The sequence below is a fragment of the Streptomyces sp. NPDC090499 genome, assembly GCF_044769305.1.
Taxonomy (GTDB): domain Bacteria; phylum Actinomycetota; class Actinomycetes; order Streptomycetales; family Streptomycetaceae; genus Streptomyces.
In genome coordinates, this window is record NZ_JBIVXP010000014.1 from 173,015 (window position 1) to 228,139 (window position 55,125).

Below are 55,125 nucleotides of genomic sequence, written 5' to 3' on the forward strand. Positions count from 1 at the left end.
GCCGTACGACGGCTGAGCGGACGCGGGGCACTCAGCCCGTGAGGGTCCGCACCGGCGTTCCGGCCCGCCACGCCGCGATGTCCTCGACCGCGTCCCGGTAGAACACCTCGTACAGATCCCGGCTGACGTAGCCGATGTGCGGGGTCACCACGGCGTTCGGCAGGGTACGCAGCGGGTGGTCCGGCGGCAGCGGTTCGCGGTCGAAGACGTCCAGCGCCGCGGAGGCGATGCCTCCCTCGGTGAGCGCCCTGATCAGCGCCGCCTCCTCCACCACGGGCCCGCGTGAGGTGTTCACCAGGATCGCCGTCGGCTTCATGAGGCCCAGCTCGCGGGCCCCGACCAGACCCCGGGTGCGCTCGCTGAGCACGACGTGGACGCTCAGCACGTCGGAGCGCTCGAACAACTCGTCCCGTGCCACGTAGGTCACCCCCTTCGCCTGGGCGTCCGCCGGTGTCAGGTGCTGGCTCCAGGCGATGCACCGCATCCCGAAGGCGCGCCCGACCTCCGTCACCGCGGTACCCAGCCGGCCGAGGCCCAGCACCCCCAGCGTGGCGCCCCGCAGGCTCGTCCCCAGCCCCTGCTGCCAGCCGCCCCGACGCACCGAGTCCACCTGCTGCGGGATCAGCCGCGCCGCGGACAGGATGAGGCCCCAGGTGAGCTCGGCCGTCGGGTGCGAGAAGTACCCGGTGCCGCAGACCGTGATCCCCAGCCGGCGTGCCGCGTCCACGTCGATCGCCGCGTTGACCGGCCCGGTCGTGACCAGCAGTTTCAGGCGCGGCAGCCGGTCCAGGGCCGACGCGGGGAAAGGCGTCCGCTCGCGCATGGCCACGACCACCTCGAAGTCGGCGAGCGCGGCCACCACCTCGTCCTCGCCGTCGAAGGGCTCCGGGAAGACCCGCACGTCGGCGCGGAGCGACGCCCAGTCCGCCAGACCCAGCGCCACGCCCTGATAGTCGTCCAGGATCGCGATCCTCATCCGTGTTCCTCTCGCTCTCGGCCCCGGTCCTCAGGGTGTCATCCCGGCCGTGCACGTGGCGTTCAGACGTAACGGAGATCGCTCAGGTCGATACTGACCATGAGGTGGTCGTGGTCGGGCCGTCCGTCCGGCCGGCGCAGATACGCGCGGCGCCTGGTGGGGAACCTGATCCCGTCCGCCTCCCGGATGTCGTGCACGTACTGTGCGGCCGCGAAGCCTCCGGCGATGTCGACGTGGTAGTCGTGGCGCCTGAGCAGGCGGTCCTCCCCGAAGTAGAAGTGCTGGACCGTGCTGTGGCTGGCGATGTCCTCGGGAAAGGTGACCCGCAGACAGCGCCAGCGCTCGGTCGGCGACTCGTCCCAGGGGTCGGCCTCCGCCACGCGCATGCCGGGCATCAGGGTGAAGAACGGCGTGGTCAGGTACGTCCACAGGGCGTACCCGTTGAAGTAGGCGCGGTCCAGCGGATCCCAGGGAGTCTCCAGGGCGTGCCCGGCGAACGCCGTGCGGGGAGCGAGGCGTTCGGCCACGACCGTGCCGTCCGCGCGTTCGATCGCGATGCGGCCGGGGGTGAAGTCGGTCCGCTGGTCGGCGGCTCCGAAGGGAAGCACCGAAGCGTGTTCGTCGTGCAGGGCGACGGTCATCCGCCGCGGCTGGAGATCCTGGGGCAGGCCCTTGGCCGCGAACAGCTCCCCGTCGCTGACGATCGTGGCGGTCACGGTCCTCAGCCGCTGCCAGCGAGCGGCCCCGCCGTGCGCCTCCAGAACCTCCGCGAGCAGGTCGGTCATGTCTCCTCCAGTGATGTCCGGGGCGCGTACCTGCGCCCGAACCGCACAAGCGAGTACGGCTTCCGCATGGCACCTCCGGGAGACGCCGTCATGTCCACGGTCCTGCACCCGGCGGCCCGCGGCATCCCGTGCGGTCCGTGGTCCGCGGCCGTCCTGATCCCGCGTGCCGTCCCGCTCGGGCGTCCACACCCGCCGCTCGCACCTGGCCTGCACCATCGACTTGGTCTGCACCATTGACATGTACGCGCGCCGGGGCCTTCAATGCGGCTCACCCGCATATGTATCCGACGGTCACGTATGAGGAAGGTCCCCGCATGCACACCCCCCACCCGCACCTCGCCTGGCCCCGCACCCTGTTAAGACTGCTCGCCCTGGTCGCCGTCGTGCTCGGCGTCCAGGCCGGCCCCGCCCACGACGCCCGCGCCGCCACCACCGTCAACGTGATCGCCTTCTACGACGGCACCTACGACGCGGCACACATCAGCTTCGACCACGAGGCCAACAGCTGGTTCCCGCAGGCCGGCGCGCAGAACGGCTTCACCTACACCGCGACCACGGACTGGAGCCGGCTCAACGCCTCCACCCTGGCCGGCTACCAGGTCGTCATGTTCCTCGACAACTACCCCCACACCGCCTCCCAGCAGGCCGCCTTCCAGACCTACATGGCGAACGGCGGCGGGTTCATCGGCTTCCACGTCTCGGCGTACAACGACGACACCAGCGACTGGCCCTGGTACCACAACACCTTCCTGGGCACCGGCACCTTCAGGAGCAACTCCTGGGGACCCACCCAGGAGACCCTGCAGATCGACGACCCCTCGCACCCGGCGACCGCGAACCTCCCGTCCACCATCACGTCCTCGGTGAGCGAGTGGTACAGCTGGCAGAACGACCTGCGGCAGAACCCGGCCATCGACATCCTCGCCTCGATGGCCCCGTCCACCTTCCCGGTCGGCACCGACCCCAACCAGACCTGGTACAGCGGCTACTACCCGATCGTCTGGTCCAACCGCAACTACAAGATGGTCTACAACAACTTCGGCCACAACGCGATGGACTACTCGACCAACACCACGCTGTCCTCGACGTTCGCGAGCGCACAGCAGAACCAGCTCCTGCTCCAGGAGATCAAGTGGGCGGCCGGCCAGTCCGGTCCGGTCACCCCGCCCACCGGCGCCACCGGCCCGATCCACGGGTACGGCGGCAAGTGCGTGGACATCGCGGGCGCCGCCACCGCCAACGGCACCGCCGTACAGCTCTACGACTGCAACGGCACCAGCGCCCAGAACTGGACGGTCGGCAGCTCCGGCACCCTCAGCGCCCTCGGCAAGTGCATGGACGTGACCGGGGCCGGCACCGCCAACGGCACCAAGGTGCAGCTGTACGACTGCAACGGCACGGCATCGCAGGTCTGGCAGTCCGGCGCGAACGGCTCCCTGGTCAACCCGCAGTCGGGCAAGTGCCTCGACGCCACCGGCCCGAGCTCGGCCAACGGCACCCGGCTGCAGATCTGGTCCTGCTCGGGAGCCGCCAACCAGAACTGGACCCTCCCGTCCTGACCCACCCGCCACCCGAGGGCGACGCGGGCATGCCGGCACCCGGCATGCCCGCGTCGCACGTGTCCGCCGGGATCGGCACCTCCGCGGCGGCGGCAGGACGGACAGCGGGCGGCAGGCGTCAGCGCCGTTCACCTTAGGTTGCAGGTCCAAGGGCATCTCCGCAGGCGGCACGTCGGTATACGGTCCGAAGCGCTTGCCCCGACAGAAGTGGCTCACGTCAACGGAGATTCCGGCCGAACCCGCCGCGCAGGCGCCGCGCGGACGGCAGCCGGGACCGACCTGACGCGGCTCCCGCTGTCGGCCCGGCGGCAGAGCCGCGGTGCACCCGTCGATCGGGAGTCGACAGGTCACCCAGCGCCGCCCCCGGACGTCGCCCTGTCACTCCACTGCCCCGAGGTGCCCCGTGGCCATGCCTTCTCCTGCCTCGTCCCCGTCGTCCGCGCCGCCCGACACCGGCACCCGGCACATCACGGCCACCGTCGTGCTGGCCTGCCTCGGCGTGTTCGTCTCCTACCTGCCGGTCGTCGGTGTCTCCGTCGCACTGCCGGTCATGCAGCAGGCCCTCGACGCCTCCACCGAGGGCCTGCAGTGGATCACCGACGCCTTCATCCTGCCGACCGCGGCCCTGCTCCTGACCTGCGGCATGGTGGGCGACCTGTACGGCCGCAAGAAGACGTACCTCGCCGGGCTCGCCCTGTTCTGCCTCGGCTGCCTGGTCTGCCTGACCGCCGGCAGCGTCGTCCAGGTCTGCGTGGGCCAGGCCCTCACCGGCGTCGGCACCGCCGCGCTGCTGCCCTCCACCCTCGCCCTGATCGGCCACGTCATCCCGGACCCACGCAAACGGCGTCACGCGATAGCCCTGTGGACGGCCGCCCTCGGCCTCGGACTGACCCTCGGCCCGGTCGTCAACGGCGTGATCGTGGCGCACACGAGCTGGCGGTGGATCTTCCTGCCCTCGCTCGTCCTCGCCGTGGTCACGGCCGTGATCGGCGCCGTCGTCCTCACCGACTCCCGGTCGGACCGCGAACGCCACCTGGACATCCCGGGCCAGCTGCTGGCCGTCGTCGCCATCACCGGCCTGGTCTACGGCGTCATCGAGGGCGGCAGCGCCGGCTGGTCCTCGGCCCAGGTCGTGACCGCCTTCGTGGCCGCCGCCCTCGGCGCGGCCGGCTTCGTCCTGGTGGAACTCCGCTCCTCCTGCCCGATGCTGGACATGCGGCTCTTCAAGTCGTCGGCGTTCTCCGGCGCGGCCCTCGTCATGGCCGTCACCCTGTTCGCCCAGGTCGGTCTCGTCTTCGCACTGAGCGAGTACTTCGGGCTCGTCCACCACGCCTCGACGCTGGACATCGGCATCCGGCTCATGGCCATCAACGGCTTCACGGTGGTGCTCGGCCCGCTGGTCGGGCGGCTGATGAACCGGGCCACGCCCGGACTGCTCCTGGTCACCGGCCTGGTCGTCGGCGGCATCGGCGCGCTGCTCATGAACGCCTTCCAGGCCGACACCGGCACCGGCGAGGCCGCCCTGGTCATCGGCGTCCTCGGCATCGGCATCGCGCTCGCCATGGCACCGATCACCACCATCGCCATGGACGCCCTGCCGCACCGCCTCGGGGGCACCGCAGCCGCCGCCAACAGCGCGCTCCGCCAGATCGGCAGCGCCCTCGGCCCCGCCGTCTTCGGCGTCATCCTCACCCACCGCACCCTGGCCACCCTGCCCGGCCACCTCGCCTCGTCCGGGCTGAGCCCCGCCGACCAGGGCCAGGTGAGCGGCCTGGTCTCCGGCGTCGGTATCCAGGCAGGCGCCTTCCTGCACCTGAAGACCCCGGCAAGCACCGGCCAGGCGCAGGCCGCCTACGGCGCGAGCTTCACCGACGCCCTGCACACCTGCGCCCTCGTCGGCGGCATCGGGATGCTGGTGGCCGCGGTCATCGCCGTCGCCCTCATCGGAATCCGTCCGGCGCGCGCCCCGCAGGCGGCGCCGGAGGCGGCGGCACACCCCGCCGGGGCCGCGAGCTGACGCACGACGCGGAGCGATCGGCCACCGTACGGCGGCCGATCGCTCCGGACCTGTCGACGCCCGTCAGCGCGCCAGCAGTTCGAGCGTGTCGATCACCCGGTTCGAGAAACCCCACTCGTTGTCGTACCAGGCGACCACCTTGACGTGGCGGCCGTCGACGCGGGTCAGGGCCGAGTCGAAGATCGACGAGGCGGGGTTGCCCGTGATGTCCGAGGACACCAGCGCGTCCTCCGAGTACTCCAGGACGCCCGCGAGCGGCCCCTCGGCCGCCGCCCGGTACGCGGCCAGCACCTCGTCGCGCGTCACGTCACGGGACACGGTCGTGTTGAGCTCGACGATCGAACCCACCGGCACCGGCACCCGGATCGAGTCGCCCGACAGCTTGCCGTCGAGGTTCGGCAGCACCAGACCGATCGCCTTGGCGGCGCCCGTCGTGGTCGGCACGATGTTGACACCGGCGGCACGCGCCCGCCGGGGGTCGCGGTGCGGGCCGTCCTGGAGGTTCTGCTCCTGCGTGTAGGCGTGCACCGTGGTCATGAACCCGTGCTCGATCCCCGCGAGTTGGTCGAGGACGGCGGCCAGCGGCGCGAGCGCGTTGGTCGTGCACGAGGCGTTCGAGACGATCGTGTGCACCTCCGCGTCGTACGCGTCGGTGTTCACGCCGTACGCGAGCGTCACGTCCGCACCGTCCGACGGCGCGCTGACCAGCACCTTCCGGGCGCCCGCGTCGAGGTGGGCGCGGGCCGCCTTCGCCGAGGTGAAGCGGCCGGTCGACTCCAGCACGAGGTCCACGCCGAGGTCGGCCCACGGCAGCTGCGCCGGCTCGCGCTCCGCGAGGACCTTGATGCGGCGCCCGTCGACGACGAGGACGTCCCCGTCGACGCTCACCGGACGCCCGAGGCGGCCGGCCGTGGAGTCGAAGGCGAGCAGCCGCGCGAGGGCGGCCGGCTCCGTGAGGTCATTGACGGCGACGATCTCCAGGCCGCTGTCCCGCTCCAGCAGGGCGCGCAGCACATTGCGTCCGATGCGGCCGAATCCGTTGACGGCGATACGAGTCATAAGTGGTGTCCCTTCGCTACGCCACCAGGTTCGCGGCCCGCCCGCGGCCGGGACAGCGGCGAGAACGCCATGGTTCGAAAGGATCCCGCCAGGGCGTCACCCGGGCGGCCCTACTCGCCCTTGGTGAAGGTGCGCCGGTAGTCGCTCGGCGTCGTGCCGAGGATCCGCTGGAAGTGCAGCCGCAGGTTCGCCCCGGTGCCGAGGCCGACGTCGGCCGCGATCTGCTCGACGCTCCGCTCCGACCGTTCGAGGAGCTCCCGGGCCAGGTCGATCCGGGCGCGCATCACCCACTGCATCGGCGTGTACCCGGTGTCCGCCACGAACCGCCGCGAGAACGTCCGCGCCGACACCCCCGCGTGCCGGGCCAGCACGTCGAGCCCCAGCGGCTCGCCGAGCCGGTGCAGCGCCCACTCGCGGGTCGCGGCGAACCGCTCACCCAGCGGCTCGGGCACGCTGCGCGGCACGTACTGCGCCTGACCGCCGCTGCGGTAGGGGGCCGCCACCAGCCGCCGGGCCGCGTGGTTGGAGGCGGCCACCCCGAGGTCGCCGCGCAGGATGTGCAGGCACAGGTCGATCCCCGAGGCCGCGCCGGCCGACGTCAGCACGCTGCCCTCGTCGACGAAGAGCACGTTCTCGTCCACCCTGACCAGCGGATGCCTCTCGGCGAGGGCCCGCGTGTAGTGCCAGTGCGTGGTGGCGCGCCTGCCGTCGAGCAGTCCGGTCGCGGCGAGCGCGAAGGCCCCCGTCGAGATCGCGGCCAGCCGCGCGCCCCGCCGGTGCGCGCCGAGCAGCGCGTCGACGACGGCCGGCGACGGGTCCTCCCGGTCCGGGAACCGGTACCCGGGCACGAACACGATCTCCGCCCACTCCAGCGCGTCGAGTCCGTCGGCGACGTGGTACGACAGCCCGTCGCCGCCGGTGACCAGACCGGGCGCCGCACCGCACACCCGTACCTCGTACGGCATGCTCGCCCGGGTCGTGAACACCTGCGCCGGGATACCGACGTCCAGGGGTTTCGCCCCCTCCAGCACGAGGACGGCGACACGATGCAGACGGACGGCAGACACATCGGACAGGGTACGAGGCCCTGCCCCCGCCACTCGGCGTGGGCGGGCACTCGTTCGGGTGCATGCCCGCGGTCGGTGTCGGCGGCCGGCCGCCGGGGCCCGATGATGGAGCCATGCCTGGAGCGGACGCAGCGGTGCCGGTGCTGATCGTCGGCGGAGGGCCGGTCGGGCTCACCGCGCGGGCGCTGCTGGGGCGCTGGGGGGTGCCCTCCCTGCTGGTCGAGAAGCACCGGGAACTGTCCCCGTTTCCGCGGTCCCGCCTGGTCAACGTGCGGTCCATGGAGATCTTCCGCCGGCTCGGGGTCGCCGGCAGGATCACGGCGGACGCGTTCGCACCCGAGTACGGCCGGGTGCGCTTCCGTGACACCCTGTGCGCGCCCGACTTCGCCGGCGCCGCGATGGTCGGGGTGCGCGCGGCGGTCGCCGAGAGTCCGGTCGTCGGGGTGGTCACCTCGCAGGACCGGCTGGAGCCCACCCTGCTCGCCGCCGCCGGGGGAGAGGTGCGGTTCGGCACCGAACTGGTCGCCCTGGAGGAGGACCCGGAAGGTGTCGTCGCCGTGCTCGCCGACGGCGTAGGCGGGGCGCGGACCCGCGTCCGGGCCCGGTACATGGTCGCCGCGGACGGCGCGAACTCCACCGTCCGCCGGCGGCTGGGCATCGCGGCCACCGGTCCCGGAGCACTCGGCGACTACACCACCGTCGTGTTCGACGCCGACCTGGCCCCCTGGTGCGCCCGCCAGCCCGCCGGGGTGTACTTCACCGCGTTCGGCACCTTCACGCCGCTCTACCCGGAGGGCGGCTGGGCCTGGTTCGGCCCCACGCCCGACGGCAACGGGCAGTCCGACTGGTCCGGCCGCGTCTCGCACGCCCTGGGCGGCGGCGCCGACGTCCGTGCCGACGTGGTGCGGGTCCAGCACTGGTCGATGACCGCGTACGTCGCCGAGAGCCTGCGGCGCGGCCGGGTCCTGCTGGCCGGCGACGCCGCGCACGCGGTCCCGCCGATCGGCGGCCTCGGCATGAACGCCGGCGTCGCGGACGCGCACAACCTGGCCTGGAAACTGGCCGGCGTGCTGCAGGGCTGGGCCGAACCCGCCCTGCTGGACACCTACGAGACCGAGCGCCTGCCGGTGGCCCGCGAGACCCTCCGCCAGGCGGTCGCCAACACCCACCTCCTGCTCCAGGTGCAGAACCTGCGCAAGGAGCAGTTGCGCAGCGGCTCCTCGGCACCGGTCGAACTCCCCTGGTCGGACAGGTACTTCGCACAGCTGGGCCTGGTGCTCGGCACCGCGTACGACTCCGCCGCCGTCCTCGGCGACGGCGATGGCGATGGTGATGGCGATGCCCGTCGTGAGGTCCCCGGCACCGAGTACGTGCCCTCCGCGCGGCCGGGCCACCGCCTGCCCCACCACTGGCTCACCCCGGACCGCTCCACACTCGACGCGCTCGGCGAGTGGTTCACCGTGCTCACCCCGGACCCCGGCCGCTGGCGGCAACACGCCACCGGACCCTGGCCGTTGCGCGTCGAGGCGCTGCCCGGTGACCACGCCGACCGGTACGGCCTGAGCCCGTACGGCGGTGCGCTGCTCGTCCGCCCCGACGGCCACATCGCCGCCCGCTGGGACGCACCCCCGCCGGCCGGCCCGGCCCTGCGCGACGCCCTCACCGCCGTCACGTCGTGCGCGGCGGGGCGGTGCTCTCCCTGACCACCAGACGGGCCGGGACCAGGTCGGTGCCGGGTCGGGAGTCGTCGCCGGTGCGGATCTGACGCAGGACACCCGCCACGCAGCGGCGGCCCACCTCGGCGAAGTCCTGGTGGACGGTGGTGAGGGGCGGGATGAAGAAGGCCGCGTCCGGGGTGTCGTCGAAACCGACCACGCTGATCTCCGCGGGCACGGACCGGCCCCGTTCGTGGAAGGCGCGCAGCAGGCCCAGGGCCATCTGGTCGTTGGCCGCGAACACCGCCGTACAGGCCGGCTCCTCGGCGAGCGCGAGCCCCGCCGCGTAACCGGACTCGGCCGACCAGTCACCGCGCAGGGGCGTGGGGACCGGGCACCCCGCCTCCGCCAGCACCGTCCGCCAGGCCTGCGCACGGCGCTGGGCCGCGTACGAGGACGCGGGACCTGCCACGTGCCACACCGTGCGGTGGCCCAGGTCCAGCAGGTGCCGTACGGCCCCGCGCGCGCCGTCGGCCTGGTCCGTGTCGACCACGCCGTAGCGGTCCCCGGCGTCGGAGTCCACGACCACCACATGGACGCCGGGCGGCAGTTGCACGGTGGCGGTATCCAGCAGGTGGATCTCCATGATGACGATGACGGCGTCCACTGCCAGCTCACCCATCCGCGTGAAGGCGCCCAGCACGTTGTCCTGCGTGGCCACGTCGATGGGGATGAGCGTGATCGCGTAGCCCTCGGCCGCCGCATGCGTGGCGATCGCCTCGACGGTGCGGCTGCTGCCCGTGGAGGAGAGGCTGAACAGGATCACGCCGATGGTGTTGAAGCGGCCGTAACGCAGGGCGCGGGCCGCGCTGTTGGGCCGGTAGCCGAGCTCCCGCATCGCGGCGAGCACCTGCTCCCGGGTGGAACTGACCACTCCGGGATGCCCGTTGGAGACCCGTGAGACCGTCTGCGAGGAGACACCGGCGAGTTCGGCGACGTCCGCCATGGAGACACGCTGCTTGCGGCGCCCGCCCGGCACCTCGGAACCACCTCGCCGCGCACCGCCCGCGGCGGGTACGACCGGCTGCCCCGGTTCGTTCAGGCCCATCGCCCCACCCCTCAAATCTCCTTCATGCACGGGAAGTCGGGACCGGGAATCTTGACGGCCGCAGGAGCGGGTGCCACGATTCCGACGCTTTCGAGTTTACGTAAACATCGCCCCGTGACCAGCCCCGGCGGAGATCCCGCGGGCAGCGTCACCGAGGAGATGTTCACGTGAACGTGCCGCGTCGATGTTTACGTAAACACGCGGTCGGGCCCGTGGGCCCCCGCGTCGAGCCGCCGTCTTCCGAAAGGGCACGTTGATGCGCAAGACCCCCGCCAGCACCCGGATCGCCCCCCGCACCCGTGCCGCCCTCGCGGCGGTCGCGATCGCCGCGGTCGGCGCCACCACCCTCGTCGGCAGCCCGGCCACCGCCTCCGCCGCCGCACCGGGCCACGGCACCAGCCAGTTCAAGGGCGTCAACTGGGCCGACCCGCGCGACAACTACGCCGACGACCCCGTGGTCCTCTCCGGCCTGTCGCTCTCCGACAGCTACGCCCAGACCTACGCCAAGGCGACCCGGGTGATCGCGGCCTTCCGCGCCAACCTCGGGGCCAACACCGTACGGCTGCCCATCAACCCGTACACGGTGAACGGCTCCTACTGGAAGTCGTACCGCGGGGTCATCGACGCGGCCTCGGCCCAGGGCTTCAAGGTGATCGTCTCCTACTGGGAGGGCACCGGCGCCAACAAGGACGGCTTCATCGACGACGAGGCCACCTACTGGCCCATGTGGAACACGGTCGTCAAGGCCTACCGGCACGACCCGCACGTCTACTTCGAGCCGATGAACGAGCCGCACGGCTACACCGACACCGAGTGGGCCGACCTCGCGGCGAAGTGGCTGGCGACCTACCCGTCCGTCCCGCACGACCGCGTCTTCGTCAGCGGCGCCGGCTACAACGACCACGTCACCACCGTCTGCGCCGACCCGCGCCTGAAGGGCACCTACCTGTCCCTGCACCACTACGGCTTCTGGAAGAGCTACGCGACCTACGACCAGTGGGTGGCCGACCTGAAGGACCGGCTCGGCGACTGCGCGAGCCGCACGGTCGCCGACGAGTTCGGCGCCCCCATGACCACAGGCCTCGACTACGACAAGCCCGCGCCCGACGACAACTCCGTCAACTTCATCCAGGCCGACACCGACACCTTCCGCAAGCTCGGCATGGGCTCGGTGTACTGGCCGGGCCTGCGCACCGACGACACGTACTCGATCCAGAAGCTCGTCGGCGACGCGTCCCGCCCCTGGCTGGCCACCACCAACCAGTCCGGCGCCGACCGCCTCGCCTGGGCCTGGGGCCGCGGCAGGCCGGTCAACGGCTGACCGCGCCACCGGAGCGGCCGCGGCGCCCACGAGCGCTGTGGCCGCGCCCCTTCAAAGGCGCTGGGGGTGCCCCCGGCCGAAGGCTGGGGGAGGAACTGCGCGACCAGCCACGACGGTGCCGCGGACGAATGACTGCGCGTGACGGTATTCCAGCGGAGCGGCTAGGGCTGCAGACGCAGCACATACGTCAGCCCCGGACCACGGGAGAGCCGCGTCTGACCGTTCACGGTGAACCCCGTCCGGGCGAGGACGGCCCGGGACGCCGCGTTGCGGAGGTCGGCGGCGGCCCGCAGGGTCGTCAGCCCGTAGGTGTCGACGGCGCGTCGGCACACCTCGCGCACGCCCCAGGTGGCGAGCCCCCGCCCGGTGGCCCGCTCCGCGATCCGGTACCCCAGGTCGGCGCCGCCGTCCGCGACGTCCACCAGGTTGACCCGCCCCAGCACCTCGCCCGCCGGATCGACCAGCACATGGAAGTAGCAGGTCCCGGTCTCCTGCTCGGCCAGCCGCGCCCGGTGCACCTCGTCGAACCGGGCGAAGTAGTCGTCGCCGCGGTCGGGGATCGCCGCCGCGAAATAGGCGCGGTTCTCCGACTCGAAGGCGAGCAGGGCCGCGGCGTGGTCCGCGCGGAGCAGCTGGAGTTCGGGCATGGGCAGGAAGGTAGGCACTCCGGCCGCCCGCCCGCCAACGCATTAGTCCCTGCGCAGGTCCTTCACCCGGCGCAGCTTGCCGAGCGAGCGCTCCAGCGTCTCCGGTTCGACGACGGCGACCTCCACGGTGACGCCGACGCCGTCCTTGATGCCCTGGGCGATCGTCCTCGTGGCGGCCGCACGGTCGTCGAGGCCGGCGTCGGGCCGCGCCTCGACCTGGACGGTCATGTGGTCCATCCGGCCCCGCCGGCTGATCTGGATCTGGAAGTGCGGGGCCACCCCCGGCGTCCGCAGCACGATCTCCTCCACCTGGCTGGGGAAGACGTTGACCCCCCGAAGGATGATCATGTCGTCGGACCGGCCGGTGATCTTCTCGATCCGGCGGAACCCGGGACGCGCCGTGCCGGGCAGCAGCCGGGTCAGGTCCCTGGTGCGGTAGCGGATGATGGGCAGCGCCTCCTTCGTGAGCGAGGTGAAGACCAGTTCGCCGCTCTCGCCCTCCGCCAGCACCTCGTCGGTCAGCGGATCCACGACCTCCGGGTAGAAGTGGTCCTCCCAGACGTGCAGCCCGTCCTTGGTCTCCACGCACTCCTGCGCCACCCCGGGGCCGATGACCTCGGACAGCCCGTAGATGTCGACCGCGTGGATGTCCAGGCGCTCCTCGATCTCGCGGCGCATCTCCTCCGTCCACGGCTCCGCGCCGAAGATGCCGACCTTCAGGGAGGTGGAGCGCGGGTCGATGCCCTGGCGCTCGAACTCGTCCAGCAGGGTCAGCATGTAGGACGGCGTGACCATGATGATCTCGGGCCGGAAGTCCTGGATGATCTGCACCTGACGTGCCGTCATGCCGCCGGAGGCGGGGATCACCGTGCAGCCGGCCCGCTCGGCGCCGTAGTGGGCGCCCAGGCCGCCGGTGAACAGGCCGTAGCCGTAGGAGACATGGACCTTGTGCCCCGGGCGGCCGCCGGCGGCCCGGATGGAGCGGGCGACGACGTCCGCCCACATGGACAGGTCGTTGTCGGTGTAGCCGACCACGGTGGGCCGGCCGGTGGTGCCGCTGGAGGCGTGCACGCGCCGCACCTCGGACATCGGCACCGCGAACATGCCGAAGGGGTAGGTGTCCCGCAGGTCCGCCTTGGTCGTGAAGGGGAAGCGGGCGAGGTCCGCGAGCGTGTGGCAGTCGTCCGGGCCCACGCCGGCCGCGTCGAACTTCTTGCGGTACAGCTCCACGTTGTCGTACGCGTGCCGCAGCGTCGTGCGCAGCCTGGTGAGCTGGAGTGCCTCGACCTCCGCGCGGGACATCCGCTCGGCCTCGTCGAGGAGGGCCTCGGGGAGCGGCTCTCCCCGGCGGGTGCCCCTGGGTTCGGGCGCGATCACTTCGCTGCTCATTGCGGCTCCTCATTCTGCGTGCGGAGGGTGCGACTGCGGCCGCGGAACTCCGCGATCACCTCGTCGCCGCGCACGACACTCACGTCGTAGACACCGCTGCGGCCGAACCGGACCCGCTCCCGCGCGGTGGCGACCAGTACGTCGCCCTCGTACGCGGGCGCGACGAAGTCGATGTCGGCGCCGGCGGCGACCGTCACCGGTCCGTGGCTGTTGCAGGCACAGGCGAACGCCGTGTCGGCCAGCAGGAACACGTGTCCGCCGTGGGCGATCCGGTGTCCGTTGACCTGCGAGGCGGTCACGGTCATCCGCAGCACGGCCGTCCCCTCGCCGTGCTCCAGCAACTCGATCCCGAGCCGCCTGGACGCCTCGTCCGCGGCGAACATCGTCTCGACGGGGCCAGGTGTCGTCCCGGGTACCTGGGTCGTCATTTCCACCACCTTGTGAACCGACCGAACATTCGGTTAGCGTGCGGTTCGGTCAAGGTAATCCAGCAACACACCTGCATGTCAAGAGGCGGACCGCAGGCCGCCGAAGCGCCCCGCGCCGCCCTGTCCGACGCCCTCTTCGCCACCGGCCGCTGTGCCGTCCCGAAGCCGCGGCGACCCGTCCACCCCGAAGCCGAGGAGACCGCCCGATGCCCGACGTCTACCTGATCGACGGGGCCCGCACCCCGCAGGGCCGCTACGGCGGCGCCCTCGCCGCCGTACGGCCCGACGACCTCGCCGGCCTCGTCGTCGGCGAGGCCGTCCGGCGCTCCGGCGTCCCCGGCGAAGCCGTGGACGAGGTCGTCCTGGGAGCCGCCAACCAGGCGGGCGAGGACAACCGGGACGTGGCCCGGATGGCGGTCCTGCTCGCCGGACTGCCGCACACCGTGCCCGGCTACACCGTCAACCGCCTGTGCGCCTCGGGTCTCACGGCCGTCGCCTCGGCCGCCCAGACGATCCGCGCCGGCGAGGCGGACCTCGTGGTCGCCGGGGGAGTGGAGTCCATGACCCGGGCGCCCTGGGTGATGGAGAAGCCCGGCACCCCGTGGGCCAAGCCCGGGCAGGTGCACGACACCGCCCTCGGCTGGCGCTTCACCAACCCGCGCTTCACCGCCGCCGACCGGGACGTGCCCGCGGACGCCGGGCCCGAGGCGGTCAAGGTCACCCTGTCCATGGGCGAGACCGCGGAGGAGGTCGCCGCCCTGGACGGCATCACCCGCGCCGACTCCGACGCCTTCGCCCTGCGCAGCCACCAGCGGGCCGTGGCCGCCCAGGAGGCGGGCCGCTTCGACCGCGAGATCGTGCCCGTACCGGTGCGCGACGGCGAGGTCAGCCGGGACGAGGGCCCCCGCCCCTCCACCACCCTGGAGAAGCTGGGCTCCCTGCGTACCGTCTTCCGCGCGGACGGCATCGTCACGGCGGGCTCCTCCTCACCGCTGTCCGACGGCGCGGCCGCCCTGGTGGTCGCGAGCGCCGAGGCGGTCGAGCGGTACGGCCTGACCCCGCGCGCCCGGATCGTCGCCTCGGCCTCCGCGGGCGTCCAGCCGAACCTCATGGGTCTCGGCCCGGTCCCCGCCACCGGCAAGGCCCTCGCCCGCGCCGGCTGGCAGCCCGGCGACCTGGACGCCGTGGAGCTCAACGAGGCGTTCGCCGCCCAGGCCCTGGCCGTGATCCGCCGCCTCAAGCTCGACGAGGACAAGGTCAACGCCGACGGCGGCGCCATCGCCCTCGGCCATCCGCTCGGCTGCTCCGGCGCCCGCATCCTGCTCACCCTGCTCGGCCGTCTCGAACGCGAGAACGGCCGCCGCGGCCTGGCCACGCTCTGCGTGGGAGTCGGTCAGGGCGTCGCACTCCTTGTGGAGCGGGTGTGACCACTTCACCGTCTTCACCGTCGTACGACACCCTCCTCGTCGAGGAGCGCGCCGACCGGGTCGTCGTCACCCTCCACCGGCCCGCGGCCCGCAACGCCATCAGCGGCCGGATGATCAGCGAACTCCACCAGGTCTGCGAGCGGCTGGAGCGGGACCCCAGACTGCTGCTCCTGACCGGCCACGGCGGGGTCTTCGCGGGCGGCGCCGACATCGCCGAACTCCTGGAGCGGGGCCGTGACGAGGCGCTGCAGGGCATCAACAGCCGCCTCTTCGAGAGAGTCCGCCGGCTGCCCATGCCCACGCTGGCCGCCGTCGAGGGCTGGGCCCTGGGTGGTGGGGCCGAGCTGGCCTACGCCTGCGACCTGCGGATCGCCGGCCCCGGTGCCGTCTTCGGCAATCCCGAGCCCGGCCTCGGCATCCTCGCGGCGGCCGGCGCCTGCTGGCGGCTGCCCGAACTGGTCGGGGAGTCGGTCGCCAAGCAGATCCTGCTCGCCGGCCGCACCCTCGACGCACCGGCCGCGCTCGCCGCGGGCCTGGTCATCGACGTCGTCCCCGCCGAGGAACTGCTGACGGCGGCACACGCCCTGCTCGACCGGATGGCCCGCTCCTCGGCCACCGCCCTGCGCCTGACGAAGCTCGTCGTCGACTCGCCCGGCGCCCACCCGGTCGCCGACGACCTGGCACAGGCCGTGCTCTTCGAGGGGCAGGACAAGAAGGACCGCATGACACGTTTCCTGGAGAAGAGGAGCCGCGCATGACCTCGGCATCGGCACCCGAGACCGTCGCGGTGATCGGCGGTGGCCGGATGGGCGCCGGGATCGCCCAGTCCTTCGCCACCGCCGGCTCGGCCGTCACCGTGGTGGAGAGCGGGGCGCAGGCCGCCGCGGCGGCGCTGGAACGGATCGGTGGCAGCCTGCGGCGGGCCGCGGAGCGCGGTCACCTGACCGAGGACGCGGAGCGGGTCGCCGGCCGGGTGACCGTCGTACCCACGGTGGCGGCGCTGCCGGCGGAGGCCGAGCTGGTCGTGGAGGCCGTGCCCGAGGACGCGGCGCTCAAGGCCCGCGTCCTGAAGGCCGCCGAGGAGGCCGTGGGCGACACCACCGTCCTGGCCACCAACACCAGCTCCCTGTCGGTGGCCGACCTCGCCGCGGTCCTGCGGCGCCCGGACCGCTTCCTCGGCATGCACTTCTTCAACCCGGTGCCCGCCTCCGCGCTCGTCGAGATCGTCGTCGCACCCGAGACCGCCCCGGGCACCGTGGCGGCCGCCCTGGAGTGGACCAGGGCACTGGGCAAGCAGGACGTGGTCGTCACCGACTCGCCCGGCTTCGCCAGCAGCCGGCTCGGGCTGGCCCTCGGGCTGGAGGCGATCCGGATGGCCGAGGAGGGCGTCGCCGCGCCCGAGGCCATCGACGACGCCATGCGGCTCGGCTACAAGCACCCCATGGGCCCGCTGCGCCTGACCGACCTCGTCGGGCTCGACGTACGGCTCGCCATCGCCGAGTACCTGCACGCGACCCTCGGCGACCGGTTCGCCCCGCCGCAGCTGCTGCGCGACAAGGTGGCCCGCGGCGAACTCGGACAGAAGACGGGACAGGGCTTCTACACATGGTGACGCCGGGCCGCGGCACCTCCTGCGGGCCCGTGACAGCCGTACCGCTCGCCGCACTGATCGGCGTAGCCCCTTGCCAGACCGGGGAGGGCGCACCTTATGATGAACCGAACGAATGGTCGGTTGGGAGTTGGTGGAGATGACTGAAGCGGCCGGGAGGGACGCCGAGCACGATCTGGAGTCCCGTTTCGAGGCGACGATCTCGCGGGACCAGCGGATCGAGCCGCGCGACTGGATGCCGGAGGGCTACCGCAGGACGCTGATCCGGCAGATCGCCCAGCACGCGCACTCGGAGATCATCGGCATGCAGCCGGAGGGCGAGTGGATCACCAGGGCGCCCTCGCTGCGCCGCAAGGCGATCCTGTTCGCGAAGGTCCAGGACGAGGCCGGCCACGGCCTGTACCTGTACTCGGCCGCCGAGACCCTTGGCATCGACCGCGCGGAGCTCACCGAGCGCCTCCTCGAAGGCCGCCAGAAGTACTCGTCGATCTTCAACTACCCGACGCTCAGCTACGCGGACGTCGGCGTCATCGGCTGGTTCGTGGACGGCGCGGCCATCTGCAACCAGGTGCCGCTGTGCCGCAGCTCGTACGGCCCCTACGCCCGCGCGATGGTGCGGATCTGCAAGGAGGAGTCCTTCCACCAGCGGCAGGGCTACGAACTGCTGATGACCATGATGCGCGGCACCGACGCCCAGCGGGAGATGGTGCAGGACGCCGTGGACCGCTGGTGGTGGCCGTCCCTGATGATGTTCGGCCCGCCCGACGACGACTCGCCCAACTCCGCCCAGTCCATGGCCTGGAAGATCAAGCGGCACAGCAACGACGAACTGCGCCGGCGCTTCGTCGACATGACCGTGCCGCAGGCGGCCAAGCTCGGCGTGACCCTGCCCGACCCCGAACTGCGCTGGAACGAGGAGCGCGGCCACCACGACTTCGGTACCCCCGACTTCTCCGAGCTGAAGGACGTCATCAGCGGCAACGGCCCGTGCAACGCGGAGCGCATGGAGCGCCGCCGGGCCGCCCACGAGGAGGGTGCCTGGGTGCGTGCGGCCGCCGGTGCCCACGCCGCCAAGCAGGCCGCCCGCGCCCGCGAGGAGGCAGTGGCATGAGCGACACCGGGAACTGGCCCCTGTACGAGATCTTCATCCGCGGCAAGCGCGGCCTCAACCACGTCCACGTCGGCTCACTGCACGCCGCGGACGACCAGATGGCCCTCACCCACGCCCGCGACCTGTACACCCGCCGCAACGAAGGCGTCAGCATCTGGGCCGTGCGCTCCGAGCACATCGCCGCCTCCACCCGGGACGAGAAGGACCCTTTCTTCGACCCCAGCGCCGACAAGGTCTACCGGCACCCGACCTTCTACGACATCCCCGACGATGTCCCGCACATCTAGGAGCCGGCGATGAGCGACGACGACCACGTCTACCTGAGCCTGGCCGAGGGCCACGACGACGGCGACGCGCGCTGGGCGTTCGGCACCGGCTTCGAGGACCCGCTGCACGGCGTCGACACCGCCGTACCCGAGGGCGTCGACGCCGCCGCACTGGCCGCCGCCTGCCTGGCGCTCGGCGACGACGCCCTGGTCCTGGCCCAGCGGCTCGCCGAATGGGTCACCCGCGCCCCCGAGCTGGAGGAGGAGGTGGCGCTGGCCAACATCGGGCTCGACCTGCTGGGCCAGGCCCGGCTGCTCTACTCCCGGGCCGGCCAGACCGACGGCACCGGCCGCACGGAGGACGCCTACGCCTACTTCCGGGACGCCGCCGAGTTCCGCAACGTACGCCTCGCCGAACTCCCCAACGGCGACTTCGCCTTCTCCGTCCTGCGCCTCCTGGTCTTCGCCAGCTGGCGGCTCGCCCACTTCACCGAACTGTCCGCCGCACCCGACCCGGTGCTCGCGGCGATCGCGGCCAAGGGCGTCAAGGAGCTCACCTACCACCGGCAGTACGCCGCCGAGTGGGTGGTACGCCTCGGCGACGGCACGGAGGAGTCCCATGCCCGGATGCTGACCGCCCTGGAGGCGCAGGCCCCGTACTGGGCGGAGCTGTTCGCCGCCCACGACGTGCGCGACGCGGTGCTGGCCGACCTCCACCAGGCCCTCGACGCGGCCGGACTCCCCATGCCGAGCGTCCCGCCACTGCCCGGCCAGGGCCGCGAAGGCGAGCACACCGACCACCTCGCCCCGCTCCTCGCCGAGCTGCAGAGCGTGGCCCGCGCCCACCCGGAGGCGACGTGGTGACCGTCCTGACCGACGCCCGGCGGGCCCGGCACATCGCCGAACAGGTCCCCGACCCGGAACTCCCCATGCTCACCCTCGCCGACCTCGGCGTGCTGCGGGACGTCACCGTCGAGCCGGACGGCACGGTGGTCGCCGACCTCACCCCGACCTACTCGGGCTGCCCCGCCATGGCCGAGATGCGCGCCGGGGTCGCCGCCCGCCTGCGGGACGCCGGCTTCGGCCGCGTGGAGATCCGCACGGTCCTCGACCCGCCGTGGACCAGTGACTGGATCACCCCCGAAGGGCGCCGCAAACTCGCCGACCACGGCATCGCACCGCCGGGCACCGCGCCCCGGCGGCCCGCGGGTCCCGTCCCGCTGGACCTGGCGCCGACCCGGCGCACGGTTCCGTGTCCCCGCTGCGGATCGGCCGCCACCGAGGAGACCTCCCGGTTCGCGGCCACCTCCTGCAAGGCGCTGTGGCGCTGCCTCAGCTGCCGGGAGCCGTTCGAGTACGTCAAGGAGATCTGATGGCAGAGCTGACGGCACCGACCGCCGGTGCCCCCGCGACGACAGCACGCCGGCGCCGCCCTGCCTTCCACCCCCTGCGCGTCGCCGCCGTCCAGCCCCTGTGCGAGGACGCCGTGGCGGTCACCTTCGACATCCCCGCCGCCCTCGCGGCGGAGTTCGCCTTCGGCCCCGGCCAGTCCCTCACCCTCCGCCGCGACGTCGACGGACGCGACGAGCGGCGCTCCTACTCGATCTGCTCGCCGGCCGGCACCGCGCCCCGCATCGGCGTCCGCGAGGTGCCCGGCGGACTCTTCTCCTCGTGGCTGGTGCACGAGGTGCGCCCGGGCGACACCGTCGAGGTGATGGCCCCCACCGGAGCCTTCACCCCCGACCTGACCGTCCCCGGCCACCACGTGCTCATCGCGGCCGGCTCCGGCATCACCCCGATGATGTCCATCGCCGCATCGGTCCTCGCCGCCGACGACCGCTCGACGGTGACGCTGTTCTACGGCAACCGCCGCACCGACACCGTGATGTTCGCCGACGAACTCGCCGACCTGAAGGACGAGTACCGCACCCGCTTCCACCTCGCCCACGTCCTCTCCCGCGAACCCCGGGAGGCCGAACTCCTCTCCGGCCGCCTCGACGGCGACCGCCTCGGCGCGCTCGTCGACGGCCTGGTCGACATCGAGACCACCGGCCACTGGTGGCTGTGCGGCCCGCACGGCATGGTCGTCGACGCCCAGAAGGTGCTCGCCGGACTGGGCGTCCCCGCCGGCCGGATCCACCAGGAGCTCTTCTTCGCCGACGAGCCGATCGAGCCCGTCCGCCACGAGGACGCGGTGGCGACCGGCCCGGCCAGCGAGGTCACCGTCACCCTGGACGGCCGCTCCACCACCGCGCGCCTCCCGCGCGAGCGCACCATCCTCGACTCCGCCGCCCGCCTCCGCCCGGACCTCCCCTTCGCCTGCAAGGGGGGCGTCTGCGGAACCTGCCGCGCCCGCATCACGGACGGCGAGGCCGACATGCGCCGCAACTACGCCCTGGAACCCGCCGAGGTGGCCGCCGGCTACGTCCTGACCTGCCAGTCCTACCCGGTCTCCGAGTCGCTGACGGTCGACTACGACAGCTGACCGGCCCCGGCCCGGAAACCCCTGGCGCCCCGCTCGGGCGGGCCGACCGCCCCCGCCCGAGCGCAGCCGGAGCCGGCCGCACCAGGCCCGTCGCCGGGCCCTGCCGTCCGGGTCAGGACCCACCGCGCTCGCGGGGGATCTTCTGCCCGGCCTCCACCGCCACCGGCAGCCGGTTCCCGGCGGGCGGCAGCGGGCAGGTGGCGAGGTCCGTGTAGGCGCACGGCAGGTTCGCGGCGCGGTTGAAGTCCAGGAGCACCGTGCCGTCGGCGGCGGGCGGTCCGACGGCCAGCGACCGGTTCGCGGCGTAGGTGGTGACCCCCGAGGTCGCGTCGGTGAACAGCACCATCAGTCCACCCGGGCCGTGTCCGGGGAACGCGGTCAGGGACAGCTGCCGCCCCGCCAGCTCGAACTCGATCCGGCCCGGGGCGTCGTAGACGTGCTCGAGGCCCTCCACCGCGGCGCCCACCGTGGTCGGCCGCGGCTCGTCGAAGGGGACGTACCGGCCCCGCACGGCCCAGCGCGGGTCGGGGGCGTAGGCGGGGGTTCCGGTGAAGGCGGTGCGCAGCGGGGCGTCCGGATGCCGGGGGCGCACGATGTCGTTCCCGCCGCGCCTGGCCACCTCGATGACGGCGTCGCCCCAGACCGCTTCGGCGCCGCCGCGCTCGGGAAGCACACCGAAGCGGTGCTCGCCGCGCACCGGCGTCCCGTCGACGACCAGTTCCTCCCGGTCGTCGAGGGTGACGACCACCCCGTCGGGGCCGGTGTGCCAGGCGCCGGGAGCGTCCGGGAAGCGCTGCGGGCGGTCGTCGAGCCAGTGCAGCCCGGTGATGGCCAGGAACCCGTGCGGCGCGGAGATCCGGGCCTCCTGGGCACGGTGCCAGTCCTGCCAGCTCTCGGTGAAGACCTGGAGATCCGCGGTGGTGGCCTCAGTCGTCATGCGTCCGTCCTCTTTCGTCGGGCGAGGCTCTGCAACAGCCGTACCCGTCAGAACGGGGGCGGACGAACCCGCATTCCGGTCCGCGTGTGACAGCTTCTTGTCAGCTGTGTGTCGTGGGAGCCCGGGTCCCGGAGCCGGGCCCCGCGCTCACGCGGGAGGGAAGCGGCCGGTGTCGAGCAGGCTCAGCCGGCCGGCAGTGTGCCGTAGAAGTCCAGGTGACGGCGCGCGGCCTCGGCCCAGGTGTGCCGGGCGGCGAGGGCGTGTCCCGCGGCTCGCCGGAACGGATCGTCGGTGGTGAGCGCGGAGCCGAGCTCGGCGGCGAGGTCCTGCGGAGTGGCCGCGAAACGGGCCGCGGACCCGAACACCTCACGCAGGACCGGCAGTTCCCGTACCACCAGCGGGACGCTCGCGGCCAGGGCCTCCATCGCGGCGAGTCCGAAGCCCTCCTTCACGGACGGGAAGGCGAAGGCACCGGCGGCGGCGACCAGCGAGGGCAGCTCCTCCTCGGCGACCTGCCCCAGTACCACGGGGCGGATGCCGAGTTCGGCCGCCCGTTGCTCCCAACGGGCCCGGTAGTCCCGGTAGTCGAAGAGCGTCTCGCCACCGGCGATCACCAGCCGGAGGCCGGGGTGTGCGGAGCGCAGCAGCGCGTACGCCTCCAGCAGGTCCAGGGAGCCCTTGCGGGGTTCGATGCCTCCGACGGTCAGCACATAGCGGCCCAGTCGCGCGCGCCAGCTCTCCCGAGCGGCCGGGTCGGTGGTCGCGAAGCGGTCGTAGGCCACGCCGTTGGGGATGACGGCCGGCTTCAGGCTCCAGCCCACGGCGAGTTCGTCGGCGACCGACCGGGAGACGCAGATGTGCGCGTGCGGCTCGACGACGGCCCGCTCGTGGCACGCGGCCAGTTCGGGGGTGGTGAAGTGGTCGACGTGGTGGACCGTGCGGACGCAGCGGCCGTCCACCGCGTTGGCACTGATGCAGTCCTGGGCGTGGACGACGTCGTACGGCGCGGGGTCGAAGGCCGCGCGCAGGACCCCGATGGAGCGCAGGATCCGCTCGCCCACCGGCTCCCCGCCGGGGCCGTCCGGGAACGGCACGATCCGCAGCTGCACGCGGGCGTCCACCGGCCGGAAGAAGCCCCCGTCGCCGCCGCGGCCCAGCGTCCACACGGTGACGTCCTCGCCCAGCGCGGCCAGCGCCTCGGCGAGGGCGAGGGTGTGGACGACGCCGCCGCGGGGCTTGGTGGAGTAGCTGAGCAGGGCGATCTTCACGTGCGGTCCTCCCGGTAGGCCTCGGGCCGGCGCTCGTCGAGGTGGCGCAGGACCCGGCGCGCCCGGTCCAGTTCGGTGGCGATGTCGACCTCGGCGACGGCCAGGCCGGCCTTGGACCAGGTGCGGGCCAGGATGTCGCCGCCGGGACCGACGACCTTGGCCTGGCCGAGGAAGCGCATGCCGCCCATGGCACCGGTCTGGTTGGAGGAGGCGAGGACGACCTGGTTCTCCGCGGCGCGGGCCTGGTCGTACAGGTCGAAGAGCCTGGCCTGGCGGTCCTGGGCCATGCGCGGGGCGCGGTTGGTGATGGACGTGGGCCAGGCGGACAGGCAGGCCAGGATCTCCGCGCCGTCCAGGGCCAGCGAGCGCGCCGACTCGGGGAACGTCTTGTCGTAGTCGATGAGCATCCCGATCCGGCCGACCGGGGTGTCGAAGGCGTCGAAGCGGTCGCCGGGGGAGTAGGCGGCCGTCTCGCCGGCGGGGAGGTGGACCTTGCGGTGACGGCCCAGGACACCGTCGCCGCTGACACAGACGGCGGCGTTGTAGCGCTCGTCGCCCGCGTCCTCGCAGTAGCCGAGGCAGACCACCATCTCGGCGGCCAGGCGGGCGACCTGGAGGATCAGCGGGTCGTCGGGCTTGAGGGCGGGCGGCAGGGCCTCGGGGTCGGGGTGGCGGAGATCGGCGAGGTAGCCGCCGAGGGCGGCGTCGGGCAGGACCAGCAGGCGGGCGCCCGAGGTGCGGGCGTCGTCGACGAGTTTGGCGATGCGGGCCAGATCGAAGTCCAGGTCGCGGCCGAAGTGGGCGGCCGCGGCCGCGATCCGGATCGTGCTCATGCGGTGACTGCTCCTGCGGGTGTGTAGGTGTCCGGCCGCCGGTCGCGCAGATGACCCATGGAGCGCCGGGCGGTCTCCAGGGCCCGCACGACGTCCAGTTCGGCGACGGCCGTACCGGCCGCCACCCCCGTGTCGGCGAGGATCTCGCCGCCCGGGTCGACGACCTTGGCGCTGCCGACGAAGCGTAGCGACCCGAAGGTGCCCGCCTGGTTGGCCGACAGCCACACGATCTGGTTCTCCAGCGCACGCGCCCGGTCGAACAGGTCGAAGCGCCGCTTCCAGCGGTCCCGTTCGAGGTCGGCGGAGGCGTTGGTGCGGGCGCCGGGCCAGGCCGACACGCACACCCCGATCTGCGCCCCGTCGAGGGCCAGCGCCCGCGCGGACTCCGGGAACGCCTTGTCGTAGCAGATCATCATGCCGATCCGGCCGACCGGGGTGTCGAAGGCGTGGAAGCGGTCCCCGGAGGCGTAGGAGGCGTCCTCGCTCAGCGGCTGGTGGACCTTGCGGTGGTTGCCGAGGACGCCGTCGCCGGTGACGCAGACGACACTGTTGTAGCGGTGGCCGTCCGGCCCCGCCTCGCAGTAGCCGGCGACGACCGTCGTCTCCCCGGCCAGCGCCGCCAGCCGGCGGATCTCCGGGCCGTCCAGGGCCAGCGCGGGCGGGCCCGCGTCGAGCTCCGAGGAGTCGTCGAGACTGAGCAGATAGCCGCCCAGGCAGGCCTCGGGCAGGGCCAGGAGCCGCACGCCCTGTTCCCGGGCCGCCCTGACCAGCCGCTCTGCCGTCAGGAAGTCCTCCTCCAGGTCGCGGCCGAACTCGGCGGCGACGGCGGCCATGCGCAGGGTGTTCATGCGGGTCCCATCCCGGTCACCGCGGAGGCGACCGCTTCGGTGATCTCGCCGTCGGGCCAGCGCAGCCCGACGCCTTCTCCAGTGGTCAGTTCGCCGCAGACGGCGCCCGTGGCGGGCCCGGCGGCGGGCGGCGGGGCGTCGGGCGCGTCGGCGGTGAGCATCGCGAAGCCCGGGAAGCAGGTCAGCCAGTCGCCCGTCGTCGCGCCTGCCGGGCGGGGGACGGCGGCCACGTCGAGGACGGCCCGGCAGCCGCTCGCCTCCGCGAGCATGCCGAGCGTCCCCGCGATCCCGGCCATCGACACATCCTTCGCGGCGGCGGGCCGGGCCGCGGCCACCGCGCCGGTCATGGCCCGCAGTTCGTCCGCACGACGGTGCGTGGACGAGTCCCACTGCCGGCCCCGGTATCCCGCCCGCCAGCCGCCGCCGAGGTCGGCGGTGAGCCGCACGGCATGCCCCGGACGCCCCCCACCCCCGGGCACCGGATGCGGGGTCCGGCCCAGCGCGGTGACCGACAGAGCGGCGGGGACGCCGAGCTGGGTGTGCCCGCCGAGCACCGGGACGCCGTACGCGTGCGCGGCCCGCCGCAGTCCGTCGAGGATCCGCCGGGCGTGGCCCGCGTCCCGCGCGCCGACGGCGTCCAGCAGACCGAGCGGTGAGGCGCCCATCGCGGCCAGGTCGTTGACGTTCACCAGGACCGCGCACCAGCCCGCCCACTCCGGGTCCCGTTCGACCATCGACGGCACGATCGCGTCGCAGGCGGCGATCACGTCGGTGCCGGGGACGGGCGCCCCGTCGTCACCGACGAACCCCGCGCCGCCGAGGACGGCCGGTGCTCCCGCCGGGCGGACGTGGACCGGCGGTTCGCGCAGGCCCGCCAGGAGGGGGCCGAGGGCCGACTTGACGGCGTCCGCCTGGGCCGCGATCCGGCCGATCGGCCACCGCATCAGCACATGCGGGGCGCCCGCCACGGTGACCCGGCGTACGGACCGCCAGCCCAGGCGCCGGAAGAGGGGCTCGTTGCGAACCTGGACCGCGGCGTCGAACCGCAGAGCGCCCGCGGTCTCCGCATGGGCGCAGGCCGCGCGGACGAGGGCCGCGCCGACGCCGAGCGGACCCCGGGCCCGGCGGTCGACGACCAGCCGGCCGCCCGCCCACCAGCCCAGGTCCGGTCCGTCGTCCACCGGTCCGAGCCGCACGCCGCCGACCACCGTGCCGTCACCGGTCCTGGCGACGAGGACGACCGTGCGCTCGTCGAGGTCCCGGCCGTCCAGGTCGTCACCGGTGAACAGCCCCTGCTCGGCGACGAAGATTTCGCGGCGCAGCCTGCGGTAGGCGGCCAGCTCGGCCTCCGAGGACGCTTCCCCGATACGGAAGGCGGCCTGGCGCTGGAGGGTGCTGCGGTCGCCGAGCAGGGCCAGGATGTCGAAGACGTCGTCCGTCGCCGCCGCCGTCGCGGATCCGTCGAGCAGCATGCCCGTCACCCGCCCGCCGCGGGCAGCACGCTGCACGCCCCGCAGGCCGCGCAGCCGGCTCTCTGGTCGCCGCCCCGCATCCCGGCGGCGCGCAGCTTCCCGGCGACGCCCTCGGTGACGTACCGCAGCAGCTCGGCACTCGGTGCCCCGATCCCGTCGCGGGCGGCGAGGGTGCCGGTCATCGGGCGGAAGGGGACGACGAAGGGGTACACGCCCCGCTCGATCAACTTCCCCGCCCCCGCGACGAGTTCATCAGGATCCTCGCCCAGCCCGACGAGCAGGTAGGTGGAGACCCGGTTGGGTCCGAACACCCGCACCGCCTCGTCCCAGGCGGCCTCGTACTCGGCCATCGGCACGGTCGACTTGCCGGGCATCCAGCGCCGGCGCACCTCGTCGTCGAGGGACTCGGCATGGATGCCGATCGAGGTCGCCCCGGCGTCGTGCAGGGCGCGGATCCAGGAGAGGTCACCGGGTGGCTCGCACTGCACCTGAACGGGCAGTGCGGGGACCGCCTTCAGTACGGCCCGCACCGAGCGGACCAGGTTGCGGGCGCCCCGGTCGGGGCCGGTGGTGGTGCCGGTCGTCATGACCATCTGCCGGACGCCGTCGAGCCGTACGGCGGCCTCGGCGACCTCCGCGAGCTGCGCCGGGGTCTTGGCGGCGACCGTCGCGCCGGCCCGCAGCGACTCCTCGATGGTGCAGAAGCGGCAGCGGTCGGACTCGGCGTAGCGGATGCAGGTCTGCACGACGGTGGTGGCGAGGACGTCCGCGCCGTGGAGGCGGGCGATGTGCTCGTAGGGGGTGCCGTCGGCGGTGGTCAGGTCGTAGAACTTCGGGCGGTGTACGGCGGTGAGCGTGAGGCCGGTGTCGGTGAGACGTCCGGACTCGTCGCCGAGCCATACCCTGCCGTCGCGGACGGTGTAGGGGCTGTCGGGATTGCGGGGGAGCGCGGCGTTGGCACCGTCGACGAGGACGTGTCCGTCGTCGCTGGGTCCCGCGCCGTCGGGCCTGCGCACGGGGGTGTCCAACGCAACCCCGCGGAGCGCGAGTTCGGCGCGGGTCATGATCCGCACATTCACCGCCGTACCGCTGCTGCCGGTGCCAACGCTCACGTCGTGCTCCCTACAGCTGGTAGGTGGAGTTGATGATGGCGCCCTTGCGCGCGTAGTGGATCAGCGCGTCCTGGACGTCGAGGGGGTGGGTGGGGATGACGCCCTCGATGAGGTCCTCCTCGCGGGCGCCGTGCAGCGACAGGCCGAAGCGGCAGCAGTAGACCTTGCCGCCCTCGGCGATGAACGTCTTGAGCTGGTTGTTGATGTTGTGCTCGCCGGGGAAGGCGGAGTTCCCGGTGGTCGGGAAGCCGCGGGTGGCCAGGCAGTTGAGGGAGCCGGGGCCGTAGAAGTAGATGGCGGTCTCGAAGCCCTTGCGCAGGGCGCGGGTGGCCTGCAGGACGGCGACGAAGGACACCGACGACTCGTGGGCGATGCCGTGGACGAGGGTGAAGTAGGTCTCGCCGTCCTCGGCCCGGTAGTCGGGGAAGACCTTGGTGGAGCCGTAGATGCTGGAGCCTTCGGGGAGCGAGGGGTGCGGGATCTCGTCGAGGGACTTCTGCTCGACGTCGCTGAGCTGGACGGCTTCGGACATGGCTGTCTCCTTGGACGCACTTGTGGATACCGGAAGGGTGGTGCGGTCAGTCGTAGAGCGCGGCGAAGGTGTCCCGGAAGACCAGGTCGCCCAGGGTGCCGCCGCCGGTCGCCGCGGCGAGCCGGGCGTACTCGCCCGCGAAGTCGCCCCACGGCTGGTCGCTGGCGAAGAGCACCCGGTCGTGGCCGAGGCCGCGGCGCTCGATCTCCCGGGCCAGCCAGCGGGGAGTGAAACCGATGGCCCAGGAGAGGTCGGTGTAGACGCGTTTGCCGGCGCCGATCCAGTCGAAGAACCGGGAGCCGGCGAGCTTGATGTGGCCGCTCATCCCGCCGCCGAAGTGCACGAGGTGGACAGGGACGTGATCGGCGTACCAGTCCACGAGGTGGCCGACCTCGTCGATGTCGGAGGCGGCGCCCGGGGAGGTGTGCACGTGGACGACGAGGTGGTGCCGGGCCGCCGTGGCGAAGATCCGGTCCAGCTGGGGGCGGCAGTCGGGGTCGGTGGGACGCCCGCCCAGCAGGAAGCTCAGCTTCAGGGCCCTCACCCCGGACTCGCCCGCCAGCGCCAGGGCCCGATCCGTGAGGTGGGCGTCCTCGGAGCGCGGTGAGACCCACAGCCCCGCGCGGATGCGGTCGTCGCTCTGCGCGGCCTCGATCGCCAACTCGTTGAAGGAGAAGGCGATCGCGGGGTCGGGGACGCCGTAGTTGGGGATCACCAGGGCGCGTTCCGTGCTCTCCGCGTCCAGGTCGGCGATGAGCTGCCTGACCGTGGCGCGGGCCGTGGTGTCGGGGCTGACGGGCGGGCCGCCGTAGAAGGGGTACGCGGGCAGGACACCGATGTGCCGGTGCGCGTCGTGGACCATGGGCGTCAGCCGATCGGGAGGGCGGAGGCGAGTTCGGCGGGCGCGCCGGTGAGGGTGCCGCACACGTCGGCCAGGCGCCGGGAGGCGTCGATGTGGCCGGCCAGGAACTCGGCGTCCCGGCCCACCGCTTCGAAGCGTCCCGAACCCCACGAGTACTGCCAGGGCAGGCCCAGGAAGTACAGGCCGGGCACGTTGCTGGCGCCCCGCCAGTGCATCGGGTAGCCGCGGCCGTCGAAGGCGGGGATCTCGATCCAGCGGTGGTCGCGGGTGAAGCCCGTCGACCAGACGACGGAGGTGATGCCGGCCTCGGTCACATCGAGGGCCCGCGGCTGCTCGGCGGGCTCCCATACCGGCACATAACGCGGCTCCCGGGGCGCCTCGACTCCGACCGCTTCGATGTGCGCGTCGATGGCGTCCTTGATGCCCTCCGCGACGGCGTCGGCGTGGTCGAGGTTCACCTTCAGGTCGTCGGCGAACTGCAGTGCCGGACCGCTGATCCCGGTCAGCCGCCCGTACAACCGCATTCCGTCGCGGGCGAAGGCGCGCAGGTCGATGTCCCGGCCGCCGTCACGCCCGGTGACGTAGTGGTTGACCCGCAGCCGAACCGCGTCGGCGTCGTCGAACTCGTCGATCGGCTTGTCGTAGTGGCCCATCTCGTCCAGCCAGGCCACACAGTCACGGCCCCGGTAGAAGCGGGCGACACGCGGTGCGCCGCCCACGGCCAGATGCACCTGCCGGCCGGCGAGGTGGAGGTCCTCGGCTATCTGGCAGCCGGACTGGCCCGTGCCCACCACGAGTACGCCGCCGTCCGGAAGCTGGTCCGGGTTGCGGTAGCCGGAGGAGTGGAACTGCTCGACGGCGGCGGGCAGCCGCTCGGCCGTCCGCGGGATCCTCGGGGTGTGGTAGGGCCCCGTCGCGACGACCACCTGGTCGGCGGTGAACTCCCCGGCCGCGGTCGTGACGTCGAAGACTCCGTTCGGCGCCCGGCGCAGCCTGGTCACCGACACGCCCTCCACCAGCGGGGGCCGGAAGGCCGCGACGTAGTCCTCCAGATACCGCACGATGTCGTCGCGGACCATGAAGCCGTCCGGGTCGCCGCCGGAATAGGGGTGGCCGGGCAGATTGCACTGCCAGTTGGGGGTCACCAGGCAGAAGGAGTCCCAGCGGCGTTCCCGCCACTCGTGGCCCACCCGGTTGGCCTCGACGACCACGTGGCCGATGCCGCGTGCGCGCAGGCAGTGACTGACCGACAGTCCCGCCTGGCCGCCGCCGATCACGGCCACGGTGTAGTGGGCCCCGGCGAGCCGGGGTACCGGGCTCACCGGGCCCTCCCGCCGGCGTACAGCAGCGCCTCCACCGTGACCTTGCTGCCGGCGGGAAACGCACGGACGCGTACCCTCTCCTCGATCTGCTCCAACTGGCCCGAAGCGCCGGTGCAGGAGAAGCCGAATTTCTCGCGCACCCGCTCTCCGGCGATTCCGAGCGCCGTCCGGCTGCGTTCAAGAAAGTCGGCCAGTTCGTATGTCTCACCGGCCGTGAGGAAATCTTCGATGACCGTGGAGGGGGAATAGCAGCGCTGGGTCGTATGATCGGGCCAGCGCACGTCGAAATACATCTCGGGCATGACATCCTCCATGCCGGGCGCCGGGGTTTTCGCCCTTCGCCGCTGCGTGTGACCACCACTTCAGCCAGCGGCGATTGCCGAACGAAGTCATCGGGAATAAGGGGGAGTTACGTAGCCCTCACGGCGTGCTGCAGGTGGTGGACACGGGATTGTCTCCGAGGCAGGAAATCCTTGTTCCGGAGTGTCCGGGACCCGCGGGACCTACGATTTCCTTCTTTGCCCGGGTGCTCTGCGGAGTCTGCCGATTCCCGCGGGTCGGGGGATCCGGCCCCGCCCCCCGGTCACGGCGGCGGGGGTTCGCAGACCTCCGAGCCCTCAGCCACTCGGTCAGGCGGCCTTCTCGCGGGCCGCCGCGAGGTCCAGGGCCACGTCGGTGATCATGTCCTCCTGGCCGCCGACCAGCTTGCGCCGGCCGACCTCGACCAGAATGCTGCGCGTGTCGAGGCCGTAGAGCGCGGCGGCGGTCTCCGCGTGGCGCAGGAAGCTGGAGTAGACGCCGGCGTAGCCGAGGCTGAGGGTCTCGCGGTCCACCCGCACCTCGCGGTCCTGCAGCGGTCGTACGAGATCGTCGGCGGCGTCCATCAGGGGGAAGAGGTCGCAGCCGTGCTGCCAGCCCATCAGGTCGGCCACCGCGATGAACGCCTCCAGGGGGCAGTTGCCCGCGCCCGCACCCTGGCCCGCGAGGGAGGCGTCGACGCGGGTGACGCCCTCTTCCACGGCCGCCACGGTGTTCGCGACTCCCAGGGCCAGGTTGTGGTGGGCGTGTATGCCCAGTTCCGTCGCCGGGTCCAGGACGTCGCGGTAGGCGCGGAAGCGGTCGCGGACGCCGTCCATGGTGAGGCGGCCGCCGGAGTCGGTGACATAGACGCAGTGAGCGCCGTAGGACTCCATGAGCCTGGCCTGGCGGGCGAGTTCCGCGGGCTCGGCCATGTGGGACATCATCAGGAACCCGGCGACGTCCATGCCCAGCTCGCGTGCGGCGGCGATGTGCTGGGCGGAGATGTCGGCCTCGGTGCAGTGGGTGGCGATGCGCACCGAACGGATGCCCAGGGAGCGGGCCTGCTTGAGCTCGTGGATCGTGCCGATGCCGGGCAGCAGCAGTGTGGTGGGCACCGCGTGGTGCGCGGCGTCCGTGACGGCCTCGATCCACTCCCAGTCGGTGTGCGCCCCGATGCCGTAGTTGACGCTGGAGCCGGCCAGCCCGTCGCCGTGGGCGATCTCGATGGCGGCCACACCGGCGGCGTCGAGGGCGGCGGCGACGGTGCGGGCCTGCTCGACGGTGTAGCGGTGCCGGACGGCGTGCATGCCGTCCCGCAGGGTGACGTCCTGGACGTAGAGCGGCTGGACGGTGGTGGTCATCGCCGGGCTCCCTGGGCGCTGGTGAGGGCGGCCATCCGCTCGCCCGTGCGCAGGGCGGCGGAGGTCATGATGTCGAGGTTCCCCGCGTACCTGGGCAGGTAGTGGGCAGCCCCCTCCACCTCCAGGAAGACCGAGACGCGCAGGGCGGGCCGGGTGTGCTCGCCCGCGGGCAGCAGGGAGCGCAGCGGGTCGTCGTCGGCGACCGGTCGGTACTGGACGTCCTGCTTGAGCCGGTAGCCGGGGACGTAGGCGCGGACCTTGTCGGCCATCTCCTCGACCGAACGGGTGAGCGCACCGGTGTCGCAGTCGGAGACCAGACAGTGCACGGTGTCCCGCATGATCAGCGGTGGTTCGGCCGGGTTGAGGATGATGATCGCCTTGCCGCGGGCGGCACCGCCGACCTTCTCGACGGCCGAGGACGTGGTCTCGGTGAACTCGTCCATGTTCGCGCGGGTGCCCGGTCCGGCCGAGCGGGAGGCGATGGAGGCGACGATCTCGCCGTAGTGCACGGGCGTGACGGCCCCCACGGCGGCGACGATCGGGATGGTGGCCTGCCCGCCGCACGTGACCATGTTGACGTTGGCCGCGTCGAGGTGCTCCTCCAGGTTCACGGGCGGTACGACGAAGGGCCCGAGCGCGGCGGGGGTCAGATCGATCACCGTGCGCCCGTGCTCGCGCAGGACCTCGTCGTGACGGCGGTGCGCGCCCGCCGAGGTCGCGTCGAAGACGATGTCCACCTCGGCGAACTCGTCCAGCTGCACCAGCCCGTCGATGCCGTCGTGAGTGGTGGCCACCTTCAGCCGGCGGGCGCGGGCCAGACCGTCCGAGTCGGGGTCGATGCCGGCCATCGCCGCCATCTCCAGGGTGTCCGACAGCCTCAGCACCTTGATCATGAGGTCGGTGCCGATGTTGCCGGAGCCTATGACGGCGACCTTGGTGCGGTTCCCGGTCGTCATGCGGAGGTCCTTTCCGGTGCGGTGGCGGGGGCGAAGCGGACCGAGACCGAGCCCAGGCCGGTGACGTCGGCGAGGAAGGCGTCGCCCGGTGCGGCGGGGGCCATCGGGCCGAGCGCGCCCGTCAGAACGATGTCCCCGGCGCGCAGCGGGTCGCCCATGGCCGCGAGGGTGGACGCCAGCCAGACCGCGGCGTTCAGCGGACTGCCCAGGCAGTCGGTGCCGGAGCCCGTGGAGACCTCGGTCCCGCCCCGGCTCATGGTCATCGTCACGCCGCGCAGGTCCAGGTCGGCCAGGAGGCGCAGGGGACCGCCGAGGACGAACAGGCCGCTGGAGGCGTTGTCGGCGATGGTGTCGGTGATGCTGATGTCCCAGTTCTCGACCCGGCTGTCGACGATCTCCAGGGCGGGCAGCACGAAGTCGGTCGCACGCAGTACGTCCGCGAGCGTGCAGTCGCGGTGCGGCAGATCGCTGCCGAGGACGAGGGCGACCTCGGCCTCGACCTTCGGCTGCAGCAGCCGCCCGGCCGGCACCTCCCCGCCGTCGGGTACGGCCATGTCGGCGAAGAGGACACCGAAGTCCGGCTGGCCCACGCCCAGTTGCGCCTGCACGGCCGGGGACGTCAGGCCGATCTTGCGACCGACGACGCGGCGCCCCGCGGCGAGCGCGTGTTCCGTGTTGACCCGCTGGGCGGCGTAGGCGGTGTCGAGATCGTCGGAGGCGAACAGCTTTCGCACCGGGGGACACGGGATCCCGGTGCGCTCGGCCTCGGCGAGCGTCTCCGCGGCGCGAACGGCCGCGGGCGTCGGAGGGGTGGAGACGGACATGTGGCTCCTCGGAACGGGGGGGACGGGCAGCTGCCCCGGCGGGCGCCCGCGTGCTCCGGTATAGGCCGCCGCGATCCCGGGTGGCAAAGTCTGTTCCATGCCACGGAACACTTCCTCGGGAAACATGCTGGAGAAAGCGGTAGCCCTTCTGGACTGCTTCGCGCCGGGTGACGGCCCCCTTCGGCTGTCCGAGCTGGCCCGGAAGGCCGGCCTGACCAAGACCACCGCGTTCCGTCTCACGGGCGATCTGGTCCGGCTCCGGCTCCTGGAGCGTGACGGCGACAGCTATCGGCTGGGCGGCAGGCTCTTCGAACTGGGCTCGCTCGTCCCCCGGCGCAGCAGTCTGCGGGAGACGGCGCTGCCCTACCTCCAGGACCTCTTCGAAGCAACCCACGAAACCGTGCACCTGGGGGTCCGCGAAGGCCACGAGGTGGTCTACGTCGAACGGATCCACGGGCACGGTGCGGTGGAACTGCCGTCCCGCATCGGTGGCCGGCTTCCCCTCACCTGCACCGGCGTCGGCAAGGCGCTCCTCGCCTTCTCGGAGGCGGAGCTGGTCGAGGAGGTCCTGGCCGCTCCGCTGCAGCGGCTCACCCCCCACTCGATCAGCGACCCGCTGCGCCTGCGCACGGTCATCGAGCAGGTCCAGGCATCCGGGCTCGCCTATGAGGAGCAGGAAGCGACCGGGGACGTGACCTGCATCGCCGCCCCGGTCTTCGACGGCGGCGGGATCGCGGTGGCGGCCATCTCGCTGGCGGTTCCCCTGGCTCGGTTCCGCCCCGCCCAACTGGCTCCGGCCGTGCGAACGGCTGCGCTGGGGCTGTCACGAGCCCTGCGTGAGGGGAAAGGACGGCATCTGACCGGCCTGGTACGGCCGCCCGCCGGTCCGGGCGGGAGTGAGCCGGGCAGCGGCAAGGACCTGCCGGCCTGACGACGTGGTGGACGCCCGCTCCCGAGCACGGCAGGGACCGGCTTCCCGGATCACGTCGGTCAGGCTTCTTCGCCGTCGCCCAGGGCGTCGCGCAGTGCCGCGCGGGAGGCCACGCCCAGCTTGGGGAAGAGCTGGTGGAGGTGGGTGGAGACGGTACGCGGAGACAGGAAGAGCCGTTCGCCGATCTGCTTGTTGGTGAGGCCCGCCGCCGCGAGCAGGGCGATCTCACGCTGCTGCGGGGTGAGCGAGGCCGGCCCCGTGCCGCCGGCCGGCCCGACGGCCAGCCCCGTGGCGCGCAGCTCGTTGCCGGCCCGGGCCGCCCAGGGGCGCGCGCCGAGGTTCTCGAAGGCGTCGAGCGCGGCACCGAGGTGGCTGCGGGCCGCGGTGGTGGACTTCGCCCGCCGGAGCCGTTCGCCGTGCGCGAGCCGCACCCGGGCCAGGTCGAACGGCCAGCGGTCGGTGCCCGGTATTGAGAGCGCCTCCTCGAACAGCCCGACCGCCTCGGTGTCGTCGGCGACGAGCGCCGCCGACGCCTTGGCGATCATGGCGAGCCGGGGCGAGATCCCGGCGACACCGGCGTCGTGCACCGCGGCGACGTGGGCCGCCGCCTCCCCGAGACGGCCCGTGCGGACCGCGGACTCGACCAGGTCGAGGACCACCTGCAGCGCGGCCGGAACGTGCGAGGCCAGCTCGCCCGCGGGGCTGATGGCGTACGCGTGCCGGTAGGCGTCCTCGAACCTGCCCCGGCCGAGCGCGGCGAGCGCCCGCGCGTGCGCGGCGCCGGACAGCAGGAAGTCCATCCCGCGCGGTCGCGCCCACAGGACGATCTCGTCTGTCAGCGCCCGGACGGCCGCCTCGTCGCCGCGCGCGGCCGCGACCAGCGCCTGCTGGTACCGGAACTCCGCCGACATCAGCTGGTAACTGTGCGCCTCGCCCAGCCGGCGGCCCTGGTCGGCCTGCCGCTCCAGCTCGTCCCATCCGCCGGACGCGAAACAGTCCCGGCCCAGGAACACCAGCGCCTGGATCTCCACGGTGACCGAGCCGCTGTCCCGCCCCTCCCTGAGCACCCGTCGCAGCGCGGTCCTGCACTGCGGCAGCCGGTCGACGTAGAGGGAGGTCACGGCGGCCCGGATGACCCGGACCGGGTCCCGCTCCCGGTCGAGCGAGGCCAGCAGCGCGTCGAGCCTGTCGAGCGCGGTCCGGCCCGCCCTGGCCGGGTCGGCCAGGGTGCCCACACTCACCGCCAGCAGGTCCGGGACCGCCGGCTTCAGCAGGCCGACCGCCCGGTGCACCGGCTCCCACACCTCGGCACGCTCACAGGCGTGACACACCCAGGTCAGGTTGTGCAGCGCCTCCAGCATCGCGGTGTCGGCCGCGTCGTACGGCTGGTGCTGCATCTCGATCGCGCCGACCAGCAGCCGGTGGGCGGTGCCGAGGTCGCCCTCGCCGCTGAGCAGGATGTGATGGGCCGCCGCGACGGCGGCGACCAGCGGCCCGGCCCGTCCGCCGTCGGCCCTGCGGGCCTCCTCCAGCAGCCTCGGCACGTCCCGCAAATCACCGGTCAGATCCGCACCGAGATACGCGGCCTCGGCGATCCGTCGGCTGCGGTCGTAGCCGCGCGGACTCAGCTCCGCGGCGCGCAGCAGCGCGGCGACGGCACCGCCCGCGTCACCGCGCCGCACGACGTCGCGCGCCACCTGTTCGAGGAGCGCGGCGACGTCCTCGCTGGGCTGGACCGTGGCGTGGGCGAGATGCCACGCCCGGCGCTCGGGCCGGTCGGCCCGGATCTCGGCCAGGGCACGGTGTACGTCACGGCGCTGGGCGCTCGTCGACAGTTCCACGACGGCCGAACGGGTGAGGGGGTGGCGGAACCTCAGCCGGCCGGCACCGTCGTCGACGTGCACCAGCCCCGCCCGCTCCGCGGGGGCCAGGTCCCGCACGCCCGTCGGATCGGTCCCGGCCGCCGCCAGGACCTGGAGGTCACCGCTGCCGTCCAGGGCCGCGTACAGCAGTAGCGACCGGGTCGGGGCGGGCAGCGCCGCCACCCGGGACGCGAACACCGCCTGCAGCCGGCGGCTCAGCGGCAGCACCTCCGGGACCCGGGCCGCGGGGTGCCGTGTGTCGCTCAGGGCGATGGGCAGCTCCAGCAGGGCCAGCGGGTTGCCCTGCGCCTCGGCCAGCAGCCGCTCCCGCACCCGCGGCGCCAGAGCCGGGAAACGGTCCTGGATCAGCACTGCCGCCGCGGTCGCGTCCAGCGGCCGTACGTCGTGGCCGGGCACCCAGCCGGATGCGAAGAAGGTCCCTTCGTCCACCCGGTATGCGCCGAGGAAGCCGACCCGGCTGCCGTTCAGACGGCGGGCGACGATGCCCAGCACCACGGCGCTGGCCCGGTCCAGCCACGGCAGGTCGTCCACGACCACCAGCAGCGGGCGCTCCTCCGCGGCCCGGACGAGCAGCGTCAGCGCCGCGTTCGACACCAGCAGCTGGTCGGACGGCGCCCCCTGCGCCAGCCCCAGCGCGACACTCAGCGCACCGCAATAGGGCTCGGCCAGCCGCTCCAGCCCGGCCAGCAGCGGATGCAGGACCTGATGCAGTCCCGCGAAACTCACGGTGCTCTCGAACTCCACACCGGCGGCACGGACGACCTGCGTGCCCACGTCCCGGGCGTACGAGGCCGCGGCGTCCAGCAGCACCGTCTTGCCGACACCGGCCTCCCCGGACAGCAGCAGCGCACCGCCCGAACTGCGGGCCTCGTCGACGAATCCCCGGATCAGGCCGAGGTCGTACTCGCGCCCGACCAGCCGCCCCGCCGACCCCGCCGGCGGATGACCGGCACCGTCCATGCGCGTCTCCTTACCGACCCCCGTACCCTACGCCGGGACGGGGCCGCCGGGCATGCGCCGGCCGGGACCGCGGGCGCCGCATGCCCGGATCCGGGACGTCCGTCCGAGGCCGCGGGATCAGCCCGCCGCGGCCCGCTTGATCAGTGCGGCCACCTCGGCGGGCTTCGACACGTACACCGCGTGGCTGCCGGGTACCTCGACGACCTGCGATCCCGCCCGCTCCGACATCGCCCGCTGCGCCGGCGGCGGGATCATCCGGTCGTCGGCGGCGACCAGGTACCAGCTCGGCTTCACCCGCCAGGCGGGCTCCGACACAGCCCCGCCGAGGGCGTCGACACCCCACGGGACCTGCGAATCGGCCATGAACGCGGCCAGTTCGGCGGGCACGTCGGCGGCGAAGGAGTCCGCGAACCTCTCGCGGTCCAGGAAGAGGAAGCCGTCCTGCGGCGGCAGGATGGGCGGCACCGGAGCGTCGGGCGGCGGGTCGGCGATGAGGGAGTTCACCGACTCGCCCTTGTCGGGCGCGAACGCCGCGACATACACGAGCGCCGCGACCTTCGGGTGGTTGCCCGCCTCGGAGATCACGGCACCGCCGTAGGAGTGCCCCACCAGGACCGCCGGACCGTCCTGGGCGTCGAGGGCCCTCCGCGTCACGGCGACGTCCCCCTCCAGCGACAGCGTCGGGTTCTGGACGACGGTCACGTGGTACCCGTCCCCCTTGAGGGCGTCGTACACCCCCTGCCATCCGGACCCGTCCACGAAGCCTCCGTGGACGAGCACGACGTTCCTCGGTTCCGTACTCATGGCCCCTCCTCCGTCGCGGCCGGCCGTCGCGGCCGCACGGAGAAAGCTAGACGCCGGCCGGCGTGATCGATTCCGTCAACTGACGTAGTTGGCCGAACACCCCGCCGCCGTACGGTGCCGACACCCTTGCGACCGCGTGCGGAAGTTGCCACGCTGGACGTTCACACCGCTTGCTCCCGCTCTACGGCGTTCGCGAGACCGCCGGCCCCGACCAGTCCCGGCTCGATACGTTCGTGCGCGCAGCTCTCCCTCCCGGCGCCGATGCGCGTACCCCGCGACCGGCCGGACAGCCGCCGCCTCACCTGTGGAGCACACCATGGACACGAGCGAGGAGGCCGCCCGCGGCCTGACCGACATCCAGGACTACCTCTACCAGCAGGCCCATCTGAGGGCGGCACGCCGGCGCGTCTCGGCGTTCGTCGCCCGCGAACCGGGGCTCACCCGGGAGCAGAAGGCGGACATCGAGCGCTGGTACCTCCAGGAACAGGCCTACGTGGCCCACATGGTGACGGAGCACATCGCCGCCAGTGTCAGCGCGGTGGAACAGCGGCACCACGCCCGCTTCGGACGGTGGCTGCGCGGCACGCTGACCGCGATGCTCCTGGTCACCGCGGCGATGGCGCTGTGCGTCACCATGGTGCTGGTCGGCGCGTCGTAGGCCGCCGGAACACCGAGCAGGGGCCCGGCGTCCGCACCGGACCCCCGCGGGGCAGGCCCTACCGCTGCCCGGCGAGCCAGTCGGCGAACCTGACCTCGCCGAGGTCCGCGTCCGGGCCCGGCAGGAGCGTGTCCTCCTGGAGCTCGGCACCCCAGTACGTCGCCTGCGGGTCCGTGACGATCTTGCGGGGGTCGTCCTGGGCGGCGAGCCCCATCCGGATGAACTCCTCCAGCTCGAAGCTCTCCGGGCCGCCGGTCTCCACCACGCCGTTCACCGGGGCGCCGGCCGCGGCGCGGGCCACGGCGGCGGCCACGTCGTCGGAGACCATCGGCTGGATCCGCCCGGCGGGCAGCCGCACGGTGTCGCCCTCGGTGACCCCGTCGGCGAGCCCCTTCGCGAACTCGAAGAACTGGGTCGCGTGGACGACGGTGTAGGGGATGCCGGACGCCTCGATCAGCTCCTCCTGAACCTGCTTGGCCCGGAAGTACCCGCTGCCCTGCAACCGGTCGGTGCCCACCACGGACAGCGCCACATGGTGCCGCACCCCGGCCTCGGCCTCCGCCTTGAGGAGGTTGGCCGTGGAGGCACGGAAGAAGTCCATGACGGCCTGGTCCTCGAACGACGGGGAGTTGGACACGTCGACCACGACCGCGGCGCCCTCCAGCGCCTCGGCCAGACCCTCGCCGGTCAGGGTGTCGACGCCGGTGCTCGGTGCGGCGGCGACCGCCTCGTGCCCCTGCTCGCCGAGCCTGCGGACCAGCTTCGAGCCGATGAGCCCGGTACCACCGATGACTACGACCTTCATGACGGGATTCCTCTCGCGATCCTTCTGGTGTTTCCGACAGAAGAGACCGGGCAGCCCCCGCAGCTGTGACACACGCGCTCCGGGAATCCGGGGAAACGGGTGCGTCACCCGTCCAGCGACGCCACGTAGGGAGCGAGCTTCGCGGGGTTCATCACCCACAGGAGACGTTCGATTCCGCGCGCCGACACGTCGGCCGACAGCAGCGCCACCGGGGTTCCCGAGGCCGAGACCAGGACGGCCGGGCTGCCGTTGGCCTCGACCCACCGCACCTGGGCCTGCGGCCAGAACCGCGGGGCGAAGGCGACCAGGTACCGGGAGACGTGCGCCAGCCCGGACACCGGGATCTTCGACGCTCCGCGGATGCCGCCCCCGTCGGTGTAGCTGACCACGTCCTCGGTGAGGACCTCCTCCAGGACCGACAGGTCGCCGTTCTGCGCGGCGGCGAGGAAGACCTCCAGGAAGCGCCGGTGCTCGGCGGAGCCGACCGGCTCCCTGCGCTCCGCCGCCAGCCGCTTGCGGGCCCGGCTCACCAGCTGGCGGGCGTTGGCCTCGCTGGTCTCCACGATGTCCGCGATCCGCCGGTACGTGTAGTCGAACGCCTCCCGCAGCACGTACGCGGCCCGCTCCACCGGGTTCAGCTTCTCCAGCAGGAAGAGCACCGCCATGTCGAGCGCCTCCGCGCGCTCGGCGCCCAGCTGCGGGTCCTGCCGCGTGTCGACGGGCTCGGGCAGCCAGGGCCCGACGTACGACTCCCGGCGCACCCGGGCCGACTGCGTGAAGTTGATCGCCAGCCGGGTGGTCACCGTGGCCAGGAAGGCGGCCGGCTCGTGGACGTCGGTACGGTCGGTGTTCTGCCACCGCACCCACGCCTCCTGGACGATGTCCTCGGCCTCCACGGCGCTGCCGATCACACGGTAGGCGATGCCGAAGAGCTGCGGACGCGCCGCGACGAATTCCTTCGTCGCCCGGTCGAGGGAGTCGGCGTGGTCACCGGCGCGCATCCATGTCCTCCAGGGTCGGACCAGCATGTTACAAGCCGGTCCGGCCCCGGCCGGCGCACGTCAGGTGCCGGGGTGTCGGACCCCCCGGAGGTCAAGGGCAGGGCGGCGGCCGGTAAAGGTACGGGCAGGAGCCGGTCCGGTCGGCCGGATGCCTGACATGTGATGGCCAGGTGGCCATGTGGTGTTCATGTGGCAGCAGTTGGGCTGGGCAAGGGTGCGGTCGTTGTCTGCTCAGCTGCTCGTCGGGAGGGCGTCATGACCACACACACAGAGTCGACAGAGGACAGATCGGCGGAGGGCCCGGAGGGGCTCAGCCGCCGTCACGCGCTGGGCCTGCTGGGTACCGCGGGGGCCGGCGCGGCCGCCACCGGCCTGCTGGGGGCGGGCACCGCACAGGCCGCCCCGCTCGCCGCTCCGGCCTTCCACCTCACCGCGGACTCCTCCGGCGCGCCCCCCGTCCAGGGCCTGCACCTGACCTTCGGGGCGGACCCGCGGACCCAGATGACGGTGTCGTGGATCACGGACCGCCCGGTGACCAAGCCGGTCGTGCGCTACGGCACCCTGGAGCACGGCTTCGGCTCCAGCAAGAAGGCCCAGACCGTCACCTATGTCGACGGCACCTCGAACCGCACCGTCTACGTCCACCACGCCCTGCTGAAGGGGCTCGCCCCGGACACGGACTACCTCTACCTCGCCACGCACGAGGGGGCGACCCCCGACAGCGGCACGTTCCGCACGGCTCCGCAGGGCCGCCGGCCGGTCACCTTCACCAGTTTCGGCGACCAGTCCGCCCCGCAGGTCACCTGGGCGGCCGACGGCAGCGTCGGCCTGGACGCCAACTCCACGCCCGCGACGAAGGACATCGTCACCGGCATCGAGCAGGTCGCCCCGCTGTTCCACCTCCTCAACGGCGACCTCTGCTACGCCAACCTGGACGTCGACCGGGTGCGCACCTGGAACAACTTCTTCACCAACAACACCCGTTCGGCGCGCTTCCGCCCCTGGATGCCGGCGGCCGGCAACCACGAGATCGAGAAGGCCAACGGCCCGCTTGGCCTCGGCGCCTACCAGGCGTACTTCTCGCTGCCCTCCACCGAGACCGACGCCGAACTCGCGAACCTGTGGTACGCGTTCACGGCCGGCTCGGTGCGGGTCATCGTGCTGCAGAACGACGACAACTGCCTGCAGGACGGCGGCGACGTCTACATCAGCGGCTACTCCGGCGGCCGCCAGCTCGCCTTCCTGGAGAAGGAACTGAAGGCGGCGCGCTCCTCGAAGGACGTCGACTGGGTGGTCGTGGCCATGCACCAGGTCATGGTCAGCTCCTCGGACGCCAACGGCGCCGACCTCGGCCTGCGCGAGAAGTACGGCCCGCTGTTCGACCGGTACGGCGTCGACCTGGTGCTCTGCGGCCACGAGCACAACTACGAGCGTTCGCTGGCCGTGCGCGGCGTGGTGAACGGCAGCGAGACGCTGACGCCCAACCCGGTCTCCCAGGCCACCGACGACATCGACGCCAACCTGGGCACCGTGCACATGATCCTCGGCGGCGGCGGTGTCTCGGGCACCACGAACCAGAAGTTCTTCAACGACGGCACCGGCAAGGTGATCACCGCCGTGTCGGCGACGGCCGGCTCGAACGGCAAGCGCACCTCCACCTACGTCCAGGAGAAGGCGGTGTGGGTCGGCGTCCGGGACGTCGAACACCCCTACGGCTTCGCGGCGTTCACCGTCGACCCCGGCCGGCACCCCGGTGACACCACCCGGATGCACGTCACGTACTACAACGTGAACAAGCCGAACGGCGACCTGTCGGTCTTCGAGACCTTCAGCCTGCACCGCAAGCGCTCGGACGGCCACGCCGGCTGATCGCACGACCGGCGGGACACGCGGGCCGGGCGGTGACCGCCCGGCCCGCGTCGCGTTCCGGTCCGGACGGCGGCTCCCGCTGCATGCCTGGCCGAAAAGGCGAACTCCCGCCGCGCCGACGCGACATCGCAGCGTCGCGCCCACTGGAACTGCTTGGCTGCGCAAGTATAAGCTCCCGGATGGGGGCGAATTGGTGAGGAAGGCCGGACGCCGCCAGGAGAACCGTGGCGCCGTCGCAATCGATCGACCTCACGGTTCGACAACATGTCAAGCGTGTCGCTGTTCCGCCGGTTGACTGCCGCCCGGCGTGGACGTGCGTGGCAGTGTCCGGCGGTGCCGCAGTGATGTCGAGATCAATGACTCCTGGAAGGAAGTGCCGTGGCACCGGTGCTGGTCGGGCTCGAAGGTCTGCTGGCGGGGGAGCGCATCCCGGTCCTGGACACCCGCGTCACCTTTGGGCGCAACTCGGAGAACACCGTCGTCATCTCCAGTCTCAGCGTCTCCCGTTTCCACGCGGAGATCGTCTTCGACGAGGACAAGGGTTACGTACTGCACGACCTGGAGAGCAGCAACGGCACTCTGGTCAACGGGGAGGAGGTGGAGTCCCGGCTGCTGCAGCCCGGTGACGAGATCGCCCTCGGCGACCAGGAGTTCCGCTTCGAGGTGGCGGACGCCATGGAGACGCTGATGGCGCTCTCCCTGCCCCGGTCCGTCACGCACGCCGGGCAGGCGAGCGAGAAGGGACCCGTACTCCAGGTCACCGTCGCCGGCGGCGGCCCCGTCGGGCTGTCCCTCGCCCTGCTCCTGGAGCACTTCCTCGGGTCGCAGGTGAAGATCACCGTCTATGACGGCAGGTGGCGCAAGCAGGGCCGTACCGTCGTCTGGAAGAGCAAGGACGAGGGCAACGTACGGCGCCAGCAGGTGGTGACCGTGCAGAGCCGCCAGTACCTCGCGTGGCCCGAGGAGGTACAGGCCCGCCTCTTCGACCCGGACCACTTCACGGAGATGTGGCCCTCGGGCCCCGACTCGGTCGGCGAGCACAGCCCGCGCAACATGCGCATCGCCTACATAGAGGACCGCCTGCTGGAGCTGGCCAACGAGAAGCGGGACCGGATACGCCTCGTACCCGCCCGGTTCGACCCGGCGGAGCAGCAGGAGGCGCTCGCCTCCCAGCACGTGCTCGCGATCTGCGACGGCGGCCGGTCGCGCACCCGCGAGCACTTCGCCGCCCGGTTCGGCAAGGCCGACGAGTCGATCTACTCCCTCGACGGCCGCCACCTCCAGGACGTCGTCCTCGGCCTGCGCGTGAAGTCCGGCCTGACCGACCCCATGGCGGTCCTGCTGACCGTCGCCCAGAACCGCTTCCTGCTCAACTCGCTGCGCGGCGAGGGCTTCCTCAACATGCGGCTGACCGACGCCGAGGCGGCCGAGGTGATCGGCCTGGACCCGGTCCGGCGCGTCTTCGAGGAGTGCATCGCCTCCCGGCCCTGCCTGATGGACCGCGACGAGTACGGCGACTTCCAGTGCTCGACGCACGGCACGCTGTTCCTGCCCGCCCTCGTCAAGGGCTCTGCCCTGTGGCGGCGGGTGCAGGAGGGGCTGCTGCTGTTCGGCGTCGAGGCCGACGACCTGTCCGCGGTCACCAGCTTCCGCCTGGACATGGTGCAACGCCCGCGGTTCTCGGCCGAGCTGCTGCCGCCCACCACCACCTCGCCCGGCACGTACGGCTTCCTGCTGGGCGACGCCGCCAACTCGATCCACTTCTGGCCGGGCCGCGGCCTCAACAGCGGTCTCGCCTCAGCCATATCCCTGGCCCGCTCCCTCAACGGGGCGTGGAACGGCAGGTCGTTCCGGGACGCCGACTTCCTCCGCCACGAGGCGGCGATGTCCATGCTGCAGTACCGGCACAAGAGCCGGGCCTGGAAGGCGATGGTCACCACCGACGACCGGGGCGTCACCTGGGCGATCAAGGACATCATCGGCCACGGCATCGACGGGATCCCCGAGGACCCGGACCGGGAGGCCGACACCAAGACGCTGCTGGAGCGCATGCAGGCCATCCGCGACCGGCTGGCCGCCCGTCTGTCCGGCATGCCGGACGACGAGGCGATCCTGGAACGACTGCGCACCCTGCAGCCCGCGACCCTGCGCATGCTCGTCCTCAGCGGCGCCTGGGACACGCTGACGATGGGCGGCGAGGAGGTCGACATCGACATCTTCTACGGCCAGGACTCCTCGGCGGCCGCCGCGGCCGCCGCGGCACTGGAACCGGCCGCCCAGGCCTAGCTCGCCGGGTGCCCCCGGGTGTCCCGGGTGGTCCGGATCCCCGGCACCCCGCCCACCGGAGCGTTCGTACCGGCGGGCGGGGTCGGCCCTCGGTCCTGTCTTCGTGCACAGGACGGTCGTGCACAGGACGTCGTGACTGGACGTCGTGCGCGGGCGGTCAGACGTGCGGGCGGTGGCCCTTCTCCTGGCGGGGGAAGGACTGGTCGGCGCCGGGCAGGGTCGGCTTGGGCAGCGTGGCCACTTCCTCCTGCGCCTTCTCCAGCTGCTCGGCGGTGTCGTCGGGGAGCCGGGGCGCGCGCGGGCGGGCGTCGCGGAAGCGGAACGCGGTGGTCAGGTCGCCGAAGGTCTCCCGCCGCCAGTCGCTGACGTTCGGCTCCTCGACGCCGGTGAACCGCTCCAGGAACTGCAGCGCCGACGTGTGGTCGAAGGCCTCCGAGGCCACCCAGCCGCCCACGGTCCACGGGGAGACGATGATCGCCGGGACCCGGAACCCGCCGCCGATCGGCAGCCCCTGGATGAACTCGTCCTTCGTGCCGGCGGGCGGGGTCGGCGGCGCCACGTGGTCGAACAGGCCGTCGTTCTCGTCGTAGTTGAGGATGAAGGCGGTCTTCCGCCAGACTTTCGGGTTCGACGCGATGGCCTCGATCTTCGACGCCACGTAGTCGGCACCCGCGGCCGGCAGGTAGTCCGGATGCTCCGACTGGTAGCTCGTCGGGCAGATCCACGACACCGTCGGGAGCCGGTCGTTGCGCGCGTCGTCCTCGAACGTGCCGTGCGGCTGCGGCCGTACCCCCCGCTCGTACAGGTCGGAGCCGGGCTGCGCGTTCTTGAACGACGCGAACTGCTCCAGCATGTTGGTGCCGTAGTCGTCTTCCTCCTGGTACACCTTCCAGCTGATCCCGGCGGCCTGGAGGCGCTCGGCGTACGTGGTCCAGCGGTACGGCGTGGGCGCCACGTTGCTGATGATCGGACCGCCCTGAGTGCCGCCCGGGTCGATCGAACCGGTCATCCACATCAGGCGGTTGGGCCAGGTCGGGCCGAACACCGAGCAGAAGTAGTTGTCGCAGATGGTGAAGGTCTCCGCGAGGGCGAACTGGAAGGGGATGTCCTTGCGGGTGTAGTAGCCCATCACATAGGGGCCGTTGACGCCGTCGGCCTTGCGGTGGGCGGGCAGCCACTGGTCCATCTTGCCGTTGTTCCAGGCCTGGTGCTGCACCGACCAGGCGTGGCTCGTGGAGGGGATGGCCTGGGCGCTCGACTTGTGCGTGTCGAGGTGGAAGGGCAGCAGGTAGCCCTTGGGGTTGACGGCGTCGGGCTGGTAGAAGACGGACCGTCCGTCGTCCAGCTTCAGCGCGTGCGGGTCGGCGAAGCCGCGGACGCCGGAGAGGGTGCCGAAGTAGTGGTCGAAGGACCGGTTCTCCTGCATCAGCATGACGACGTGCTCGATGTCGTGCAGGGAGCCGTTCTTCGGCGGCTCGGCGGCGACGGCCTTCTGGACGCTGGGCGGCAGGAGGGAGAGGGCCGCGGCGCCGCCGAGCGCGCCGGCGGCGGAGCCCAGGAGTCTGCGACGGGTCAGTTCGGCCATGACTGCTCCTTTCTCGGGCCCTCCGGCAGGAAGGCCTTTGCGGGAGTGACGGCAGGCCCGGCCACCAGGACGGGCCGCCGTTCACTGTGGGCCCAGGGCGGTGCGGTGCGTCAGGTGCGGCTGGTGAACTCCGGGCCAACGCACGGAAGGAATTTGCCGAGCTGTTACGTCCAACACCTGTCGGACGTACGGGTGTTGCCGGACGTTATAGAACGATGGCTGCTACATGAATCGCGCGTCCGGGTGGTGCGCGCCGGGGCGGGGGCGGGGCCGGTGACGACGGACCCCGTGGCGGGCGCCCGGCACTCCTGATTCGCTGCCGCGCATCTCCGCGCACGGCGCCGGCCGGACCGCGCCGGTCGCCGTCCGTCCGATTCTTGATCCATGTTTTACGTCCCCCGGGGAACTGGAACCCGTGCTGCAGCAGTCTGACGGACAGTGGGGCCTGTAGAGGCCGCAGAGCGAGACGAGTGAGTGGGGCAGGGTGTGGGACGGCGCAAGGGCGGCATAGGCATCGCAGTCGGTACGGTCGCAATGCTGGTGGGGGTGACCGCCTGCGGCGGCGGGGGCGGCAGCGACAAGGCGAGCGGGGACGACGCGAAGGCGTCCGGGACGCCGAGCACGAGCGCCTCGCCCAGTCCCACCAAGCCCGCGGGCCCGCCGATGCTGCTGGACACGATCACCCCGCAGACGGGCACCACCGTCGGCGTGGCCATGCCGATCTCGGTGATCTTCACGAACCCGGTGGCGGCCAAGGCACAGGCGAACGTCGAGAAGCACCTGAAGGTCAGTACGTCGCAGCCGGTGGTCGGTGCCTGGCACTGGATGGGCGACCGGCGCGCCGACTGGCGGCCGAAGACCTACTGGCCCTCCGGTACGAAGGTGAAGATCGACGCCGACATGACGGGCGTCAGCAACGGCAACGGGCGCTACGGCGTGCACGGTTACACGCACACCTTCACGATCGGCGACGACGTGCGGGCGGACGTCTCGGTGACCGGCCACACCATGAAGGTCACCCGCAACGGCCAGACCGTGCGCACCCTGTCGATCAACGCGGGCAGCGCCCAGTACCCGACGTGGGACGGCACGATGGCCGTCATCGACAAGCAGGAGAAGGTCCACATGACCTCCTGCAGCGTCGGCATCAGCTGCGACAAGGGCAGCCCCAACTTCTACGACCTGACGCTGCCCTGGGACGTCCACCTCACCCAGTCGGGCACCTACGTGCACTACTCGACGGGCGACCCCAACCCGGGCAGCGGCAGCGCCCGGGGTTCGCACGGCTGCGTCCACCTGTCGCTGTCGGACGCGAAGTGGTTCTACGGCCAGGTCAAGCAGGGCGACCCCGTCACCATCACCGGCTCGCCTCGGGGCAAGGCCCCGGCCGACAACGGCTATGCCGACTTCAACCTGGGCTGGGACCAGTGGCTCACGGGCAGCGCGTCAGGAGAGGAGACGTCCTCGGCGCTCTGACCCGTGGCGGGAGGGCGGCCGGCTCTCTTCCCGGAGAGGCGGCCGGTTCGCTTCCCGGAGAGGCGGCCGACTCGCTTCCGGGAGGGGTCGGCTCTGCCGCCCTGGCCGGCCCAGGACGACTCCGGCCAGGGCCAGCACGAGTCCGCACAGTTGCCGGCCGGTCAGCACCTCGCCGGCGAGCGCCGTGCCGAGCAGGACGCCCGTGACGGGGTTGAGCAGGCCTATCAGTCCGACCGTTCCCGCCGGCAGGTGCCGCAGCCCGGTGAACCAGGCGACGAAGGCCAGCGCGGTGGCGACCAGGGAGACGTAGCCGAACGCGAGCAGCGCCGGTGCGGAGAGCGCGGGCGGCGGACCCTCCACCGCCGCGGCGACCGGCAGCAGGAAGAGGCCGCCGGCCGTGAGCTGCCAGGCGGTCGAGGCGAGCACGTCGGTACCGGCACTCCACCGCTTGGTCAGGACGTGCCCGAAGGCCGACACCAGCATGGCGGCGGCCGAGGCCAGGACCCCCGGCCCGCTCGTGCCCTGCACCCCCGTGAGCAGCATGAGGCAGACCCCGCCGAGTCCGAGCACCGCGCAGGCCAGTTGGGCGGGCCGGGGCCGCTCGGACACCAGGGGCCAGGCCATGAGCATCATCGTCAGCGGGGACACCGCCATGACGGTCGAGGCCACGCTCGTCGCAAGCAGCTGGGAGGCCGCGTAGACGAGGACGAAGAACACGCTCATGTTGAGCAGCCCGAGCACCGCCGACCGCCACCACCACGCACCGCGCGGCCGCTGCCTGCGCAGCGCCAGCAGCACGAGCCCCGCGGGCAGCGCCCGCAGGGCGGCCCCGTAGAGCGGGCGGTCGGCCGGCAGGAACTCGTGTGTCACGTAGTAGTTGGCACCCCAGGCCACCGGCGCCACCGCGGTGACCGCTACCCAGCGCAAATTGGCTTCCATGGAAACTAATATAGCTTCCCGGGAAGGTATTGTGGGGGCATGAAGCACGGTGAACCCATCGACCGCGTGGCCCGCATCCAGGCCGACTGGCGTCGCGAGCGGCCCGACGTCGACGTCGGCCCGCAGGGGGTGATCGGCCGGCTGCACCGCCTGGCCGGCCGGCTCACCGAGGAACTCTGCCTCGTCTACGGCCGCTACGGCCTCAGCGAGGGGGAGTTCGACGTCCTGTGCGCCCTGCGCCGTGCCGGGGAGCCCTACGAGAGGGCGCCGGGCGAGCTCGCCGCGCACACCATGGTCACCACCGGCGCGATGACGAAGCGGATCGACCGCCTCGAACGGGCCGGACTCGTCACCCGCCGCCGCTCCGACGACGACCAGCGCGGCCGCATCGTCGCCCTGACCACACCGGGGCGCGAGCTCGTCGACCGGGCCTTCACCGACCACATGCGCAACGAACGCCGCCTGGTCGACCTGCTGACCCCCGCCGAGGCCGAGTCGCTCGAAACGCTGCTCACCACCTGGCTGGCCCGCATGGACGACCAGGACACGACCGGCGGCGAGTGACCGGCCCCCGGTATGCGGTCACGATCACCGGTTCACTCGGAGGGGTGAACCTCGCGCGCTCATGGCAGGGCTCGTTCCAGAGTAGAGGCCGGGGGAGCGGGGGACGTGGCAAAGCCCTGACCGGATCACCGCGCGGCGGCCCGCCAGGAGGATGGGCGCATGGTGTGGATGATGTGGGACGCGGAAACCTCCTTCGTCGGCCGGGTGGCTGAACTCGACCGGATCGCCGCGGCGATGGGCGGGAACAGGCTGGTCACCCTCAGCGGCGCGGGCGGTGTCGGCAAGACCCGGCTCGCCCAGCGGGTCGTGGCCCTGGGCACGGCGGCCGGGGCAGGCACGGAGGTCGCCTGGGCGGACCTGTCCCCGGTGCGCAACGCACACCTGCTGGCGGCCAGCGTCGCCGACGCGCTGGGTCTGTCCGACCACACCCCGCGGCTGCCGGCGGACGCGGTCTGCGCGTGGATCGGCGACCGCAGGACGCTCCTGGTGCTCGACTCCTGCGAGCACCTGCCCGCCGAGTGCCGCGACCTGGCCGGTGATCTCCTGACGGCCTGCCCGAACCTGCGCATCCTGGCCACCAGCAGGGAGCCGCTGCGGGTGCGCGGCGAGGCGGTCGTCGAGATCGAGCCGTTCGCCTCGGCCGAGGAAGCGGTCGCCCTGTTCGCCGACCGTGCCGCGGCGGCGGACAGCCCGCTCGTCGACGACAGCGACCGGCAACTGGCCGCGAGCCTGTGCGAACAGCTGGAACGGCTGCCGCTGGCGCTGGAGCTCGCGGCCGGGCAGTTACGGAGCATGTCGCTGCCGGACCTCTGCGCGGGCCCGTACCGGGCGGTGGACCTGCCCCCGGCGCCGACGCGCAGATGGCCGCCCCGGCACGCGGCCCTGCGCACCACCATCGGCTGGAGCCACGAGCTGTGCACCCCGCAGGAGCGGCTGCTGTGGACGCGGCTGTCCTACCTGCCCGCCTCCTTCGACGACGAGCTCGCAGGACAGCTGGCCGGCGGCGGCCCGCTCTCGCCGGGCGATGTCGGGTGGACCCTCGTCTCGCTGTGCGACAAGTCCGTCGTCGTCCGCAAGGACGGGGCGTACCGGATGCTGGACGCGGTGCGCGAGTACGGCCGGATGTGGCTGGCCGAGCTCGGCGCCGAGCAGGAACTGGCCCACCGCCACGCCCAGTACGTGCTGGCCCAGACCCGGCAGGCCCATCGCGAGTGGTTCGGTCCGGCGCAGCGCAACTGGTACCGGCGGATCGGGTTCCTCCACTCCGACATCCGGCTGGCGGCCGACCACCTCCTGGCGACCGACCCGGCCGCGGCGCTGGAGATGCTCGGCAACGTCACCTTCTTCTGGGTCTGCTCCGGCTACCTGTACGAGGCCCGCCAGTATCTGCAGACCGCGACCGTGCCGGCCGCCCGGGACCGGGACGAGACCTGGGTGCAGGGGCTGTGGAGCCTGGGTCTGACCCTCACGCTGCAGGGCGAGCAGGCCGCCGCGCACGAGACGGCCGCCGCGTGCCGGCGCGCCGCCGCCGAGGCCTTCGACGCCGAAGGGCTGTGGCGGGCCGCCTACCTGGACGGCCTGCTGCACCTGCTGGAAGGGCGCCCCCTCGCCGCGGTGAGCGGCGTCGAGACGACGGAACCCGCCGCCACCGGCACCCGCCCGGAACAGCTGACCGCGCCGACGGCGCTGTGCCGCCTGGTCCACGTCTTCGGGCTCACCGGCTCCGGCCGACTGGACCAGGCCCGGCACGAGGCCCTCGAACTCCGCGACCTCTGCGCCGCGCTGGACGAGTACTGGACCCGTTCCTACGCGGAACACCAGCTGGCCCTCATCGCCTTCCTCGCCGGCCGGCCGCACGACTCCGTACGGCACGCGCGGGCCGCTCTCGACGCCAAGCAGCACATCGGGGACGCCTTCGGCATCGCCATGGTCATGGACCTCCTCGCCATCGCCCTGGGCGACGCGGGCGAGGAACCCGCCGCCGCCTACGCCTTCGGCGCGGCGGCCCGCTTCTGGGAGACGGTCGGCCATCCGCAGCGCGGCACACCGGAGATGGCGGCGCTGCGCGGCGAGTGCGAGGACAGGCTCGTACGCCGCATGGGACTGAAGCGGTACGGCCAGACCTTCCGCCGGGCGGTCACCGGTGACGCACGCTCACTCGTGTCCTGGGGCGCGTACGGTGGCCCGCTGCCCGAGCAGTGACACCGCCGCCGGCGGCGCCCCGCCGTCGGCAGGGCGCGCCGGAACCGGCGCTCAGGTCAGCCCGAAGGCCTGTGCGCCGGAGCCGTTGCAGTCCCAGATCTGCAGGCGGGTGCCGTTGGCGGTGGCGCCGCTGGGGGAGTCGAGGCAGCGTCCGGACTGGGGGTTGAGGAGGGAGCCGTCGGCCTGCTGGACCCATTTCTGGCCGCCGACCCCGTTGCAGTCCCACAACTCGACCTTGGTGCCGTTCGCCGTGCCGTTGCCCACGATGTCCAGGCAACGCCCCAGCGTGGCCAGGGAGTTGTCCGATCCGTGGTACCAGTGCTGGTCGATCGCGTACGACTGGCAGCCCCACAGCTGGACGGCGGCGCCGTCGCCCCCGGTGTCGTCGGCGGCGACGTCCACGCACGTGCCGCCCGGGCCCTTGACCGGCCCGCCGCCGTTCACCGCGAACTTCTGTGCGCCGGAGCCGTTGCAGTCCCAGATCTGCAGGCGGGTGCCATTGGCGGTGGCGCCGCTGGGGGAGTCGAGGCAGCGTCCGGACTGGGGGTTGAGGAGGGAGCCGTCGGCCTGCTGGACCCATTTCTGGCCCCCGACCCCGTTGCAGTCCCACAGCTCCAGCTTCGCCCCGCCGGCCGTGCCGTTGCCCTCGATGTCGAGGCACCGCCCGAGGGTGGACAGCGAACCGTCGGGGTTGTGCGTCCAGTGCTGGTCCTCGGCGTACGTCTGGCAGTCCCACAGCTGTACGGCGGCCCCGTTCGTGCCGGTGTCGTCGGCGGCGGCGTCGACGCACTTGCCGCCGGGGCCGGTGATCGTCCCCTGCGGGCCGTTCGGCACGTCCGTCCCGCCGTCGTAGCCGACCGAGACGATGTTCGCCTGGACGGCGTTCTCGGCGGCGTCGGTGGGATAGCCGGAGACCATCACGCCCTCGAAGAAGGTCCCCCGGTTCCAGTTGCTGTTGTCGCCCCCGATGCCGAGGATGATGCCGCCCTCCTGCTGCATCGGCTGGTATCCGCCCCGGGTCGGCAGCGCCCCGTCCCACCAGGTGGAGAGCGCCCCGGACCGGGAGTCGCCGCCCTTGAGCGCGTACCTGGTCTGGCCGTTGTTCTTCAGCACGGCGGTGACGAAGGTGGAACTGTTGCCCCGGTTCGCCGTGTTGGAGCCGTTGTCGCCCTGGAACATGCCGTTCTCCAGGTCGGCCTCCACCCACGGGCCGTTCCCCGTGCACGGCGCGAAGTAGCAGGTGGTGGCGATGGAGACGGCGTCCATGTGGCCGTTGCCGGTGTCGGCCGGGGTGCGCTCGGCGTTGCCGTAGTCGAAGCAGCAGGCGGATCCGGCATGGGTGCCGCTGGCCACCATGTAGGCGCCCTCGGGCTGCCCGTTGACTGCGACACCCGAGGCGACACCGGTGTAGCGGTAGCCCACACCGGGCGAGATCCAGAGCCCGTACACCTTGTGGCCGCCCGCCGTGACGGCGATCTCGGACGCGTCGGCACCCCGGTCGGCGCCCGTTCCGGAGGTGCCGGCCGGCCCGGGTGTGAGGTCGTTGTGCCGGCCGCTCTGGTCGTAGATCCTCGTGATCCGGCAGCCGCCGTCCGCGGCGCAGAAGGCGTCCTGGGCCGCCGCGTCGGCGTACCCGCCCTGGGCCAGCGGCCCGATGTCGGCGGTGGCCCCGTCCGACACGCGGGTCACCTGGTACAGCGGTCCGTCGTAGGAGGAGAGCAGCGCGCGGGTCACGCTGTGCGCGGCCACGCACGGGGTTCCCGCTGCGGCGTAGATGTCGCAGGGCAGCGAGCCGGCTGCCTGCGAGGCGGCCGGGAACCCGAGCAGCAGCCCGAGTGCGAGTGCGAGGGCGGCCAGCACGGCCGAGACCCGCGGACTCCGTAACCAGACTCTTGGTGAGGTCATGACATTCCGGGCGGACGGGGATCCGGGCATGGACGTCCCTTCGAAGCTGGAACGGGGGAGGCCGCACCGGGGTGCGGCGGCACAGCTCTCAGTTCGGCTCGGCCCGGAACTTACGCACGCTGTTCGAGTCCGTCAACATTTGTTTCCTTTTTTGGTTCAGACCAGGGCTGGGAGCCGGTGGTTGCAGAAGCACAGACCGCGCGTGTGGCATCGCCGTTCCGGGGCAGCCGGTTGTGGTGCGAGGTGTTCGCATCCGCCGCGGAGTTCGCTTCGGTGAACCTCGGCCGGTGGAACCCTCGGACGGTGGCACGGGGAGGCAGTGTGTCCGGCGCCGCGTGCCTGCGAAACCGGGCGGGCGTCAGGCGCTCAGCAGCCGGTCCGGGCCGAGCGGGACCTCGTGCAGCAGCAGGCGGCTGCGCGCCTCCCGCACCCCGAGGTCGGCCTTGAGGCGGTCGACGACGGTCTCGAACTCGCGGGCGTCGGCACAGGCGACGCGCAGCTGGTAGTCGTAGTCCCCGGTCAGCCGCATCGCGGCCACGACCTGCGGGACATCCTGCAGCCGGGCCTCGAAGGCCGTGCGGTCGACGCCCTCGCGCAGCCGGATGTCACTGAGCAGCGCCATGCCGCGCCCCAGCGCCGCGAGGTCCACCTCGGCCCGGTAGCCGCGCACGATCCCGTCCGTCCGCAGCCGGCGCACACGATCGGCGACCGTGTTGGCCGACAGCCGCACCCGGCGGCCCAGGTCCTGGTAGGTCGCCCGGCCGTCCGCGAGCAGGATGGTCAGGATCTGCCGGTCGATACGGTCCACGGCCCGCCCCCAGGAAAACTCGGTCGAGTGTCGATGTCGCCGATTTTTCCACAGCGGCAGGCCGTGAAGTGCCGAGAAGTCCGAGCCAATGTCGGCGCGATCGGTGCCAGGCTCCAAAGCATGGAGATCCTGTTGCGGACCGCCCTCGCCCCCTGTCTCGTCCTGCTCGTCTCCGCCGTCGCACGTCGCTCCGGCCCGCGCCTGGGCGGGCTGCTGCTCGGAGTGCCGGTGACGTCGGTGCCGTTCGTCATGCTCCTGTGGCTGGACTCCGGGAGTGACGCCGCCGCCCGAGCCGCGCGCGGCCTCGTCGCGGCCCAACTCGCCGTCGCCTGCTTCTGCCTCGCCTACGGGCGCCTCGCCCCCGCCCTGCGGCCGGCCCGGACGCTCGCCGTCGCGCTGACCTCCACAGCCGTGGCCGCCGTGGCGGCGGCCACCTGCCCGAACGTGTGGCTGACCGCCGTCGGCGCCCTGGCCGTCACCTGCGCCGGCCTCGCGAGCTGGCCGCCCCTGCCGGCTGCCGCCCGGCCCGTCACCCGCCGTGCACGCCGCGGCCGCGAGGTCGGGACGAGGATGGCGGTGTCCGCCGTCACGGTCCCGCTCGCGATGACCGCCGCCCGCGCCCTGGGCCCGTTCCCCGCGGGCGTCCTGGCCGCGTTCCCGGTCCTGCTGGCCGTGATGGCCCCGGCCGTCCACCGCGCGACCGGCCCGCAGGCCGCCGCCGTGATGATGCGCGCCGCGCTGACCGTCGTACCCGTCACCCTCGGCTTCCTGCTGCTGCTCTGCACGGCCCTGTGAACGCCCCGCGGCAGCCGGTCAGGTGACGCGCTCCAGGTGGGTCGGTGAGCCCGCCGTCTGGCTGCCCTCGTCGCCGAGCGCCAGGGTGTCCGCTCCCTGCTTGGACAGGGTGTAGACG

The 55,125-nt window shown here is 72.6% G+C and carries 51 protein-coding genes (2 of these 51 only partly in view); 21 read left to right on the plus strand and 30 right to left on the minus strand.

What is annotated here, in order from left to right:
* Positions 1-16: the 3' portion of a serine/threonine-protein kinase gene (locus tag ACIQVL_RS37735; RefSeq protein ID WP_403477611.1), read on the plus strand. It extends 1,592 nt beyond the left edge of the window; only the last 16 of its 1,608 coding nucleotides appear in the window; its start codon lies beyond the left edge, outside the window; its stop codon occupies positions 14-16.
* Between the two features lie 15 nt (positions 17-31).
* Here the strand turns inward: ACIQVL_RS37735 and ACIQVL_RS37740 are convergent, their stop codons facing one another.
* The gene (locus tag ACIQVL_RS37740) at positions 32-976 is read right to left on the minus strand and encodes a D-2-hydroxyacid dehydrogenase family protein (protein WP_403477612.1); all 945 of its coding nucleotides are present in this window, start codon (positions 974-976) and stop codon (positions 32-34) included.
* 62 nt (positions 977-1,038) lie between these two features.
* On the minus strand, positions 1,039-1,761 hold the full coding sequence (locus ACIQVL_RS37745; protein ID WP_403477613.1) for a hypothetical protein: 723 nt from the start codon (positions 1,759-1,761) through the stop codon (positions 1,039-1,041).
* A 314-nt stretch (positions 1,762-2,075) separates the two neighbouring features.
* Here ACIQVL_RS37745 and ACIQVL_RS37750 point away from each other — a divergent pair, with 314 nt between their 5' ends.
* A complete protein-coding gene (locus ACIQVL_RS37750) occupies positions 2,076-3,320 on the plus strand; it encodes a ThuA domain-containing protein (RefSeq protein WP_403477614.1) in 1,245 nt (414 codons plus the stop codon).
* 409 nt (positions 3,321-3,729) lie between these two features.
* On the plus strand, positions 3,730-5,337 hold the full coding sequence (locus ACIQVL_RS37755) for an MFS transporter (protein ID WP_403425425.1): 1,608 nt from the start codon (positions 3,730-3,732) through the stop codon (positions 5,335-5,337).
* Between the two features lie 63 nt (positions 5,338-5,400).
* On the opposite strand, the gene gap is transcribed toward ACIQVL_RS37755, so the two are convergent.
* Together gap and ACIQVL_RS37765 are read right to left on the minus strand one after the other, a co-directional pair.
* Positions 5,401-6,396, minus strand: coding sequence for a type I glyceraldehyde-3-phosphate dehydrogenase (gene gap / locus ACIQVL_RS37760; RefSeq protein WP_403425423.1), 996 nt, complete (start codon positions 6,394-6,396; stop codon positions 5,401-5,403).
* Between the two features lie 110 nt (positions 6,397-6,506).
* A complete protein-coding gene (locus ACIQVL_RS37765; RefSeq protein WP_403477615.1) occupies positions 6,507-7,463 on the minus strand; it encodes a GlxA family transcriptional regulator in 957 nt (318 codons plus the stop codon).
* A gap of 113 nt (positions 7,464-7,576) precedes the next feature.
* Between ACIQVL_RS37765 and ACIQVL_RS37770 the strand changes: the two genes are divergently transcribed.
* Entirely contained in the window at positions 7,577-9,166 is a 1,590-nt protein-coding gene (locus tag ACIQVL_RS37770) for an FAD-dependent monooxygenase (protein WP_403477616.1), read from the plus strand.
* Here the strand turns inward: ACIQVL_RS37770 and ACIQVL_RS37775 are convergent.
* Positions 9,132-10,226 (minus strand): LacI family DNA-binding transcriptional regulator, encoded by a 1,095-nt coding sequence (locus ACIQVL_RS37775; protein ID WP_403477617.1) that lies wholly within the window; start codon positions 10,224-10,226, stop codon positions 9,132-9,134. The genes ACIQVL_RS37770 and ACIQVL_RS37775 overlap by 35 nt on opposite strands.
* 256 nt (positions 10,227-10,482) lie before the next feature.
* Here ACIQVL_RS37775 and ACIQVL_RS37780 point away from each other — a divergent pair, with 256 nt between their 5' ends.
* Positions 10,483-11,547: a glycoside hydrolase family 5 protein gene (locus ACIQVL_RS37780; protein ID WP_403477618.1), complete on the plus strand. Its 1,065-nt coding sequence runs from the start codon at positions 10,483-10,485 to the stop codon at positions 11,545-11,547.
* A gap of 161 nt (positions 11,548-11,708) precedes the next feature.
* On the opposite strand, the gene ACIQVL_RS37785 is transcribed toward ACIQVL_RS37780, so the two are convergent.
* The 3 genes from ACIQVL_RS37785 to paaI are packed head-to-tail and all read right to left on the minus strand — an operon-like array spanning position 11,709 to position 14,011.
* Complete coding sequence (locus tag ACIQVL_RS37785; RefSeq protein WP_403477619.1) at positions 11,709-12,194, minus strand: GNAT family N-acetyltransferase; 486 nt, start codon at positions 12,192-12,194, stop codon at positions 11,709-11,711.
* Between the two features lie 42 nt (positions 12,195-12,236).
* Positions 12,237-13,583, minus strand: a complete 1,347-nt coding sequence (gene paaK, locus ACIQVL_RS37790; protein WP_403477620.1) for a phenylacetate--CoA ligase PaaK — start codon at positions 13,581-13,583, stop codon at positions 12,237-12,239.
* Positions 13,580-14,011 carry a hydroxyphenylacetyl-CoA thioesterase PaaI gene (gene paaI / locus ACIQVL_RS37795; protein ID WP_217555826.1) on the minus strand — a complete coding sequence of 144 codons (432 nt, stop codon included), beginning with the start codon at positions 14,009-14,011 and terminating at the stop codon, positions 13,580-13,582. The genes paaK and paaI overlap by 4 nt, the downstream gene beginning before the upstream one ends.
* Positions 14,012-14,217: 206 nt before the next feature.
* On the opposite strand from paaI, the gene ACIQVL_RS37800 reads away from it, so the two are divergent.
* The 8 genes from ACIQVL_RS37800 to paaE all read left to right on the plus strand — a co-directional run bounded on the left by ACIQVL_RS37800 (position 14,218) and on the right by paaE (position 20,909).
* Positions 14,218-15,438, plus strand: coding sequence for a thiolase family protein (locus ACIQVL_RS37800; RefSeq protein ID WP_403425409.1), 1,221 nt, complete (start codon positions 14,218-14,220; stop codon positions 15,436-15,438).
* Positions 15,435-16,196 carry an enoyl-CoA hydratase/isomerase family protein gene (locus ACIQVL_RS37805; RefSeq protein ID WP_403477621.1) on the plus strand — a complete coding sequence of 254 codons (762 nt, stop codon included), beginning with the start codon at positions 15,435-15,437 and terminating at the stop codon, positions 16,194-16,196. The genes ACIQVL_RS37800 and ACIQVL_RS37805 overlap by 4 nt, the downstream gene beginning before the upstream one ends.
* Positions 16,193-17,050: a 3-hydroxyacyl-CoA dehydrogenase family protein gene (locus tag ACIQVL_RS37810; protein ID WP_403425405.1), complete on the plus strand. Its 858-nt coding sequence runs from the start codon at positions 16,193-16,195 to the stop codon at positions 17,048-17,050. The genes ACIQVL_RS37805 and ACIQVL_RS37810 overlap by 4 nt, the downstream gene beginning before the upstream one ends.
* Positions 17,051-17,186: 136 nt before the next feature.
* Positions 17,187-18,158, plus strand: coding sequence for a 1,2-phenylacetyl-CoA epoxidase subunit PaaA (gene paaA / locus ACIQVL_RS37815; protein ID WP_403425403.1), 972 nt, complete (start codon positions 17,187-17,189; stop codon positions 18,156-18,158).
* The gene (gene paaB / locus ACIQVL_RS37820; RefSeq protein ID WP_093507257.1) at positions 18,155-18,445 is read left to right on the plus strand and encodes a 1,2-phenylacetyl-CoA epoxidase subunit PaaB; all 291 of its coding nucleotides are present in this window, start codon (positions 18,155-18,157) and stop codon (positions 18,443-18,445) included. Before paaA ends, paaB begins: the two co-directional genes overlap by 4 nt.
* A 9-nt stretch (positions 18,446-18,454) precedes the next feature.
* Positions 18,455-19,288, plus strand: a complete 834-nt coding sequence (paaC, locus tag ACIQVL_RS37825) for a 1,2-phenylacetyl-CoA epoxidase subunit PaaC (protein ID WP_403425400.1) — start codon at positions 18,455-18,457, stop codon at positions 19,286-19,288.
* Entirely contained in the window at positions 19,282-19,797 is a 516-nt protein-coding gene (gene paaD / locus ACIQVL_RS37830; RefSeq protein WP_403425399.1) for a 1,2-phenylacetyl-CoA epoxidase subunit PaaD, read from the plus strand. The genes paaC and paaD overlap by 7 nt, the downstream gene beginning before the upstream one ends.
* Positions 19,797-20,909: a 1,2-phenylacetyl-CoA epoxidase subunit PaaE gene (gene paaE / locus ACIQVL_RS37835; RefSeq protein ID WP_403425397.1), complete on the plus strand. Its 1,113-nt coding sequence runs from the start codon at positions 19,797-19,799 to the stop codon at positions 20,907-20,909. Before paaD ends, paaE begins: the two co-directional genes overlap by 1 nt.
* A gap of 112 nt (positions 20,910-21,021) precedes the next feature.
* On the opposite strand, the gene ACIQVL_RS37840 is transcribed toward paaE, so the two are convergent.
* The 13 genes from ACIQVL_RS37840 to mhpD all read right to left on the minus strand — a co-directional run bounded on the left by ACIQVL_RS37840 (position 21,022) and on the right by mhpD (position 33,536).
* Positions 21,022-21,846 (minus strand): DUF1684 domain-containing protein, encoded by an 825-nt coding sequence (locus ACIQVL_RS37840; protein ID WP_403425395.1) that lies wholly within the window; start codon positions 21,844-21,846, stop codon positions 21,022-21,024.
* Positions 21,847-22,028: 182 nt separating this feature from the next.
* Complete coding sequence (locus ACIQVL_RS37845) at positions 22,029-23,114, minus strand: MSMEG_0565 family glycosyltransferase (RefSeq protein WP_403477622.1); 1,086 nt, start codon at positions 23,112-23,114, stop codon at positions 22,029-22,031.
* Positions 23,111-23,947, minus strand: coding sequence for a carbon-nitrogen hydrolase family protein (locus ACIQVL_RS37850; RefSeq protein ID WP_403425391.1), 837 nt, complete (start codon positions 23,945-23,947; stop codon positions 23,111-23,113). The genes ACIQVL_RS37845 and ACIQVL_RS37850 overlap by 4 nt, the downstream gene beginning before the upstream one ends.
* Complete coding sequence (locus ACIQVL_RS37855) at positions 23,944-24,795, minus strand: carbon-nitrogen hydrolase family protein (RefSeq protein WP_403477623.1); 852 nt, start codon at positions 24,793-24,795, stop codon at positions 23,944-23,946. The genes ACIQVL_RS37850 and ACIQVL_RS37855 overlap by 4 nt, the downstream gene beginning before the upstream one ends.
* Positions 24,792-26,267, minus strand: a complete 1,476-nt coding sequence (locus ACIQVL_RS37860; protein ID WP_403425387.1) for an MSMEG_0567/sll0787 family protein — start codon at positions 26,265-26,267, stop codon at positions 24,792-24,794. Before ACIQVL_RS37860 ends, ACIQVL_RS37855 begins: the two co-directional genes overlap by 4 nt.
* Positions 26,268-26,272: 5 nt before the next feature.
* Positions 26,273-27,379: an MSMEG_0568 family radical SAM protein gene (locus ACIQVL_RS37865; protein ID WP_403477624.1), complete on the minus strand. Its 1,107-nt coding sequence runs from the start codon at positions 27,377-27,379 to the stop codon at positions 26,273-26,275.
* 10 nt (positions 27,380-27,389) lie between these two features.
* A complete protein-coding gene (locus tag ACIQVL_RS37870; RefSeq protein WP_388920990.1) occupies positions 27,390-27,911 on the minus strand; it encodes an MSMEG_0572/Sll0783 family nitrogen starvation response protein in 522 nt (173 codons plus the stop codon).
* A 46-nt stretch (positions 27,912-27,957) separates the two neighbouring features.
* A complete protein-coding gene (locus ACIQVL_RS37875; protein WP_403477625.1) occupies positions 27,958-28,773 on the minus strand; it encodes an amidohydrolase family protein in 816 nt (271 codons plus the stop codon).
* A gap of 5 nt (positions 28,774-28,778) precedes the next feature.
* The gene (locus ACIQVL_RS37880) at positions 28,779-30,095 is read right to left on the minus strand and encodes an MSMEG_0569 family flavin-dependent oxidoreductase (protein WP_403477626.1); all 1,317 of its coding nucleotides are present in this window, start codon (positions 30,093-30,095) and stop codon (positions 28,779-28,781) included.
* Positions 30,092-30,397 carry an MSMEG_0570 family nitrogen starvation response protein gene (locus ACIQVL_RS37885; protein WP_403425379.1) on the minus strand — a complete coding sequence of 102 codons (306 nt, stop codon included), beginning with the start codon at positions 30,395-30,397 and terminating at the stop codon, positions 30,092-30,094. The genes ACIQVL_RS37880 and ACIQVL_RS37885 overlap by 4 nt, the downstream gene beginning before the upstream one ends.
* Before the next feature lie 327 nt (positions 30,398-30,724).
* Entirely contained in the window at positions 30,725-31,756 is a 1,032-nt protein-coding gene (gene dmpG / locus ACIQVL_RS37890) for a 4-hydroxy-2-oxovalerate aldolase (RefSeq protein WP_403477627.1), read from the minus strand.
* Positions 31,753-32,712, minus strand: coding sequence for an acetaldehyde dehydrogenase (acetylating) (locus ACIQVL_RS37895; protein ID WP_403477628.1), 960 nt, complete (start codon positions 32,710-32,712; stop codon positions 31,753-31,755). The genes dmpG and ACIQVL_RS37895 overlap by 4 nt, the downstream gene beginning before the upstream one ends.
* Positions 32,709-33,536, minus strand: a complete 828-nt coding sequence (gene mhpD / locus ACIQVL_RS37900; RefSeq protein WP_403425373.1) for a 2-keto-4-pentenoate hydratase — start codon at positions 33,534-33,536, stop codon at positions 32,709-32,711. Before mhpD ends, ACIQVL_RS37895 begins: the two co-directional genes overlap by 4 nt.
* Positions 33,537-33,660: 124 nt before the next feature.
* Between mhpD and ACIQVL_RS37905 the strand changes: the two genes are divergently transcribed.
* Positions 33,661-34,467 (plus strand): IclR family transcriptional regulator, encoded by an 807-nt coding sequence (locus tag ACIQVL_RS37905; protein ID WP_403426240.1) that lies wholly within the window; start codon positions 33,661-33,663, stop codon positions 34,465-34,467.
* A gap of 59 nt (positions 34,468-34,526) precedes the next feature.
* Here the strand turns inward: ACIQVL_RS37905 and ACIQVL_RS37910 are convergent, their stop codons facing one another.
* Both ACIQVL_RS37910 and ACIQVL_RS37915 read right to left on the minus strand, forming a co-directional pair.
* Positions 34,527-37,310, minus strand: a complete 2,784-nt coding sequence (locus ACIQVL_RS37910) for an ATP-binding protein (RefSeq protein WP_403425371.1) — start codon at positions 37,308-37,310, stop codon at positions 34,527-34,529.
* A 117-nt stretch (positions 37,311-37,427) separates the two neighbouring features.
* Positions 37,428-38,114: an alpha/beta fold hydrolase gene (locus ACIQVL_RS37915; protein WP_403477629.1), complete on the minus strand. Its 687-nt coding sequence runs from the start codon at positions 38,112-38,114 to the stop codon at positions 37,428-37,430.
* 316 nt (positions 38,115-38,430) lie between these two features.
* Here ACIQVL_RS37915 and ACIQVL_RS37920 point away from each other — a divergent pair, with 316 nt between their 5' ends.
* Positions 38,431-38,772 carry a hypothetical protein gene (locus ACIQVL_RS37920; RefSeq protein ID WP_403425368.1) on the plus strand — a complete coding sequence of 114 codons (342 nt, stop codon included), beginning with the start codon at positions 38,431-38,433 and terminating at the stop codon, positions 38,770-38,772.
* A gap of 58 nt (positions 38,773-38,830) precedes the next feature.
* Here ACIQVL_RS37920 and ACIQVL_RS37925 read toward each other — a convergent pair whose 3' ends face one another.
* Complete coding sequence (locus tag ACIQVL_RS37925) at positions 38,831-39,577, minus strand: SDR family oxidoreductase (protein ID WP_403425366.1); 747 nt, start codon at positions 39,575-39,577, stop codon at positions 38,831-38,833.
* A 104-nt stretch (positions 39,578-39,681) separates the two neighbouring features.
* A complete protein-coding gene (locus tag ACIQVL_RS37930) occupies positions 39,682-40,578 on the minus strand; it encodes an RNA polymerase sigma-70 factor (RefSeq protein WP_403425364.1) in 897 nt (298 codons plus the stop codon).
* 255 nt (positions 40,579-40,833) lie between these two features.
* Here ACIQVL_RS37930 and ACIQVL_RS37935 point away from each other — a divergent pair, with 255 nt between their 5' ends.
* Positions 40,834-42,447 (plus strand): purple acid phosphatase family protein, encoded by a 1,614-nt coding sequence (locus tag ACIQVL_RS37935; RefSeq protein WP_403425362.1) that lies wholly within the window; start codon positions 40,834-40,836, stop codon positions 42,445-42,447.
* A 378-nt stretch (positions 42,448-42,825) separates the two neighbouring features.
* Positions 42,826-44,733 (plus strand): FHA domain-containing protein, encoded by a 1,908-nt coding sequence (locus ACIQVL_RS37940; protein ID WP_403425359.1) that lies wholly within the window; start codon positions 42,826-42,828, stop codon positions 44,731-44,733.
* Positions 44,734-44,890: 157 nt separating this feature from the next.
* On the opposite strand, the gene ACIQVL_RS37945 is transcribed toward ACIQVL_RS37940, so the two are convergent.
* Positions 44,891-46,318 (minus strand): alkaline phosphatase family protein, encoded by a 1,428-nt coding sequence (locus tag ACIQVL_RS37945; RefSeq protein ID WP_403425356.1) that lies wholly within the window; start codon positions 46,316-46,318, stop codon positions 44,891-44,893.
* A 534-nt stretch (positions 46,319-46,852) separates the two neighbouring features.
* Here ACIQVL_RS37945 and ACIQVL_RS37950 point away from each other — a divergent pair.
* Complete coding sequence (locus tag ACIQVL_RS37950) at positions 46,853-47,794, plus strand: Ig-like domain-containing protein (protein ID WP_403426237.1); 942 nt, start codon at positions 46,853-46,855, stop codon at positions 47,792-47,794.
* On the opposite strand, the gene ACIQVL_RS37955 is transcribed toward ACIQVL_RS37950, so the two are convergent.
* Positions 47,765-48,733 carry an EamA family transporter gene (locus ACIQVL_RS37955; protein ID WP_403425355.1) on the minus strand — a complete coding sequence of 323 codons (969 nt, stop codon included), beginning with the start codon at positions 48,731-48,733 and terminating at the stop codon, positions 47,765-47,767. The genes ACIQVL_RS37950 and ACIQVL_RS37955 overlap by 30 nt on opposite strands.
* Before the next feature lie 39 nt (positions 48,734-48,772).
* Between ACIQVL_RS37955 and ACIQVL_RS37960 the strand changes: the two genes are divergently transcribed.
* On the plus strand, positions 48,773-49,297 hold the full coding sequence (locus ACIQVL_RS37960; RefSeq protein WP_403425353.1) for a MarR family winged helix-turn-helix transcriptional regulator: 525 nt from the start codon (positions 48,773-48,775) through the stop codon (positions 49,295-49,297).
* A gap of 159 nt (positions 49,298-49,456) precedes the next feature.
* Positions 49,457-51,499, plus strand: a complete 2,043-nt coding sequence (locus ACIQVL_RS37965; RefSeq protein ID WP_403477630.1) for an ATP-binding protein — start codon at positions 49,457-49,459, stop codon at positions 51,497-51,499.
* A 51-nt stretch (positions 51,500-51,550) separates the two neighbouring features.
* Here the strand turns inward: ACIQVL_RS37965 and ACIQVL_RS37970 are convergent, their stop codons facing one another.
* Both ACIQVL_RS37970 and ACIQVL_RS37975 read right to left on the minus strand, forming a co-directional pair.
* Entirely contained in the window at positions 51,551-53,404 is a 1,854-nt protein-coding gene (locus ACIQVL_RS37970; RefSeq protein WP_403477631.1) for an arabinofuranosidase catalytic domain-containing protein, read from the minus strand.
* 358 nt (positions 53,405-53,762) lie between these two features.
* Positions 53,763-54,212, minus strand: a complete 450-nt coding sequence (locus ACIQVL_RS37975; protein ID WP_403425350.1) for an Lrp/AsnC family transcriptional regulator — start codon at positions 54,210-54,212, stop codon at positions 53,763-53,765.
* Positions 54,213-54,332: 120 nt separating this feature from the next.
* On the opposite strand from ACIQVL_RS37975, the gene ACIQVL_RS37980 reads away from it, so the two are divergent.
* On the plus strand, positions 54,333-55,007 hold the full coding sequence (locus ACIQVL_RS37980) for a hypothetical protein (RefSeq protein ID WP_403477632.1): 675 nt from the start codon (positions 54,333-54,335) through the stop codon (positions 55,005-55,007).
* A gap of 18 nt (positions 55,008-55,025) precedes the next feature.
* On the opposite strand, the gene ACIQVL_RS37985 is transcribed toward ACIQVL_RS37980, so the two are convergent.
* Positions 55,026-55,125, minus strand: partial view of a serine/threonine-protein kinase gene (locus tag ACIQVL_RS37985; protein WP_403477633.1) — the 3' portion only. Its footprint extends 1,505 nt past the window's final position; the window shows 100 of its 1,605 coding nt (coding positions 1,506-1,605); its start codon lies beyond the right edge, outside the window — the gene reads right to left on this strand; its stop codon occupies positions 55,026-55,028.

What these genes read in the sequence shown, in the direction of transcription:
- ACIQVL_RS37750 (WP_403477614.1), top strand. Translation starts at nt 2,076, where the DNA reads ATGCACACCCCCCACCCGCACCTCGCCTGGCCCCGCACCCTGTTAAGA.
- paaA (WP_403425403.1), top strand. Translation starts at nt 17,187, where the DNA reads ATGACTGAAGCGGCCGGGAGGGACGCCGAGCACGATCTGGAGTCCCGT.
- ACIQVL_RS37935 (WP_403425362.1), top strand. Translation starts at nt 40,834, where the DNA reads ATGACCACACACACAGAGTCGACAGAGGACAGATCGGCGGAGGGCCCG.
- ACIQVL_RS37770 (WP_403477616.1), top strand. Translation starts at nt 7,577, where the DNA reads ATGCCTGGAGCGGACGCAGCGGTGCCGGTGCTGATCGTCGGCGGAGGG.
- ACIQVL_RS37980 (WP_403477632.1), top strand. Translation starts at nt 54,333, where the DNA reads ATGGAGATCCTGTTGCGGACCGCCCTCGCCCCCTGTCTCGTCCTGCTC.
- ACIQVL_RS37875 (WP_403477625.1), bottom strand. Translation starts at nt 28,773, where the DNA reads ATGGTCCACGACGCGCACCGGCACATCGGTGTCCTGCCCGCGTACCCC.
- ACIQVL_RS37755 (WP_403425425.1), top strand. Translation starts at nt 3,730, where the DNA reads ATGCCTTCTCCTGCCTCGTCCCCGTCGTCCGCGCCGCCCGACACCGGC.
- ACIQVL_RS37925 (WP_403425366.1), bottom strand. Translation starts at nt 39,577, where the DNA reads ATGAAGGTCGTAGTCATCGGTGGTACCGGGCTCATCGGCTCGAAGCTG.
- ACIQVL_RS37775 (WP_403477617.1), bottom strand. Translation starts at nt 10,226, where the DNA reads ATGGGCCTGAACGAACCGGGGCAGCCGGTCGTACCCGCCGCGGGCGGT.
- ACIQVL_RS37850 (WP_403425391.1), bottom strand. Translation starts at nt 23,947, where the DNA reads ATGAGCACGATCCGGATCGCGGCCGCGGCCGCCCACTTCGGCCGCGAC.
- ACIQVL_RS37970 (WP_403477631.1), bottom strand. Translation starts at nt 53,404, where the DNA reads ATGACCTCACCAAGAGTCTGGTTACGGAGTCCGCGGGTCTCGGCCGTG.
- paaI (WP_217555826.1), bottom strand. Translation starts at nt 14,011, where the DNA reads ATGACGACCCAGGTACCCGGGACGACACCTGGCCCCGTCGAGACGATG.
- ACIQVL_RS37745 (WP_403477613.1), bottom strand. Translation starts at nt 1,761, where the DNA reads ATGACCGACCTGCTCGCGGAGGTTCTGGAGGCGCACGGCGGGGCCGCT.
- paaC (WP_403425400.1), top strand. Translation starts at nt 18,455, where the DNA reads ATGAGCGACGACGACCACGTCTACCTGAGCCTGGCCGAGGGCCACGAC.
- ACIQVL_RS37810 (WP_403425405.1), top strand. Translation starts at nt 16,193, where the DNA reads ATGACCTCGGCATCGGCACCCGAGACCGTCGCGGTGATCGGCGGTGGC.
- ACIQVL_RS37740 (WP_403477612.1), bottom strand. Translation starts at nt 976, where the DNA reads ATGAGGATCGCGATCCTGGACGACTATCAGGGCGTGGCGCTGGGTCTG.
- dmpG (WP_403477627.1), bottom strand. Translation starts at nt 31,756, where the DNA reads ATGACCACCACCGTCCAGCCGCTCTACGTCCAGGACGTCACCCTGCGG.
- ACIQVL_RS37930 (WP_403425364.1), bottom strand. Translation starts at nt 40,578, where the DNA reads ATGCGCGCCGGTGACCACGCCGACTCCCTCGACCGGGCGACGAAGGAA.
- ACIQVL_RS37785 (WP_403477619.1), bottom strand. Translation starts at nt 12,194, where the DNA reads ATGCCCGAACTCCAGCTGCTCCGCGCGGACCACGCCGCGGCCCTGCTC.
- ACIQVL_RS37945 (WP_403425356.1), bottom strand. Translation starts at nt 46,318, where the DNA reads ATGGCCGAACTGACCCGTCGCAGACTCCTGGGCTCCGCCGCCGGCGCG.
- ACIQVL_RS37910 (WP_403425371.1), bottom strand. Translation starts at nt 37,310, where the DNA reads ATGGACGGTGCCGGTCATCCGCCGGCGGGGTCGGCGGGGCGGCTGGTC.
- ACIQVL_RS37965 (WP_403477630.1), top strand. Translation starts at nt 49,457, where the DNA reads ATGGTGTGGATGATGTGGGACGCGGAAACCTCCTTCGTCGGCCGGGTG.
- ACIQVL_RS37895 (WP_403477628.1), bottom strand. Translation starts at nt 32,712, where the DNA reads ATGACGACCGGGAACCGCACCAAGGTCGCCGTCATAGGCTCCGGCAAC.
- paaK (WP_403477620.1), bottom strand. Translation starts at nt 13,583, where the DNA reads ATGAGCAGCGAAGTGATCGCGCCCGAACCCAGGGGCACCCGCCGGGGA.
- ACIQVL_RS37915 (WP_403477629.1), bottom strand. Translation starts at nt 38,114, where the DNA reads ATGAGTACGGAACCGAGGAACGTCGTGCTCGTCCACGGAGGCTTCGTG.
- paaB (WP_093507257.1), top strand. Translation starts at nt 18,155, where the DNA reads ATGAGCGACACCGGGAACTGGCCCCTGTACGAGATCTTCATCCGCGGC.
- ACIQVL_RS37870 (WP_388920990.1), bottom strand. Translation starts at nt 27,911, where the DNA reads ATGTCCGAAGCCGTCCAGCTCAGCGACGTCGAGCAGAAGTCCCTCGAC.
- mhpD (WP_403425373.1), bottom strand. Translation starts at nt 33,536, where the DNA reads ATGTCCGTCTCCACCCCTCCGACGCCCGCGGCCGTTCGCGCCGCGGAG.
- paaE (WP_403425397.1), top strand. Translation starts at nt 19,797, where the DNA reads ATGGCAGAGCTGACGGCACCGACCGCCGGTGCCCCCGCGACGACAGCA.
- ACIQVL_RS37960 (WP_403425353.1), top strand. Translation starts at nt 48,773, where the DNA reads ATGAAGCACGGTGAACCCATCGACCGCGTGGCCCGCATCCAGGCCGAC.
- ACIQVL_RS37885 (WP_403425379.1), bottom strand. Translation starts at nt 30,397, where the DNA reads ATGCCCGAGATGTATTTCGACGTGCGCTGGCCCGATCATACGACCCAG.
- ACIQVL_RS37920 (WP_403425368.1), top strand. Translation starts at nt 38,431, where the DNA reads ATGGACACGAGCGAGGAGGCCGCCCGCGGCCTGACCGACATCCAGGAC.
- ACIQVL_RS37860 (WP_403425387.1), bottom strand. Translation starts at nt 26,267, where the DNA reads ATGCTGCTCGACGGATCCGCGACGGCGGCGGCGACGGACGACGTCTTC.
- gap (WP_403425423.1), bottom strand. Translation starts at nt 6,396, where the DNA reads ATGACTCGTATCGCCGTCAACGGATTCGGCCGCATCGGACGCAATGTG.
- ACIQVL_RS37800 (WP_403425409.1), top strand. Translation starts at nt 14,218, where the DNA reads ATGCCCGACGTCTACCTGATCGACGGGGCCCGCACCCCGCAGGGCCGC.
- ACIQVL_RS37955 (WP_403425355.1), bottom strand. Translation starts at nt 48,733, where the DNA reads ATGGAAGCCAATTTGCGCTGGGTAGCGGTCACCGCGGTGGCGCCGGTG.
- ACIQVL_RS37780 (WP_403477618.1), top strand. Translation starts at nt 10,483, where the DNA reads ATGCGCAAGACCCCCGCCAGCACCCGGATCGCCCCCCGCACCCGTGCC.
- ACIQVL_RS37855 (WP_403477623.1), bottom strand. Translation starts at nt 24,795, where the DNA reads ATGAACACCCTGCGCATGGCCGCCGTCGCCGCCGAGTTCGGCCGCGAC.
- ACIQVL_RS37905 (WP_403426240.1), top strand. Translation starts at nt 33,661, where the DNA reads ATGCTGGAGAAAGCGGTAGCCCTTCTGGACTGCTTCGCGCCGGGTGAC.
- ACIQVL_RS37950 (WP_403426237.1), top strand. Translation starts at nt 46,853, where the DNA reads ATGCTGGTGGGGGTGACCGCCTGCGGCGGCGGGGGCGGCAGCGACAAG.
- ACIQVL_RS37840 (WP_403425395.1), bottom strand. Translation starts at nt 21,846, where the DNA reads ATGACGACTGAGGCCACCACCGCGGATCTCCAGGTCTTCACCGAGAGC.